The organism is Salisaeta longa DSM 21114, from assembly GCF_000419585.1.
GTDB lineage: Bacteria > Bacteroidota > Rhodothermia > Rhodothermales > Salinibacteraceae > Salisaeta > Salisaeta longa.
In genome coordinates this window covers 2,298,607-2,354,406 of record NZ_ATTH01000001.1, presented here as the reverse complement: position 1 = coordinate 2,354,406, position 55,800 = coordinate 2,298,607, and the positions used below count along the sequence as shown (strand labels likewise).

Below are 55,800 nucleotides of genomic sequence, written 5' to 3'. Positions count from 1 at the left end.
CCTATGAGTGCGTGTGCTTTCATATGACGGACGTTCCATATGGACGGGGCGGAAGTCCCCTACAGAACTTGATTGTCCGTGGGCACCGAGAAACAAAGCTGACTGCCCTGCGCATGGTCCCTAAACTTGATGCTGGTCCCGTTTACCTCAAGCGAGATCTTTCGCTCGAAGGAAGTACAGCGGAAGAAGTGTTCATACGCTCAAGTAAGCTCTCAGCGTCGATGATTCAAACGATCATCGAAAAAGAGATAGAGCCCGATCCGCAGAAAGGGGATCCGGTCGTTTTTCAAAGACGCCGACCTGAGCAGAGCGAAATCAGTGAAGTGAAGTCACTGGAGGCACTTTTTGATTTCATTCGGATGTTGGATGCGGAAGGATATCCTCCTGCCTTCATTGAAGAAGGTGGATTCAGGTTCGAGTTTAGGCGAGCATCTCGATACGATAGGCGCATTGAAGCTACAGTGACTATTTTACCCACGGATCAATAAATAGCAAGCAAGTAGATGTATGGCTACATTAGTAATTGCTGCACACCCGGATGATGAAGTACTCGGATGTGGAGGAACCATTGCGCGCCGAGCTGCAGAGGGAAAAGACGTATATATCGCAATTTTGGGGGAAGGCATTACCTCCCGGCATGATAGCCGAGACGACGCCGAAAAAGAGCAGTTGAAGGCTTTGCAGGCCACGAGCCGAACGGTTGCTGAGATGCTTGGCGCAAAGGATATCTTCACGTATGATCTGCCGGATAACCGGTTTGATACCGTGCCTCTACTTGAGGTGATTAAAATCATTGAGGACTTGATTTCAAAGATCGAGCCTGAAACTGTGTTTACACAGCACGGTGGAGATCTGAATATTGATCATAATGTGGTATATCGAGCCACATTGACAGCAACGCGTCCAATGGCGGATCACCCGGTGGCCACCGTATACTCGTATGAAGTTGCCTCCTCAACCGAGTGGGCTTTTCAGAAATTTGATCCGCCGTTCCACCCAAATACGTTTGTCGATATCAGTGACACATTGGAGACTAAAATACGCTCGATGCAAGCGTACGAAAGCGAGGCCCGTCCCTATCCGCATCCCCGCTCCCCGAAGGCCCTGAGATCAATTGCACAGCATTGGGGACGGACGGTTGGTGTAAATGCCGCTGAGGCCTTTCATCTTGTCCGTTCAATAGAGTAACCTTTATATAACTTGCGTATGATTCCCCTGTCCAATCAACAATCCATGACGATAGGAACTAAAAAGGTAGGCGCTACAGAGCCAACCTATATCATCGCCGAGATGTCAGCCAACCATCATCACGACTTCGACCGTGCGGTGGACATCGTGCAGGCAGCGGCAGAGGCGGGAGCCGATGCGATTAAACTCCAGACCTACACGCCCGATACGATCACGATTGACTGCGATAAGGAGCCCTTTCAGATTGAGGGAACCATCTGGGACGGGCGCACGCTCTACGATCTGTACGAAGAGGCATACACGCCCTGGGAGTGGCACGCGGATCTTCAAGAGGCAGCCTATGACTGCGGGCTGGACTTTTTCTCGACTCCGTTTGACCCGACGGCGGTAGACTTTCTGGAGAAACTGGAGGTGCCAGTCTATAAGCTCGGCTCATTTGAAAATGTTGATCTTCCACTGATTCGAAAGATCGCCGCCACAGGCAAGCCGCTCATCATGTCGACGGGCATGGCCACGCTCGCGGAGATTGACGAGGCCGTTCACGCCTTTCGGACAGCAGGAGGGACCGAACTCGCCCTGCTGGCATGCACCAGTTCGTACCCGGCTTCGCCTGAAGACATGCACCTACGCCGTATTCCGCACCTGTCCGAAACGTTTGACGTCGCCACGGGCCTGTCTGACCACACATTGGGCACAGAGATCCCGGTTGCAGCCGTGGCCTTGGGCGCACGTATCATCGAGAAGCACCTCACCCTTTCGCGAGACGATGAAGGTCCGGATAGCGGGTTCTCGTTGGAGCCCCGCGAGTTCAAAGAGATGGTCCGTGCGGTCCGCAAAACAGAGCAAGCAATAGGTACCGTGCAGTATGGCACCCGAGGCAAAGAAGCCGAAAGCGGGGTGTTCCGTCGTTCGCTGTTCGTAGTCCAAGACGTGAAAGCAGGGCAACCTTTTACCAAAGACAATGTCCGCAGTATTCGTCCGGGCCATGGACTGCATACACGTTACTACGAAGAAGTCCTGGGCAAACGGGCCGCGAAGGATCTTGAGCGGGGAGTGCCGCTTGAATGGACGCACGTGGGATGAGGCTGCGCATCATCATGGAGACCGAACGCATCCCCCGCCGCCAAGACGCCCCGCCGACGTATGCCCTCAACGGAGCGGTGTACGTGGGAGAGACGGAGGCATTGCGAAACGACGGGACCTTTCTTCAACACGAGACAGTGGCGTATCCGATGCCAAAGGAGCGGGCGGTGGATGTGGATGATGAGGTGGATATGCGGGTTGCGGCAGCTGTAATCAAATCCGACGCAAAGCCCTGCAGTAGTTCAAGACCAAGACGCGGAAACGAGTGAGACCTTCTTGAAATCGCCATGCCGATTCCCTGGTATATCCTCCGAGCCAACAAAATCGACCAGACAAAGCGAAACGTCGGAGTGCGAAGCCAAGAACAAGTCCGTCTGCTTCGCACTTTGAACCGTATGAACGGAGGACTGAAAAAGGTACCACTTGTGCCCACCCTCAACAACCGTCTGTTTCGCCGCTTCAACGTCACGCCACAAGCCTTATGCCAGCACCGCCTTACAAACTATGGGAATACCCTATTCACCCTACCGGAAGCGACGGAATCATTTCTCCGCACCGAGTATGCCGATGACTAGGCGTATGTGAATGAGCGAAAAGGCAAGTCATAATTCAGTGCATAGACTTCTAAACATTACCAAAGTGTATCTGAATTTCTGATGGTTTCAGGATTAACAAAAATGGTATACTGGCACTGTAGTTATTAAGGTAAACACAAGTGAAAAATAAACCCACAAGCAAAATTGTTTTCAAGAAAGCCAAGAGTATAGCTAAAAAGCGTGTGTCTGAAAATGAAAAAATGCTATTCGCAATTTTGTTTTCGTCGTTGTACAGTAGACCTCCTTCTTGGCGTGCCTCACTTCGATCGCTGAAAAGAGCCCTTTACCCCAGTCACCAATCATACAGTATTGGGGAAGTCTCTCAAGGACTGCCTTCTGTTCTTGTTGCAAACACAGTTGACGCCCCACACTACCGTCAAATAATAAACTCCATTTCATCTCTATTTGAAAAAAATAATATATCAACCTTAAACCTATGCAAGAAATGGGCACGAACCAGTATTCAAGAGCATATTAGTGTGCTATTAAGTTTTATGACTTTCTTCATTTGGTTTATTGTAAAACTTAATCCCAGTAGTAGACAAAATTGGAGTCACGTGTTGCGTTCGCTACCGAAGATGCTCCACTCCTACAAAGAAGTGAAAATCAATCAAGACAAGATATCCATAGACTTGAGAAAATTACAAGGAGTCGTTGTCATCAATGAAGATTGGCTTCCAACATCATCTCTAATAAAATATGCAGAAGAGAATGACGTAAAAACTATCCACTATCCACACGGAATAATAGGAAAGGTAAATTTACCATTAATATCTGACGTGCAGCTTTTCTGGAATGAGGAGATGAAAAGTTACTTTTGCATCAATGAAAGCTGCTATAGCATCGGGTTTTTAGAAATGTATGGTTTGGTTGCAGAATCAAAAAAACAAATCCCAAAAGACCCTTTCGAATTTGATATTTTGGTGACAAGTCAAATCCATGCATCACATAAAGATGACAGATTTAGCAAAGTGTTTGAATTGATATCTAATTTGGATCAATCAAAAAAAATATGTGTAAAAATGCATCCTTTTGATAGCAAAAAAGACAAATCGACCGTTGAACACATGATGCGAGGCGGAGCATGTGATTATAAAATATATGACGCGGATGAAGCCTCACTACAGAATTTGCTGCGGAGGTCAAAGACTCATGTGACAGTAAGTTCGGGTTCAATCGTTGTTGCAAACAAACTTAGCGTGCCTAATCTGTTATACGGTAAATCTGAACAACTCGAAATTAATGGAGTGAGCAAGGGTGCCGAGTTCTTTGAGAATGTGTCTGAATTAGAAGAGGCAATCAAGAAGACGGTTGACTATGAAAGACCAAAATGGGTAAAAAACAATTACATCAAGCATCAGTTTCAAAAGTTCGTACATGCTGAAATAAAAAATTAGGATCTTTAGAAGCCAAAGCAGTGATAGTCAGGTTATATCTAGAATGAAAAAGCAGCTTACAGACCAATTTTTATTGACTCAAAGGCATAATTTAAACAAGCTGCCTGCAACCTTGGTCGATTGCATTTAACGAACACCGATATGCCCTAACCCACCCTGTAAGACCTCCTCGCTCACCCTTCCGTCAAAACCGGCTGGCCGTGCACGGAGCAGAGCGACCCACTTCCCGAGACACAGCCCGACGGGTCGCCCTGGCCGAAAACCAGTATTGTAACGCCCAGTTATAACCAAAGCGCTATGCGGTAGACTTGGCCTCAAACAAAGTCTTTGCCTTCTGTATCTGATAACATCAATGAATCTCTCAAAGTAACGGTCGTTATGCCCAGTTATAATCAAGGCCGGTTTATCGAAGCCACGATCCGCTTAGTGTTCTTGCTGGAATATCCTAACTTAGAGTGCATCGTCATGGATGGAGGCAGCGAGGATGAGACGGTCGGCATCTTGCAGCGCTACGATGCAGACATTGACTTCTGGCAGAGCGAGTCGGGCCGCGAGCAGATGGGACATCGGTGTCGAGAGGTTGTCGAAGCCAAATATACGTTGGCGGTGCAAGCGCGAGCGTACGAACAGTTGTACCGATCCCTGCTGGCATAAGCGAACCGCTGCTGCAAATCCTCCATCGGCTTCATGACCCTCCACGCTTATCTCGAACCCCCGCGCACGCTCCTGTCCCTCGACCCGCCCCGCACGTTCGATGCATTCACGCTCCTGTACACCAAGATGGACGTCCAGATGCGCAACCGGGTCGCCTTCGTCCTCCGCACCGATCCGCACGCCCTCCACTGGAGCCACGTGAAGCGGTACATCGCATCCCAGGATCGCGACCCCGACCACTGGCGCAGCGACTTCGACCGGTACAGCACCAACGAGACGCCATCGTTCCAGCGTATCATGGGCCGCCACAAACGCCCCGAGGCCGACCCGGCCGCACAGCGCAGCATCGGACGCAACGCACTCGATCAGCTCCGCACCCTTAGGACAGTACGGAACGACGTGATTCACGGCATCGCCGTCTCCGGGGAAACCCACGCCCGGTTCAACACGTCTCCAACGCCCAATGCCCAACTAACCGAGTGGGTCACCACCGTCGCCGCCGCGATGAACAACACGATTGGATACAACGGCATCGCGAACCTGCAGCGCCACGACGCCGTTACGCGCAACGACCGATTTGACACAGACGTGCCTTGTAAGAGGGCAATGCGTATCTAACAAATGCTATGGCCGTAATCGGCTGTTATTATTGCACCCTAGAAGCAAACAATAACAAAAACATGTAGCATATGGTAGTGTTGGAGTTAAGACACGGTCTCGGGAATCAACTTTTCCAGTATGCTTTTGGGTTACGTGTTGCCCAAGAAAGAAAAGAGGAACTAAAAATAGTCACAGATTGGTACGATGGAAACCAACATCCGGAGTACGATGACAGAGATTTTCTTCTTGATAAACTAGGTTTTAATCTAAAATACGCATCTAAAAAAGAAAAAGAGTATTTCAGAATCACAAAGAGAGGTGTAATTCCTAGCGCAAAAAAAATTTATAGAAAAGTGACAAGAGGGCACCCAAGTCCTGGCTTCTTTTATGAGGGAGAAATGAATATGGGAATAAAAGAAAAAATAAAAAGAATAAATCGATTTGATGGTGATGTGTATTTACTTGGCTACTGGCTTGACTATAAATATGTTGAGCCGACGGTGGAAAAGATACAATATACTGTTAATAAAAAAATGAAAGAAAAAATAAAAAACAAAGACATCAATTTCAAAAATGCAATCTCTATACACATAAGGAGAGGAGATAGATTAAAAATTGGAGAGAAAAATAATAAATATGCCACTTTTAGTCCTTACTACAAAAAAGCGTTAAAAAAAGCAAAAAAAATAATAAAAAAACCTGAGGTATTTGTTTTCTCAGACGATATAGAGTGGTGCAAGAGAAACATAGACGAGAGTTACATTGATTATTTCGTGGATGAAAATAAAGAAAGGCCACACGAAGATATGTTGTTGATGTCTAGATTCAGAATAAATATCATACCAGACAGCACTTTCAGTCTTTGGGCACATTGGATAAATCCAAACAAAGAAAAATACCTGTTCGTACCCAGTTCTATGCCCTTAAATCAGTTTATTGGCCGTCATATGGGTTTTGTGAAAGTAATATAAAATAAATAGTAAATACAAGTATGAACGTAATATATTACTGTTCTGGTCTTGGCTACATAAATCGCGGGTTCGAAACTTTCACACGTGAGTTGTACGAGACTGTTAACGAAGTCTCTGAGCTCCGCGTCACGCTCTTTCAAGGCCGCGGTGATGATGTTGTCGAGGGAGGGCAAGTTGTTTGGGCGCCCCGCCGGAATTCTCAATTGTATGACAAATTTCCGTTCAACGTACCGCGTGGACGCCGGTACTTCATGGAGAGCTTGGTCTTTAGCCTACCTATCATCAAGGCCGCGTATCAGCAAGATCAGCCGATCATTCACTTCAGTGAAAGTGTACCAGTCCGCGTCCTCTACAAGCTACGCGAGCGATTGGGCGGAGACTTCACGCTCCTGTTTTCAAATGGCGGACCGATGTCTCCTGAGCACTACATGCGGTTTGACTATGTGCAGGTTTTGACGCCTATGCAGAAGCGACAGGCGCTGGAGGCAGGATTTCCTGAGGATCGTCTGTTTTTGGTACCGTACGGTCTCAACTGCAGCTGCTTTGAGGCCAGCAAGCAATCCGCTAATCTCGACCTGAAGGACCAGTTTGATCTCCCGAAAGACCGCACCATTGTGCTTTCGGTTGGCGCAATCAATACGCATCACAAGCGTATGGACTGGCTGGTTCGGGAAGCGGCCCGGCTTGATCCATCGGAGTACTTCTTCTGGATGGTCGGGCAGAAAGAAGGGAAAGAAACGCGGGACGTAAAGGCACTGGCCAAAGAAAAGCTTTCAGACGCTTCGTATCAATTCGACACCGTCTCATACGACCAGATGCCTGCCGTATATCGAGCGGCTGATCTATTTGCGCTCTGTAGCCTGCACGAGGGGTTCGGGCGCGTGTACATTGAGGCAATGGCGGCGGAGCGCCCCGTGCTTGCGCATCCGACCCCTAACACGGAATGGATTCTTGGGGAGACCAATCCGGGACTTGTTGCGATGGATAAGCCGGGCAGGCTAGCCACCCAAATCGAGCAGATGGCCGATGATGAGGCGCTGCGAGGTGATCTAGGGACATCGAATCAGAGACGCGCGTACGAGATGTTTGATTGGGGACAGTTGAAAGCAGATTACATTGAAATGTACAGAGCAGTTGCAGAACGTGAGCGGTAAAATCAGGCGATATTTTGCCTATCACAACAACTTGCATTCAAACAAGTACTTCATGCAAATGAAAAAGTCGGCACGTACAGCGTAAGTTTTAATGCGCTGCAACGATTCCATTGCATCTGAGCGTATCCTATCAGTTATCAAGCGGTGTATCAGACAATGAGTCTCCTGATGAGCGTTATCATTCCTACCTACCAGCGTCCGGATGATCTGGCCCGTTGCCTGGATCAGCTGGTACCGGGGGCGCAGACGTTGCCGTTTGATCAGTATGAGGTCATTGTGACTGATGATGAGGGCGAAGGAAGTGAAACCGAGCAACTGGTAAAAGAAAACTATGACTGGGCGCGATGGGTGCCAGCCCCGGGACAAGGCCCTGCTGCGAATCGAAATAATGGAGCTCGGTATGCAAAAGGCGAGTGGTTGGTCTTTACGGATGACGACTGTATTCCAGACGCAAAGTGGTTAGCCGCCTTTGCGCACCATATGGAGGCACCTGCCAATACGATTCTTGAAGGTAAAACAATTGCGAATGGCCCTAAACCCGGACCTGGCTGGGAAGCCCCGCTGAACCTGAAGGGCGGAAAGCTTTGGTCCTGTAACTTCGCTATTCCGCGCAAAGCATTTGATAAGGTCGGAGGCTTCGACGAACTGTATCCGTCAGCAGCTGTAGAAGACGTTGACTTTAGAAAGCGCGTGCTCATGAGCGGAGGTGACCTTTGGTTTGTAGAGTCCGCGCTCGTGGTTCACCCGTGGCGACGTATGGGGACACTGCTTAGCCAATTGAAAAAGGTAGTTTCTTGGAGGCGTTATTACGAAAAATACCCCGAAGAGCTGTGTCTCTTCAACCGGAACTACTTCATTGGAGCCGTAAGTGCCCTGCTTAAAGAAGCTGCACGTTTCGTAATCGGTAAGAGCAATAAGAAAGAAGTATTTTCGAAAGCAGCTTCACTTTTCAAGTCTTTTATTATTTTGAAGATAAAATGTAGTAATGTAAGATAGCAAAAACATATTTTGATTCATATTATCAAGTAAAAGGATAATAATAAATTATGCAAAAAGCCCACGAAAAACATGGCCTGGTACGCTCCGATTAACACAGAAGGCGGACGGCTTTGGTCGTGCAATTTTTCTGCTCGATCTGATGTGTTTAGTCAGCTTGATGGATTCGATGAGTCCTATCCGTTTGCGCTCGAAGATATGGACTTTAAAATCCGTGTTTCAAAGGCGGGATTTTCAACTGTGTTTGTAAAAGATGCAGCGGTTGTTCATCCCTGGCGTGTTCAAAGCCCGGAAGCGATATTTAATCGACAGCTTCGTGAGTTCCGGGGCTGGTATCGATTTGCAAAAAAGCATCCTGACAAGATTCAAGAGTTCAGAGTTGGTTATCTTCTGAGTCCTGTTTTCGCTGCCTTCGATGATGTGTATGGCCACTTCTTGACTCATAAAGGTTGCGGGCTGTCTTCTTATATTGCCTTTTTGGTTGGTGGTGTAATAAAAGCAGTTGGAATTGTCGCTCTTAGTATTTCATCTCGTAGCTAAACCAATAAATAAATTAAGATATGCGGTTTGCTTATTATAGTCACCATAAATGTGCTACAGGATGGACCAACTCAATTGTCCGAGAAGTCTGCTTTCACACGGGGTGCAACCACTACACATTTCATGGCGTAGGTAATTACTCCTCATTTCGCGGCCTTGATGCTGTTGTGCGTGAAAAAGATATAGAATTTCTTGCATTTACGAATGCACGAATCAGTGAGGTTAAAAAACTACGACCCCACCGCGGTTTTCACGTAGTTCGCGATCCGCGTGATGTTTTGGTTTCAGCATATTATTCTCATCTTTATACACATGGTACAGATAACTGGCAGGTGTTGAAGTCTCATAGAGAACAACTAGAGTCACTTTCAAAAGAGAACGGGCTATTGAAAGAAATTCAGTTCAGCAAGCAAAATATGATCAATATGTACAAATGGGATTACAATCAAAAACACATACTCGAAATAAAAATGGAAGAGCTTACAGCAAGTCCATCTGAATCATTCCGCCGTATTCTGACCCATCTCGGACTTACCGTCCAGTCGTCTGGCCCAATCCCATGGTTAACGCAGAAAATGAACCGGCTCCTTTACGCGCTAAATCACCGCTTAGGCAACAGTGTGCCGACGCATATCCGGAAAGAAGGTCATGTACACACTAATATTTTCAAAAGTATTATGGCGTATCATGAGTTTAAGAAAGTCAAAAAGCGAGATTTGAAACGCCGAGACGGTAAGAAAAGCCATTATAGAAAAGGAAAATCTGGAGATTGGAGAGACCACTTTACGGACCGCGTTGCAAATGCATTTGACCGAGAGTACCGTGGCATCGTGCGTAAGCTGGGCTACGAGTGAATGTGGAACCGGTATCGAGATGAGCTTCTCACTGTTCTGTATTTCCCAAACAGCAGGTATTACACTCAAAACAGGCAGCTTTCTCTCAATTTATAAATGTATAGGCTTTGTTTGTTAATACTAATACAAATATCAAATAAATAATTTTAATATAATGAATCAAATTTTAAAAATTTTACCAGAAAATATAAAATCCTCTCTTTACCACCGATTTATTTATCCACCAAATGAGCGGTGGCATTTTCTGTATGAGAATGCACCGCTGGAATATGCCCCTGGTATACGTATGCGCCTGGATCCAAAAGATCGGATGCACGGGCAAATTGCTTTCCTTGAGTACTATGAGAAGTTGCTGTCACGTAAAGTGGTTCAGCTCGCAAAGAGCAGAGGGGGGCTTTTCGTGGATGTTGGTGCCAACATTGGTTATTTTTCTCTTCTTTGGGCTGCACAGTCGCCAAGAAACAAGGTTATAGCAATTGAAGCCTCGCCACGTGTGCTTCCTCTCCTTAAGGAAAATGTTCAGCGCAACCAGTTGGGTGAACAGATCTCAATTGTACGAGCAGCCGCGGGCAAGCAGGAAGGTGAAGTTGAATTTGATCTTGGTCCAGAGTCTGAGACGGGTTGGGGAAGAATAGCGAAAAGCCGGACGGAAAAAACGGTCAAAGTTCCGCAGGTTCGCATCGATGATATCGTAGAAGAGCCCATCAACTTGTTGAAGGTTGATGTGGAGGGCGCTGATACTTGGGTCATACAGGGTGCTGAAAAGCTGCTTCGTGCCAAGAAGATTAGGCACATCTGTTTTGAGCACAATGAGCCACGCGCCGCAGAATTAGGAATTGCGAAGGAGGCTCCTCTATCGTACCTTCGTCAACTCAATTATGAGCTTAGTATGCTCGGAAGTGACCACTGGGCGACCCCCGAGAGTAGAAAGTCAGTATGACTCGTCTCATCCACATCACCCCAGAACTCCCCCCGACCGTAGGCGGGATCGCCGACTACACCGCGATCCTGACCCGGCGGCTGGTGGAGGTGTCCGATGGGGCCGTAGAGCCGGTGCTCATCCGGGCTGGGTGGACGCCGGATGCGCCGGCGCCCGAAGCGAACTTCCCGACGGTGGATCTCAGCGGTACGTGTGCGGATGAGGCGTTGGCCGCGGCGCTGCGTGAGGCGGCGCAAGGAAGCGATCGCGTGGCCGTGCTGCTGGAATACTCGGGCTACGGCTACGCGAAGCGCGGCGCCCCGCTGTGGCTACTGCGGGGATTGCAGCAGGCCTGTGGACGCGGTGGGCTGCCGCTGGTTACGATGTTTCATGAGCTGTATGCCAGCGGTCCGCCCTGGACCAGCGCGTTCTGGGTCTCACCGGTGCAACGGTATGTAGCGGCGCAGTTGGCGCAATTGAGTGGCGCCGTCGTTACGAATCGGGTGAAGTCCGCGACCTGGCTGCGTCGTTACGTTTCGGAGGAGGCGTCCGTGCGCGTGCAACCGGTGTTCTCGAATGTGGGAGAGCCCGAGCAGGTGCCCTCTTGGAACGAGCGGGCCGCGTATGCGGTGGTGTTTGGTGGGACAGGCAAGAATGCACTATACAGTCAGTACGGGAAGCACGTAGCTCGAGTGCTTGACATGCTTAAAGTACCCGAATTGGTAGATGTTGGGCCGAAACCTGACGAATCACTGCTTAAATTTATTGGTCACGATCGAGTCACAGTGAAGGGCTTTCTTCCGATTCAGGAAATTCAGAACTATCTGAAGAATGCGAAGGCCGGATTTGTATGCCGTAATCCGGAAGCATTTACGAAGTCAGGAAGCTTGGCTGCCTATGCTGCTTATGGCATACCAACATTCATTGGACTTCGAGATAGTATGAATGCAAGCCAACTTTGGAAAGAGGGTGTTCATTACCACAGAATTAAAACAATAGAAAATAAGGATGACCGAAGCTCTTACCTAAACTTTTCTATGGGTGTTGGGAAAAATGCCTACGAACTGTATAAGGCATCTGCCCATTCCGCAAAAGCGGGAGATGTGTTCTACCAGATAATTGGCGAAGCTTGTGCAAATTAGAAATGCACTCCCCACTTTCCTGATCTGTGGTGCTCAGAAGGCGGGTACGACAGCACTCTATGCCGCTTTGCAGCAGCATCCAGACATATGCATGAGTCGTCCAAAGGAGACTGAATTTTTTAACTGGCGCTTTGACCGAGGATGGAAATGGTTCGAGTCGAACTTTGCTCACCACAACGGCGAATCAGCTGTTGGCGAGGCCTCCACACGGACCATGCCGACGCCTGAGGCGCCCGAACGTATTTGTGAGAGGCTTCCAGATGTTAAGTTAGTCTTCGTGTTGCGTAACCCAGTTGATCGCGCATACTCCGCATTCTGGTTTTACCTCTCAACAGGTATTTTGCCAGCCGGAACAGATTTCGGAACCTTTATACGAAATGAGGGGCATCCGCTTCGTCATGAGATCATCCAGTATGGTGAGTACCATAAACATCTGAAGCGCTTCAAAATGTACTTCGATGAAGATCAACTTCTCATTCTACGATATCGCGACTTGCGTGAAGATGCGCGCATGCTGGTAGAGAGAGTAGATCGGTTTATCGGAGTAGACCCGAATGAACATCCTGAGCTTCCTGTCAAGAGGCAGAATGTTACGCAGCACCCATCGTCCCCTACTGCTTTCTCTTGGGCAAAAGGTGTTTGGAAAGGTGTGGAGCACAGAATAGAGTCAGTAGCTCCTAAAGTTGCATATACACTGCGTAGCAAAGGGAAACAGATTTTCCTCCGTGGAAGCCGCCCAAAGCTTACTAACGCAGATAAGCAGTATCTCCAGAAAATCTACCAGCCAACGATCAGACGCACCGAGTTAGAGGCAGAACTTGACTTTTCCCATTGGAACTGAAGTTGTGCATGAAGACAGTCGTTTATTCGAAGCCGTTTTTCCCGCTGATGGGAGGGCTGGAGCGAAATACCCTCTCGCTCTGTCTTGCGCTTGAAGAACTTGGCCATTCCCCCCATCTCTTCACAGAAACGGCTCAAGCTCAGGAAGACACCTATTCGTTTCCGGTAACGCGCTCTACGTCGGTATTGGAGTTGTACAAACTCCTCGGAGAGGCTGATCTTCTCATTGTGAATGGCAATGTGTCTCTGCGTGCCATTGTGCCTGCAATTATACGGGGCATTCCATACGCAGTCATCTATCATAACTACGAGGGATACGCGCGACGAGGAAGCGGGCCAAGAACGCGTATCGAGAACTGGATCCGAGAGCAAGTTGCACGAAACAGTGCCGCTAACATCTTTACGAGCACGTATGGGAAGCAGCACGCGGATGTCCCTGAAAGTCGATCACATGTTGTGTTCAACCCGGTTGATCGTGAGATGGAACCGCTGTATGAGGACATCCACCAGAGCGAGCGCAATGCAAAGCAACCGCTGTTATTTGCTGGGCGTCTGATAGCCGGGAAAGGAATATTTGTTTTAATGGACGCGATTGAGATGATCCCTCAGGAGCTGCGTCCTCCCATAATGTTTGCTGGTGAGGGGGAGGATCAGGGCACATTAGAGAAGCGAGCCCGTGAGATAGATGGTGACATCGAGTTGGCTGGACGGCTGAATAGTGAGCAACTAGTTGAAGCCTACCATCAAGCGCGAGCGTTGGTTGTGCCTTCCACAACACACAAAGAGGGTAATCCGCTCGTAATTGCGGAGTCGATCTATGCTGGGACGCCGGTTATCGCCTCCGATCAGCCGCCAATGATTGAGTCTGTGGGCAAAGCAGGTCAAATTGTCGAGCAAGGAGATGCGAAGGCACTTGTGTCAGCAATCCGGTCCTTGTACGAAAATGAATCTATATATCGAGAAACGCTCCAGCATACGGAAGAACGAAGGGCTAAGTTCAGCTTTGCTCATTACAAGCAGAGAATCAGAGCTATTATCTCTACTTTAGATTAAATAACAAAATAAATATGAAGGTTTTTGGAGTAGGTCTTAACAAAACAGGTACAACTACACTTGCTTACTGTATGAAAAAGCTTGGTTTTAAGCATACAAGTTGCAATTTGGAGCTTATGCGATGTGTGAAAAAGAACAAGTTAGGGCCAGTTTTTAACCATGCTGATAAGTATGAAAGCTTTGAAGATTGGCCTTGGCCTTTAATATACAAAGAAATAGATGAAAGATATAAAAACGCAAAGTTTATTATCACGCGACGAAAGAATCCCGAGAAATGGTTCGACAGCTTATACCGTCATGCTCTCCGAACGGGACCCACTGAATATCGCCAAATTGCATATGGACATACCATGCCAGTTGGATATAAACGTAGCCATATAGAGCAATACTTGAAGCACAACCAGGCAGTTCGGGATCACTTCAAGAATCGCCCGAACAAATTGGTTGAGATATGTTGGGAAGAAGGGGATGGGTGGAAGAAGCTGTGCAGTTTCTTGAATAGAGATGCGCCTGACGAGAAACTACCTCACAGGAACAAAGGCCGCTCAAAACTCTGGTCTTCACTAAGTTATCTCAAAGGGTTCGTGGAGCACAGGCTAATGAAGCGAGATCTGTGGAAACCGTAGCCTGCCAAGACAAATTGTTTGATATGATTGCGTTGGAGGCAATTGCCTGTGGGAGTCCAGTAGTGGCCTCAGCTGTTGATGGTCTTCCGGAATCGGTTGGAAACTGCGGAGTTTTAGTCGAGCCAGAGAATCCAGAAGCGCTGGCCGATGGCATCGAACAGGCCCTGGCGCCTGCTGTGCGAAACGAGTTGCGAGAAGCCATGCCTGCCCACATTGCCCGTCACCGCATCGACCGTGTGGCAGATGAATATCTGGAGGTGATTGAGCAGTATATGGAAGAGGGCGCGTAAGCCGGAGGTCTTTCAGTTTCCATAACTAGCTTGCTCGGTTGTTCAAAACATCGCTGTGAGTTGTGTGGTGGCCAACGATCTGCCGTCGCAACATAAGATAGTCACCCATAACCCGTTCGTGCCTACCTTTCGTCCGCCCTCCACCGCGCCGGCAGACACGAATCTGTTGTTTGTCGGACGGCTGGTGTTAGTGAAAGGCGTGGATGTCGCGTTGCAAGCGTTGGCGCAGTTACCACCCGCCTACACGCTGACCATCTGCGGCGATGGTGACGAGCGGGCCGCGCTTGAGACGCTCACAGCACAGCTAGGACTCGGCGACCGGGCTGGGTGGATCATGACGAACTGTCCACGGTTGCACAGCGCGCATCCATCCAGCTCGTGCCCTCGCGCTACGAACCGTTTGGTATCGTAGCGTTGGAAGGCATTGCAGCCGGGTGCGTAATCGTTGCGTCGCGCACCGGCGGGCTGCCGGAGGCCGTGGGGCCGTGTGGCGTGCTCGTGCCCCCAAACGACCCTGAGGCACTAGCGCAGGGTATTCGCGACGCCACGGCCCAGCGCGCGGATCTGCAGGCCCACCGGGACGCCCACCTGGAGCAGTTTACCATTGACACGATCGCTGAACAGTACCTTGCCGTCCTTCGCCGCGTCACATCCCGGTAGCCCCCTGCAGGCGCGTGCCCCGTCCGGCACGGTGTCGCGTCCGGCCTGGTTGTGGATGCTGGCCGCATTCGCGTTGCTCATCGTGGTGCAGGGCGCCTTGCGCAAGTGGGTCTTTCCGGGCCTCGCGACGCCGCTGTACGTGGCCAAGGACGTCGCGTTGATTGGTGCTGCGGTGCTCTTTGGACAGCGTCACGGCTTTCATCTGGCGCGCCCCTTGCGCCGTACGTTCCTGCCGGTGCTGTGGGGCGCATTTGTGTTTGTGGTGGTGCTGCAGGCGTTTAACTTCAACACACCGTCGCTGGCTGTGGGGGTGTTGGGGGTCCGCAGTTATTTGCTCTACAGCGTGCTGCTTATTCTCTTGCCCGTAGCACTGGAGCGCGTCCGGCGCCCCGAGCACGTCATTACGGCGATTGTGCTTGTGGGCGTCGTGCCGGTGCTGCTACTGGGCTGGTATCAGTTCTACCAGCCGGTTGGTAGCTGGATTAACCAGTACGTGGCCGAAGATATGGCTGAGGTGGGCGTATTGAGTAACCCGCGTATCACAGGCACGTTTAGCTATATTGGCGGCATGGGGGCATTTTTGTCGTTTGCCCTGTTTCTTGGCATGGGCATTCTGCTGGCGGGATTGAAGCACAAACACCGATGGTACCAATGGCTGGGCGGAGGATTGCTCTTATTGGCCCTCATCGTGGCGCCCATGAATGGCTCACGGAGCGTCGTGTATGGCGTGTTTGTCCCACTTCCTTTCATTTTGTATGCGAGTTTGCGTCGGCAAAAGAAGGGCGGCGTTCTGGCCGGAATCATCGTGCTGTTAGCACTTGGCGGCGTCGTGGCCTCGGAAAGTGAGTGGGCGGCCCAGGGGTGGGAGACCATCGAGTACCGAATCGAAAATGCTTCAGATCAGGATACACGCATCCAGACCATGCTGCTTGATCCGTTCTACAAGCTATCGGTAGGGGGACTCACCGGGTATGGCACGGGCGCAACGCACCAGGCGGCCGGCGCGTTGTCGGCCAGCGGAAGGGTTAGCATACCGGGCGTCTATTACGAAGGCGAGTTGGGGCGTGTCATTATCGAGCTCGGCATTGTTGGCGGCGCACTCTTTGTCTTGCTCAAGCTTTTTCTTGCGTGGGTGGCGTGGCAAGCGATGGTGCGGGCCCGAACGGCGTGGCGTAGCCTATTGTCGATCGTGGCTTTTGGGAAGCTATTTCTTTCTGCCGGGGCTGGTATGATTGTCTTCAACCATATTGCTGGAGCACTTTACTGGATCTGTGCCGGGTGTGCGGTGTGGGTGTGGAGCCGGCAAGAGATTGAGCGCAATGCCTATCGCGCCGCATAGTCAGTCGTTCTCTGTTCAACGGTTTCCCCACCATGCAATTACTGGTTGCCCATTCCGGACGTCAACACGCGCACCAACTGGCCCAAGCGCTTCACGAACATCGGATGCTGGCGCGGTACTGGACGGGCGTTCCCACGGCGGATCCTGTAACCAAAGGGGCAATGTACAAGCGCATCGCGCAGGGGAGCCCGCAGCCTACCACCGCACTCCCCGATGGAAGCGTGCGGCACTGCTACATCGCGCCGATGGTGCGCCGCATAGCCAAGGCCGTGTGCACCGATCCGGGCGTGATGGTCGATTGGGGACACCGTGCCGATGGGTGGTTCGATGCGTGGGTGGCCCGCCGGGTCGACTGGTCGCGTGTCGACGGCGTGATCGGATATGAGAATTCGGCGCTACACACCTTCAAGGCCGCACGCCGCCGGGGGCTTCCCACAATTCTGGATGCCGCGAGCTTTCATCATGCCTGGCAGGACCAGCATTACACGTACGTAGAGTCTGATGCCGTTCATGCACGCATCAACCGCCGAAAAGACGAGGAGATTGCGCAGGCCGACCATATTTTGACGGTTTCGGAGCTGGCGCGGCAGAGTTATCTGGCCGCAGGAGTGCCCGCGGACCGGGTCACCTCGGTCCCGATGGGGGCCACGTTAAAGGACTTTGCGCCGTCCCCTAAGCCTGTGCAAGAAGATGTATTCACCTTCTTGTTTGTGGGGCAAGCAGGACCACGCAAGGGCATGGACCTGTTGCTTCAGGCCGCTCGGCAGCTATCGGACAACGGCTTAGACTTTAACGTTCAGGTGGCGGGTGGCATTGATGCATCGATGCAAGATGCCATCAATGAGGCATCGGCCGTTCAAGCACTGGGATATTTAGGCCGCCCGGCGCTGGTAGAGGCGTTGCAAGCAGCCGACTGCCTGGTGCTGCCGTCGCGTCATGATTCCTTCGGACGCGTGGTGGTGGAGGCGCTGGCCACCGGCACGCCGGTGCTGGTAAGCGAGCACGTGGGGGCCAAGGAGGTGATCACGGAGGATGTAACCGGCTGGACGGTGCCCGCGGAGGATGCGGGCGCGCTGGCGGATCGGATGCGTTGGTGCATCACGCACCGCGGAGAGGTGCGCGCCATGCGCGACGATGCGGTCCAAACCGCTCAACAGTATTCGTGGGCGGCGTACCGGAAGCGGGTGGTGGACGTCATACGAAATATTTTGGATTAGAGGCCCGGTCGAATGCACATTCTCCACGTCATGCCGAACGTCTCGCGGGCTTTTGGTGGCCCCACCGAGTCGTTGATTGGCTATGCCCAGGCTGCGCATCATGCCGGCATTGCCGTAGACGTGGCCGCGCCTGCGCCGCCGGATGATCTTGCGTGGTTGCAGGCACAGGTGCCGTTTGCCTCCTTCCACTTCTTTCGGGGATGGGGCCGGCACGCATATGCCATTGCGCCAGGGCTGTGGTCGTTTGTATGGGAGCGCGGTGCAGCCTACGACGTGGTGCACACCCATGGGCTTTTCAACCCGGTGAGCAGCCTGGCCGCGCGCGTGTCCACAGCGCGCGGCTACCCCACGGTGATGCGTCCGTTTGGCACCTTGTCGCGCTACACCTTCTCGCGGCGCGCGCTGCTCAAGCGGCTGTATTTTTACACCGTCGACCGTCCGGCCCTGCAGGCTGCGGCGGCGTTGCACTTCACCACCGCGGCGGAGAAAGACGAGGCGGCCCGGCTGCCGCTGGACACGGTGTCCTCACGCGGTCATGTGGTGCCTCCGCCCTGGCGGGGCACGCGCGCATCCGAACCCTCCACAGCAAAAGCCTCGCGGCCCACGGTACTGTTTCTGTCCCGTTTGCATCCCAAAAAGAACATAGAGGGCTTGCTGGAGGCCTGGCGGCAGGTAGTGCAGGCGTGTCCAACGGCCCATCTGCAAATTGCCGGAACCGGTGCCGAGCCGTACGTGGCCGCCCGCAAGAAGCAGGCACGCACGTTAGGCATTGACGCCTCGGTCACGTTCTGCGGGTTCCTCACCGGCGCAGACAAGGCAGCAGCCCTGGCGCGGGCCTGGGTGTTTGTCTTGCCCTCGCACCAGGAAAACTTTGGCATCGCCGTGTTGGAGGCTGTAGCCGCAGGCCTTCCGGTCGTTATTTCGCCCGAGGTGCAGCTCGCGTCGTTTGTTCAGCAGCACGACCTGGGGCGCGTCACCGATCGGTCCCCCGATGCGATTGCGGCAGCGCTCACCACGTTGCTCCAAGACCGCGAGCGCCGCGCGTCCATTGCAGCACGCACCTCCGATGCCGTTGCAGCGACCTTCGGACGGTCAGTAGTTGGGCAGCAGCTGCGTCAGATGTACGAATCGACCGCCCAGCAGGTATGACGCAGGAAAATCGCCAATCCATCACCGCACGTGTACGGGCGATGCCTTGGCTGCTTGGGCTGGAGCTTCGCCGCCGCCTCGCCTGGCCGGCATGCCGGATGCAATTTGCGTGGCACGGGATTTCGTGGGGGCGTCGGTGGCGCCTCTTTGGCCGGCCGATCATTCAAAAGCACCGGGGCAGCACCATCAAGGCAGGAGACGGGCTCGTGCTCCGTTCGTGGCCGCGGGCGAATCCGCTAGCGCCGCGGCAGCCGGTGGTGTGGGCCACGCGCACCCCCGAGGCCCACATTGTCATCGGTGCAGACTGCGGGTTTACGGGCACTGTGCTCGTCGCGGCCACGGGCATCACCATCGGCGACCGCGTGCAGGTGGGCGGCAACGTTTCGATTGTGGACACCGACTTTCACCCGCTCACGCCGGACGCACGAGCGGCCAATTTTAATGCCGGAGCGACGCGCCCGATCACCATTGCGGATGATGTATTCATCGGGATGGATAGTCTGCTCTTGAAGGGGGTGACGGTGGGCGCGGGCAGCGTGGTGGGGGCCGGGAGCGTGGTCACCCGTGATGTGCCGCCAGGCACCGTGGTTGCAGGCAACCCGGCGCAGGTGGTGCGCACACTGGAGCCGTAGGTGGGCGCCGCCCCGCGGGGACGACCCATCAGTGGAGATTGCACTTCCAGCATGACCTAAAGGCCCCCACGCTCACTGCGTTCGCTCGCAATGACATTGAGGATGGAATGCGAGAACGGTACGTTGATGGTTCAAGTGGTATATCAGGACTGATTGTGCAACGGCACGGGCAACGCACGGAAATGCAAAAATCTATGTGTCATCGCGAGGACTGAACGGAGTGAAGGACGTGGCGATCTCCATGTACGGAGAATGTCGCTCCATTGCGGAGATTGCGCCTCCGGACGGCTCACCCCTATGCACTGTACGATGGGTTCCTGCTCTACTGTGGAGATTGCCACGTACCACAGGCATGACCTACGGCCTCCCCTCCGGACGGTTGACCTTTCTGCATTGTACGGTACGTTCCTGCCCCACTGCGGAGATTGCGCTTCCAGCATGACCTAAAGGCCCCCACGTCGCCTTCGGCTCCTCGCAATGACAACAGTGGTGGGAGAAAAAACGATACGTTGATGGTTCAAGTGTTATATCAGGACTGATTGTGCAACGGCACGGGCAATGCACGGAAATGCAAAAATCTATGTGTCATCGCGAGGACTGAACAGAGTGAAGGATGTGGCGATCTCCATGTATGGAGGATAGCGCTTCACTGCGGAGATTGCCACGTCGCCTTCGGCTCCTCGCAATGACAAGAAGGGTGAAAGGCAGAAACGATACGTTATTGGTTCAGATGGCTGCTCGGACCGAAGTGCGCAACTGTACGCGCAACGCACGGAAATGCAAAAACCAGTGTGTCATCGCGAGGACTGAGCGGAGTGAAGGACGCGGGGGCCGGAGGTCATATCTACGATGGAGCCGGAGGTCATGCCACTGGTGCGATCTCCATGTACGGAGAATGTCGCTCCACTGCGGAGATTGCGCTTTCAGCATGACCTAACGGCCCCCACGTCGCCTTCGGCTCCTCGCAATGACATTGAGGATGGAATGCGAGAACGATACGTTGATGGTTCAAGTGGTATATCAGGACTGATTGCGCAACGGCACGCGCAACACAGAAAAAGCAGGCTCCCGTCCCGTCACCGTGAGGCGGTGGGGACCACGGCATCAAGCAGGGCCGCGACGTGCTGCCGGTAGGCCGCCGGACCGAATGTGTCCACCACCGCCGCTCGATCGGGCGCGGGCGGCGGGTGGCGCAAGGCCGCGCAGAGGGCGGCGTCGTCGCGCGGGTCAATCAGGCGGCCGAAGCGCCCCTGTGCCAGCGCCTCCTGACTCCCGTCGCGGGTGCTCGCAATGACGGGTGCGCCGCAGGCCATCGCCTCGAGCAAGACGAGGCCGAACCCTTCGCCCTCGCTGGGCATGGCGTACACGTCGGCCAGACGAAAGTGCGCCGCCTTCTCCTCTTCGGGCACGAAGCCCGCGAACACCACCCGGTCGCGCACGCCTAGCCGCTCGGCTTTTGCCGCCAGGCGGGGCTGGTCGGGGCCTTTGCCCACGATCAGGTAGGCCACCGCGGGGCGGGTTTCGGCCACGCGCGGGAGCACCTCCAGCATCCGGTCGAATCCCTTCTTGCGCTCGGGGCCCACCAGGCGGCCCATCGTCATGCAGACAAAGCGACCGGTAAGGCCGTAGCGATCCACGAGAGCTGCGTCACGTGGGCCCGGGGTGAGCGCCTCGAAGCCGATGGTGTTGGGCACCACAAAGCCGCGGGCGGACGGCACGCCGCTCCACGCCGTGAAGCGGCGGTTGGTGACGGCACTCACCCCTACAAACGCATCCACAAACGGCACGAGGCGGTTGACGAGCCCCCGGTCGGTTGGGGTCCAGGCGTCGATGCCGTGAATGTGCAGGAGCACCGGCGCGCCGGTGAGCGCGCGGGCGGCGAGGGCGAGCGGCACCAGGTGGATGTGGCCGCACCAGATGAGATCGAACGAGCGGTCGCGCAGCAGCAACCGAGCGAGGGCCGCGCCGTACGAGCCGAGGCCGCCGAGGCCGTCGCGACGGTACGAGAGGGCGTCGGGCCACGGGCCGGGCGGTTCCGGCATGAGGCGCGGCAGGGCCACCACCTCGTCGACGGCATCCGCCGCACACAGCGCGCGCAAAAACTGACGGTTGGCCGCCGCGATGCCGCCGTAGCCGCCAAACGCGTCGGTTAAGAGGCCCAAGATGCGCATGAAGCGTTTGAAAGGCGTTGGAGAGAAGGGCTAATCGGTGCGGATCATCTCGACGTGGGGGATGCCCACCTCCGTGAAGCGGCGGCCCGTCGGGCGAAACCCGAACGACGCGTAGAACGCCTCCAGGTGGGCCTGCGCGTGCAGCAGAAACGTCCCAAACCCGGCCGCCCGCGCATCATCGAGCGTGGCCTGCACCAGCGCGCGGCCGTAGCCGTGGCCGCGGTGGGCCGGCAGCACCGCAAAGCGCTCCAGCTTGGCCACAATCTGTTCGTGGTGCGGCACGCTGCGCCAGCGCGCCGTGGCGATGACGGCGCCGTCCTGCACGCCCACCAGGTGGCGGCTCGCCGCGTCGTGGCCGTCCCACTCCTCCGCCGGCGGGCAGTCTTGCGCCTCAATAAAGACGCGCCGCCGCACGGCGCGCGCGCCCTCCCAGTCGTCGTCGGTGCGTACCGGACGAATCGTCATGCTACGCGGCCTCCTCCACCGGCAGCTCCTCGCTCTCGCCCTCGGGCGGAATCACGCGGCCCTCGCCGCCCAGCGCCATCTTGCCGTCGCGGTACACGTACACCTTCACCTTGATGTGCTTGCGGGCCTCCAGCTTCTCGGCCACCTTAATCTCGACCGTCACCTCCGCGCCCACCGGCACCGGACGCAAAAACCGGCACGAGATGCCCACCGCGATGCTGCCGTGGCCCGGAAAGTCGCGCCCCAGCACCTTCGAGATGAGGCCCAAGAGCAGCACGCCGTGCACCACCGGGCGACCAAACCGCGAGTGCTCTGCTGCGTACGCCTCGTCGACATGAATGGGATTGTCGTCGCCGGTGACCTCGGCAAACATCTTTACGTCCTCGGCGGTGATCACGCGGTCCCACGTGAACGAGTCGCCAACTTGAATCGTGTCGTATGTGTTGGGCATAAGTAGCAAAAGACTGACAGAGCGTAGCAGACCAGGATGCGCCGCAGCGGCACGCATGAAGGTAGCAAAGAACAGCGGAAAAGTTCTACCACCGCGGCCTGCGGGCGTTGCATGCGGCCGGTGCGTTACTTTTAGATCAATGAAAAGCTGTTGAATGAACACTGTTAACTATTGGATCGCATGCGTGCTCTGTGGCGTGCTGTGGGGCGTGGGCCCGGGCGCGGCCCCCGTACAGGCGCAGCGCATACAGGCACAGGCCGGGCTCACAGCCATTGGGGGGACGGATGACCTCGGGCCGTTCTGGATCGTCTCGAACCGCTACGGGCGCTTCGGGCGGGCCGGGCAGGGCGTGGTGGGCGATGCCGCCGTGTGGGTGCAGCCGCGGGCCGGGCGGAGGTGGGACGTGTCGGGCGGGCTGCATGTGGTGGGGCGCGGAAGCGAGCAGTCGGCGCTCTACGCGCAGGCATGGTACCTCACCGGCCATGCCGGGCCGTTTGCGCTGACGGCCGGTCAGCAGGCCACCGTGCAGGGCCACATCGACACCACCCTCTCGCTGGGCGGCACCACGTGGAGCAAGAACGCGCTTCCGGTGCCGCGCATCGCGCTGTACACCCCCGATTACGTCTCGGTGCCCTTCACCAACGACTACGTAGCCGTCCGCGGTCTGCTGTCGCACGGCTGGATGCCCGCGGACCGCTTCGTCTCGAACGCGTATTTGCACCAGAAGCAAGCCTACCTGCGCCTGTTGCCTCCGCGGGGGCCGGTGCAGCTGCATCTGGGCGTGATCCAGAATGTGATGTGGGCCGGTACGCACCCGCAGGCGGGCGAGCTGGCCGATGGGTGGGATGCGTTCTGGAAGGTGCTCATCACCGAGGAGCTGGAAGGCAACGAGAACGTGGGCCCCGAGGGGACCGACAGCGGCGTGGGCAACACGGTGGCCGCGTACGACGTGGCGGTGACGGCGCAGGGGGCCGGCTGGCGCGCTAAAGGATACCGGCAGTTCTACATCGACACCGCGGCGGGCCGGCGCTTCCGCAATTTTTGGGATGGGCTGTGGGGGCTGAGCCTGCGCCGCGCCACCACGGGCCATTGGCTGGATGCGGTGCTCTACGAGCATGTGCGTTTTGTGCGGCAGAACGCGGTGTGGGGTGCGTCCGGGAAGAAGGGCCAACGCGGCCGCGAAATCTACTACAACAACTACCTCTACCGGGAGGGGTGGACCCGCGCGGGCCGCGTGATTGGCCTGCCGCTTGCCCTCACCGATGCCTATGCGCCCCGGCTGGCCAATGCGTCCGATGGCTTTCCGGTGACCAACAACATCATCGTGGCGCACCACCTGGGCGTGGCCGGGCATGTGGCGCCGCGGTGGACGTACCGCGCGTTTCTGACGTACAGCCGCAACCACGGGATGCTGTTCAACCCGCAGCCGCGCCGCGATCAGGTGAGCGGGTGGCTGTCGGTGCGCGGCCCGCTCGCTCCGCGCTACGGCCTGGCGCTCACCGCCGGGCTGGCCGTGGATGCCGGCGCGGTGTTTGCCGACCGTGCCGGGCTGCTGCTCGGCCTGCGGTGGAACGGCGCTTGGCCCGGACCATGAGGGGCGCATGGATCTATTCACTGTCTGTAGCATCCGATACGCAGACGTTCTGCTCCCATCGATTCCCGTGACGCGTTCATGATGCCTCCCGACGGACAAACGCAGGTGGTGCTGCTCTTGGGCCACCCGGTGCGGCACTCCCAGTCGCCGCGCATTCACAACGCGGCCTTCGTGGCCCAGGGCATCAACGCGGTGTACGTGGCGTGCGAAGTAGACGAGGGGAGCTTGGCCGATGCCGTGCGGGGGATGCGCGCGCTGCGGTGTTGGGGCGCCAACGTGACGATTCCGCACAAGCAGGCGGTGGTGCCGCTGATGGACGAGGTGTCGGTGGAGGCCGAGGCCGTGGGGGCTGTGAATACGATTGTGCGTCTGCCGGACGGGCAGCTGCGGGGCGACAACACCGATGCGGCAGGCTTTCTGGATCCGCTGGAGCGCCGCTATGGCGATGCGCTGGAGGGGGCGTCGGCGCTGGTGCTGGGCGCGGGCGGCGCGGCGCGGGCGGTGGTGTACGCCCTCCTCACGCGGTATGCGGTGCGCCGCTGTACGATTGCTGCGCGCCGGGCAGCGCAGGCGGAGGCCCTGCGTGAGGCCATGACGCTCTACGACAGCAGCGGCGGCCTCCGCACGACGACGTTTGCCGACGCCGCCGATGCGATGCCGCAGCATCGCCTGATCGTAAATGCGACGCCCGTGGGCATGACACCGGATACCGAGGCGCGTCCGGTACCGGCCGCGGGGTGGGCGTCGGGGCACATCGCGTACGACCTGGTCTACACGCCGCGCACCACGCGCTTTTTGCGGGATGCCGACGCGGCGGGGGCCGACACGGTGGGGGGCATCGAGATGCTCATCGGGCAGGCCGCGGCGGCGTACCATCAGTGGACGGATCGCACGATGCCGCTTGATGTTGTGCGGGCGGCGCTCAACGCGAGCCGGTCGTAGCGGCTGCGTCGACGGCGGACGCCCTCCGGGGCCCGCTCCAATCACCATGCGTGTGCCGTTTTACGGGTGGGTCAGGTCTCGGGGCAATGAATGACTTATCACTGCAGGGACGACCGGCCGGTCGTCCCTGCCACATCAGCGTGGGGGCCGAAGGTCATGCCACTGGTGGGGCCGAAGGTACGATCTCCATGTACGGAGCATGTCGCTTCATTGCGGAGATTACCCCTACGGACGGCTCCCCCCTATGCACTGTACAATGCGTTCCTGCTCTTTTGCGGAGATTGCCACGTCGCTTCGCTCCTCGCAATGACAAGAAGGGTGAAATGCAGAAACGATACGTTAATGGTTCAGATGGCTGCTCGGACCGAAGTGCGCACCTGCACGCGCAACGTACGGAAATGCAAAAACCAGTGTGTCATCGCGAAGACTGAACGGAGTGAAGGACGTGGCGATCTCCATGTATGGAGGATAGCGCTCCATTGCGGAGATTGTACTTTCAGTATGACCTAACGGCCTCACCTACGGCATGACCTAAAGGCCTCGCTTCCAGCATGACCTCCGGGGCCCGCTCCAATCACCATACGCGTGCCGTTCTACGGAGATCCTAGGATATAGCCGGAGCAACGGCACGCCAATCACCATACGCGTGCCGTTCTACGGGTGGGGCAGGTTGCGGGGCAATAACATGCAAGGCCACCGTGGGGACGACCGGCCGGTCGTCCCCACTACAGTAGCGTGGGTGCCGATTGGGGGCACGGCTCAGTCAGACGCGCGCACAGAATGTGGGATGGCCGTCGGCACGACGGGTCGTTGGCTGCGCGTGCGCTCCACGTTGTGCCTTCCCCACGCGGGCGCACCTTTGCGTTGCATCGGATGCTCAACCAGCGATGATTGTGGCCGCAGGCCCCTTCGGTGCGTCAGAGACGTCGTTTGCTTCATCATTGTAGCGGCAATGGTTTTCCGAGTCAGCCAGTGTCCTGGCAGAGCGCGTATGGGGACCTTCGGCAGCGATGCTACGGGGTAACCGGTGTGTAACAAAAAACGCCCCGTGCGCGTCTATCCCCACCCGTCGCCCGCGGCATGCGCGCAGCGCGCCGACGGCCCGTACGCACTGCGCTGTATCCTCCTTCCGTCCGGCACCACCGAGCAGCTGTCCACCTATGGGTTCCCTGTTTTCGGCGCACACCACACCCGCGGGCCGCGATCCCCGCGACATGATTACGCCGTATGCCTTCGGCGTCGATCCCGAGCTGCTGGGCACGCCGCTGGCCACGCCCTGGAAGCGCTTGGTGGCGCTGGGGATCGATTTTGCGCTGGCGGGGCTGGTGGCGCACCTGGGCGGTGTGCTGGTGGGCCTGGCCGTCGCGTTTGTCTTTTTCCGCATCGCCACGCGCCGCCGCGTCGATCATCCCGTGAAGCGCTGGGCGCGCGGCGCCGCCGCCACCGTGGGCGCGCTGGTGCTGTTTGGCACGGCGCTCGCGCTGGTGGGGCCCGATACGTCCGATGACCCGCCGCCGGCCGCGGTGGAAGCCACCCAACAGCCGGTCGAAGACGAGGTGGCACAGGTCCAACACGAAACAGCCAACGCGCAGCGGATCGAAGGCGTGGTGGATAGTTTGGAGCAGGCCGCAAAAGACGGTCACTTGTCGACGCTTGAGATGCTCGCCGTGCTGCCGGCTGCTCTGGCGGCTGCGGACCAGCCGGCGGCCGCCGATACCCTCGCGGCCCGCGATTCGGCCCAGGTGGCGGCTCTCCTGCAACGCTACGCCCGCGCCTACGCCGCCGGTGATAGCGCGGTCGTCGCGCGCTTGCGTCCGCAGGTGGCCCGCATCGCCGCGGGCGAGCAACTGGCCGCCCTGCAGAGCGACCTGGCGGCATCTGAAGCGCGCACCAAGCGGGTCCGCAACGAGCGCGACCGCCTCCGTGAGGAGCTCAACACCGTGGGCTTGTGGGCCACGCTCAAGGCGACGGCCGACGATTTTGGCATCACGTTTGGATGGATCGGCCTCTACTTCACCCTTTTTCTGGCATGGTGGGGCGGGCGCACGCCTGGCAAGCGGCTGATGGGCCTGCAGGTGGTGCGCCTCAGCGGGCAGCCCCTTACGCTGTGGCACGCGCTGGAGCGCTTTGGAGGCTACGCGGCGGGCGTGGCCACCGGGCTGATTGGCTTTGCGCAGGTCTTTTGGGATCCGAACCGGCAGGCCATCCACGACCGGGTGGCGGGCACCGTGGTGATCGATACCGCCCGGCCGATGATGGCGTACGACCCCGACGATTTTCGTCACGGCAATGTTGAAGCCTCCAAGGAACGGCCCACCCTCGGGTAACGTGGTTACCATGCACCATTCTTTTCTGACCATCAACCGAGGCTTGGTATATGCCAACACGCACAGCAGAAGCGACCTGGAACGGCGATCTGAAATCCGGTACGGGCCACATGACGTCGCAGAGCGGCGCGGTAGACGATGCGTTTTCGTTTGTTACGCGCTTCGGCGATAAGGACGGCACCAACCCCGAGGAATTGATTGGAGCGGCGCACGCGGGCTGCTTCTCGATGGCCTTCTCCAACATGCTTGCGGAAGCCGGCTACACGCCCACGTCGGTGCATACCACCGCGCACGTTCATCTCGACGATGAGTCGCTTAGCATCGACCACATCAAGCTGGTGACGGAGGCCGAGGTGCCGGGCCTTGATGAGGAGACGTTTCAGGAGCACGCCCAGCAAGCCAAGGCCGGCTGCCCCGTCTCGAAGCTCTACCAGGGCGCCGAGATTACGCTGGAAGCGACCCTGAAGGGATAACCGACGCACGCGCATCCATCCATTCAAGGGCCCTGCGGCGTTGTGCTGGAGGGCCTTCCGTTCATCCCAATCCCCTATTCTTATGGCTGATCACCCCGAGCGCACCATCCACGGCGTCACCGTGGCCATCGACCGTTCGCTCTGCATTGGATCGGGCAATTGCGTAAACCTTGCGCCCGACGTCTTCGAGATTGCCGACGACAACATTGTCGCGTTCACCGACGGCGCCGAAGCGGCGTCTACAAGCGCTAGCCAACTGGTGGAAGCCTGCGCGGTGTGTCCGGTCGACGCCCTCATTGCCACAGATGACGAAGGCGAGCAGATCGTCCCGTAAGCGCGCGTCATCCGCTGCGTCGCTTGCGCAGCCACGCCACGACGGCGCCCGTGGCCAATCCGAGCGTCAAGACGGCCAGGTACCACAAGGGAGAACCAACGGTCATGGGGACCTCTTGTCGTTTGATGGGTTGCGTGCTGGTGTGCGTACCCGCGCGGCCCGCGCCTGTGCCGCCGCCCCCATTCCACAAGCCCTCCGCTGCTTATGAGCCGTGCCGAGTCTACCCCCGTCGATCCGTCGTACGACCTGATCGCATCGCGCCGCCAGCCGCTCGATGCCATCTTCTCGCCCAAGAACGTCGCCGTCATTGGCGCCAGCGAAACGCCCGGCAGCGTGGGGCGCACCCTGCTCTGGAACCTGATCAGCAACCCGTTTGGCGGCACGGTGGTGCCGGTCAACCCGAAGCGCGACAGCGTGCTGGGCGTGCAGGCGGCCGATCGGATCGGTGACGTGTCGGTGCCGGTGGACCTGGCCGTCATTGCCACGCCGGCGCCTACCGTGCCGGGCATCGTGGAGGAGTGCGCCGCGGCGGGCGTGGGCGGCATCGTCATCATCTCCGCCGGATTCCGCGAGGTGAGCGAGGCGGGCGCTGCGCTGGAGCAAGAGATTCTGGAGCATGCGCGCGCGGCGGGCATCCGCGTGGTGGGGCCCAACTGCCTGGGGGTGATGCGGCCGCCGAACGGGCTCAACGCCACCTTTGCCGGCGGCATGGCCCAGCCCGGCAACGTGGCATTCATCAGCCAGAGCGGCGCGCTGCTCACGTCCATTTTGGACTGGAGCCAGCGCGAGAACGTGGGCTTTAGCGCGTTTGTGTCGATCGGCTCGATGCTGGATGTGGATTGGGGCGACCTGATTTACTACCTGGGCGACGATCCGCAGACCGAAGCCATCGTGCTGTACATGGAGTCGATTGGCAACGCGCGGTCGTTTTTATCCGCGGCCCGCGACGTGGCGCAGTCGAAGCCTATCATCGTGATCAAGGCCGGCCGCACCGAGGCCGCGGCCGAGGCTGCGGCTTCGCATACCGGCACGCTGGCCGGCTCCGATGCGGTGCTCGACGCGGCCTTCCGACGCACGGGCGTGCTGCGCGTGGACCGCATCAACGACCTCTTTTACATGGCCGAGGTGCTTGGCAAGCAGCCGCGCCCCGAGGGGCCCAACCTCACCATTCTCACCAACGCCGGCGGGCCGGGCGTGCTGGCCACCGATGCCCTCATTGGGGGCGGCGGGGCGCTCACGCCGCTTTCCGACGATGTCATTGCACGGTTCGACGAGGTGCTGCCGCCCGCGTGGAGCCACAGCAACCCCGTAGACATCCTGGGCGATGCCGACCCGGAGCGCTACGGGCAGGCGCTGGAGATTGCCGCAAATGACGATGCGAGCGACGGTCTGCTCGTGGTGCTTACGCCACAGGCCATGACCGAGCCCACCAAGACGGCCGAGCACCTGCGGCCATACGCGCGCGGCCGAAATAAGCCGATCCTGGCCAGCTGGATGGGCGGCACCGCGGTAGCCTCGGGCGAAAACATCCTCAACGATGCCGGATTGCCGACGTTTGCGTATCCGGATACCGCCGCGCGGGTCTTCAACAACATGTGGCGCTACAGCTACAACCTGCGCGCCCTGTACGAAACGCCGAGCCTGCCGGAGGATGCTGAAGGATTGCCCGACCGTGCGGCCGCAACAGCGCTGCTTGACACGGCGCGCGACGCGGGGCGCACGCTGCTCACCGAGCACGAGTCGAAGCAGCTGCTGCGCGCCTACGGCCTGCCCGCCACCGACTCGCGGGTTGCCACCACCGCCGCCGACGCCGTGGACGCCGCCGAGTCCATCGGCTACCCGGTGGTCGTGAAGCTGCACTCCACCTCCATCACGCACAAGACCGATGTGGGCGGCGTGAAGCTCAACCTGGGCACGCCCGAGGCGGTGCGAAGCGCCTTTGCAGCCATTGAAGAGGCCGTGCCGGCCGACGGCTTCGACGGCGTTTCGGTGCAGCCGATGGTGGACACCGACGGCTACGAGCTGATTGTGGGCAGCAGCCTCGACCGGCAGTTTGGTCCGGTCTTGCTGTTTGGCACCGGCGGATCGCTCGTGGAGGTCTTCAAGGATCGCGCGCTGGGCCTGCCGCCGCTCAACACCACGCTGGCCCGCCGCATGATGGAGCAGACGGACATCTACGAGGCGCTGCAGGGCGTGCGCGGGCGCGCCGCGGTCGATCTGGATGCCCTGGAGAAGCTGATGGTGCGCTTCAGTCAGCTGGTGGTGGAGCAGCCCCGCATCAAGGAGCTCGACATCAACCCGTTGCTCGCGGCCCCCGGGGGCGACCTGGTCGCGCTCGATGCCCGCGTGGTGCTCCACGACCCGGAGACGCCGGCCGACGATCTGCCCACGCCCGCCATCCGCCCCTACCCGCGGCAGTACGTGGGCACGCACACCATCCGCAACGGCGAAGACGTCACCATTCGGCCCATTCGTCCGGAAGACGAGCCGAAGCTGGTGGCCTTCCATGAGAAGCTGTCGGAGCGCAGCGTGTACCTGCGCTACGCGAGCCTGATGAAGATTGAGCAGCGCGTGGCCCACGAGCGGCTCTCGCGCATCTGCTTCATCGACTACGACCGCGAGATGGCGCTCGTCGCCGAGCGGCACAACCCGGAGACCGATACCGACGAAATCATTGGCGTGGGCCGCCTCACGCAGCAGCCGGGCCGCAACGAGGCCGAGTTTGCCATGCTGGTCATCGACGATTACCAGCGCGAGGGCATTGGCACCGAGCTGCTGCGCCGCCTGGTGGAGGTGGGCCGCAACGAAGGGCTCGACCGCATCACCGCCGACATCCTGCGGCAAAACCGCGCCATGCAGCACGTGTGCGAGAAGCTCGACTTCCGCATCCTGCACAGCAGCGACCCTGCCGACGATATGGTGAAGGCCGTGCGGACGCTCTAGCGCGCTGCGGGGCCTCACAGACACTTCAAGCAAAAGCGCGCGCCGGGGCGAAACCGAGGCGTACCGCGTGCATTCTGTTGTATGCTTTGCTGCTCAGCGCCGACCCCGTAGCTCAGTTGGTAGAGCAACGGACTTTTAATCCGTGGGCCGTAGGTTCGATCCCTACCGGGGTCACACATACTGGAACAGGTGCCTGCCCGAGTGGCGGAATTGGCAGACGCGCATGGTTGAGGGCCATGTGGCCGCTTTAGGCCGTGGAGGTTCGAGTCCTCTCTCGGGCACCAATAAGCGCCCCGTAGACGCTGGAAACAGCGATCGGCGGGGCGTTTGCTGTTGGGGGCAGCGGCGCGGTGGCCCACCGAACGACGCCCGGACGAACGGCGGCGTGAACACCGTTTGGGGCGCTGCGTATTTTGTCTAAACGCCATGTTCACGCGGGGAGCCGCTGCACCATGCCCATCGACACGCTCAAGGCCGCCAAGCGCCTCCAGGAAGGCGGTACGTTTTCGCCCGACCAGGCCGAGCGTATTGCGGAAATCCTCTCGTACACCGACGGCGCGTCCGCGACGGTCGAGGATCTGCACGCGACGGAAGAGCGCCTTCGGGACAACATTGAGGAGACCGAGGCCCGTCTTAACGCCAAAATGGAAGGCATTGAGACGCAGTTGAGTGCTCAGATAGATGCCCCCGATGCCAAGGTTGACGGCGTAGGAACCCGCCTCGAAGCCAAGATGAGCCGGGTAGCAGCTCGCCTCGAAGGCAAGATTGACCGGGTAGCAGCTCGTCTCATGCAGCGCATCGAGCTTTCGGAGGAACGAATCGCCAGAGACATCTCCAACCTCCGCAAAGACATTCGTTGCTGGATGCTAGCGGGCGTCAGCGCGCTGGCCGCGTTTATGACGATCGTCAACTATCTGATGGCGTAGCCGGCGGGGCGTGCCGCAGCGCGCGCCGCACGTGCCGCTGAAAGCCCGCATACGTGGCCCGCTCTACCGGACTGTGGGCAAAGCGCTCGCGGAATTCGTCCAGCGTAACCTCTGTCCATTCCCGCAGCGACGTGTTGCGCACCCCCGCACGGGGCGCATAGCGCGGCTCTTGCGTGGGTTGCTTAAACTTGTTCCACGGACACACGTCCTGGCACACGTCGCAGCCAAAAATCCAGTTGTGCATGTCGGCTGCAATGTCCTCGGGGATGTGCCCGGGGCCGTGCTCGATGGTGAGGTACGAGATGCACCGCGTGGCGTCGACGGCATACGGCTCGTAGATGGCATCCGTGGGGCAGGCATCGATGCAGCGCGTGCAGCTGCCGCAGAAGTCGGGGACGCGGTCGTCGGCCACAAGGGGCACATCGACGATGAGCTCGCCCAGGAAGAAGAACGACCCGAGCTTGCGGTTGAGGATGTTGGCGTGCTTGCCCTGCCAGCCCAGGCCGCTGCGGCGCGCCCAGGCCTTGTCCATCACGGGCGCCGAGTCGACAAACACGCGCCCGCCGGCGCCGCCCACTTCTTGGTCGAGCCACTGGTACAGGCGATACAGCTTCTCCTTCATGACCGTGTGGTAGTCGTCGCCCCAGGCGTACCGGCTGATCTTGCCGACGTCCGGGTCCGGCGACGGGTCGACCGGCTGGTAGTAGTTGTGCAGCACGCACACCACCGACTGCGCGCCGGGCACGAGCTGCGTGGGGTCGGTGCGCTTGTCGAAGTAGCGGCTCATCCAGTGCATGGTGCCCTGACGGCCCTCCAGGAGCCACTCCTCCAGCCGAAACGCCTCGGGGTCCAAAAACTCGGCTTCGGCCACGCCGCAGGCATCAAACCCGAGGCGGCGGGCCTCAGCTTTCAACGCTTGGGTCAGGCGGGTCTTGGCGTTGCGGTCGTATCCGGGCATGGCAACAAAACGGCAAGGAGAAGGCGGGCCACAAAAGGGGAGAAGCAAAACGCACGAGTAGCGGCCGTCGGTCCATCGTTTCAGGAAGCGACGGGCGCAAACACGCGGCGGCGCACATAGGGCACGGCCAGCGTCCCGGCGCGCACAAGCATCAGCGCGGTTAGCCCCCACCACACGCCCGCGAGGCCCCAGCCCAGGGGGCGCGTGAGCAGGAGCACGGCCGCCGCCACCGCCGTCGATGCCAGCATGGCCTTGGCCAGGTAGCCAAAGCGCTCGGCGCCCATGTAGAGTCCATCGGCCACGAACACGAGGCCGTTGAGCGGTTGCAGCGCGGCCACAAAGGGGAAGACGGTGAGCACCAGCGCGATCGTCGCAGGGTCTTCCGTAAAGAACGCCGGCAAGACGGGCTGAAGCAGCGCGAAGCCCACGCCCAGTCCGCAGCCCACCACCAGCCCCCACACCAGCAGGCGATTGCCCACCGACCGCGCGGCCGCCACGTCGCCGCGGCCCACGTGCTTTGAGACGAGCGCCTGCCCGGCCACCGCGAGGGCATCCACCACGAGCGCCAGGAACAGCCACAGCTGCGCCGCCACCTGATGCGCCGCCACGGCCGTAACGCCAATGCGCGCCGCCACGGCGGTGGCCAGCGTCATGGTACCAATGAGCGCGGCGGTGCGCAGAAACAGGTCGCGCCCAATCTTGAGGAACGGCCACAGGCTGCGCAGCGACGGCCACGTATGCGGGATGCCGAGCGCCTCGCGGCGCGTGTTGAGCAAGAGCCACCAGAAGATGAGGGCGCCGGTCCACTGCGCCCCGGCGGTGGCGAGGGCCGCGCCCGCCAGGCCCCAACCCAGGCCGAAGATCAGCAGGGGGTCGAGCACCAGGTTGATCAGGTTGAAGCCCACGGTGATGGCCATGGGCGTGCGGGTGTCTTGGTAGCCCCGAAAGGCCCCGTTGCCGGCCGTGATGAGGAGCACGGCGGGGCCCGCGCAGGCCCGGATGCGCAGGTAGGTGAGGGCCGGTTCCATGAGCCGCTCGCCGGCGCCCATCAGGGCGAGCAGCGGACGCGCCAGCAGCTGCAGTGCGGCAAGCGCGACGGCCCCGGCGCCCAGCGCCAGCACGAGGGCGCGGAGCACCACCCGGCCGGCTTCTGCGCGGTCGCCCTCTCCCAGCGCGCGGCCCACGCGGGGTGTGGTGCCGTACGCCAGAAAGTTGAAGATGACGAACGTCATCGAAAAGAGCGACGCGTTGATGCCCAGCGCGCCCAGGGCCACCGGTCCGAGCTGCCCCACGAAGGCCGTGTCAACGAGCGTAACCAGCGGCCCCGCGGCGAGGCCCGCGAGCGCCGGTACGGCCAGATCAAAGATGGCGCGGTCGTGCGAATGGCGAAGCGAAAGCGCGTGCATGCCACAGGGGCTCAGCGAGACAGAACAGGACGGCCGCCCTACGCGGCAAAATCTTCTTGCAAGAACGGGTTGTGGGCCCGCTCGTGGCCCACGGTGGTCGAGGGGCCGTGGCCCGGGTGGATCGTCATCGCGTCGCCGAGCGGCAGCACCTTGGTGCGAATGGATTGCATGAGCTGCGGCAGCGAGGTTTGGGGCAGGCCCTCCGTGCGCCCGATAGAGCCCTGAAAGAGGACATCGCCGGTGAAGGCCTCCTGGGCGTCGCGCGCCACAAAGCAGATCGAGTCGGGCGAGTGGCCGGGCGTATGCAGCACGTCAAACGTGAGCGCGCCCACCGCTACCTGATCGCCCTCCGACAGGAACGTCTCGGGCACGGCCGGCGGCGTGATGTTCACCCCAAACGCCTGGGCTTGCTCCGTGGCCCGCGCAATAAACGGGCGGGCGGCGGCGTGCATCTGAAAGCGCTGCCCGAAGCGCTCCTCAAAGAAGTGGCAGCCAAAGATGTGGTCGATGTGGGCATGCGTCAGCAGCAGCGCCTCCATCGACAGGTCGTTGTCGTGGAAGTATTGCAGCACCGTCTCGCATTCCGCGGGCGTCGCGCAGCTCGGATCGATGAGCGCAGCGCGGCCGTCGGCATCGTGGCACACGTAGCAGTTGGTAGCAAACGGATTAAAGGTGAACGAGCGGATCGTCATGGGCACAAAAAGTAAGCTGAGCGGGCAAGGCGCAGGGGAGCTACGCATGAACAACGCAACACCGCAAGCGTTTATCCGCCGCTTTTGTTGCGCGCTGTCTGTCTCGTATGTTGCTGCGTCGTCTTCACGGAATTGTTCTGCGGAAGCTGCCGGGTCCATTCTTCGGATGGCTGAGCACGCTCATGTTTTTGCTGCTCATGCAGTTTCTCATCCGGTGGCTGCCCGAGCTTGCCGGCAAGGGGCTGCCCACGCGCGTCATCGTAGAGCTGGTGGTGTACAACCTGGCGTACATGCTGGTGCTGGCCGTGCCCATGTCGGCCCTGCTGGCGGCGCTCATGGCGTTTGGCAGTCTCGCGGAATCGCAGACGTACGCCGTTGTTAAGAGCGCGGGCATCTCGTTCGGACAACTGGTGTGGCCGGCCCTGGTGGTGGGCATGCTGCTGGCGGGCGGCATGATGTACTTCAACAATGTGCTGCTTCCGGAAGCGAACCATCAGGCGTACATGCTGTGGCGCGACATTCGCACCAAGCGTCCGGGGTTTGAGCTGCGTCCGGGTGCCTTCTACAGCGGCATCGACGACTACACGATGCTGGTGCGCGAGCGGCCCGAGGGCACCAACCGGTTGCGGGGCGTGACGATCTACGATTATACCGAGGGGCGGCGCAACCAGGTGGTCATCAAGGCGGCGCGCGGCACCATGAACATCACCGATGGCGGAGCGCGCCTCACCATCCGGTTGTATGACGGACAGGTGCACCGGAAGCAGTCGGAGGTGGGCAGCGACGATCGCTACGAGCGGCTTACGTTTCAGCAGCACGTGCTGCACCTCGACCTCTCCGAGCTGATGTTTACGCGCGAGGACGACGACGTAAACCGCACCGACCGCACCATGCCCACGCCCATGATGCTGCACACCATCGACTCGCTGGGCACGCGGATGCAGCGGCGCATCGATGCGTTGAGGACGACGTTGCAGCACGCCGTCCGGCCCGATACGGGGCAGACCGACACGCTCGATGTGCGCGGCGTGCGGGTCGATACGTCGCTTGTTACCGGCTGGCCGGTGCTCAACGGGCATCCCCTTGCCGCGCAGCGCACCATCGTATCGAAGGCCACGCGGGCGGCGCGGCAGGTGCAAGAGGCTGTACAGCGCCGCAACCGGCGGCTCTCGTGGACGCGCGATCGCATCAAGCGGTACTGGGTGGAGGTCTACAAAAAGTTCTCGATTGCGCTGGCGTGCCTCGTGTTTATCTTCATTGGTGCCCCCCTGGGGCTCGCGCTCGGCCGCAGCGGGCTGGGGGTGATTGGCGGCGTGGCGCTGGGCATCTTCATGTTTTACTGGGTGACGCTGGTGCAGGGCGAAAAGCTCGCCGACCGTGGCATCTTGCCGCCCTGGCTGGGCATGTGGATTGCCAACACGCTGGCCATCATCGCAGGTGCGTGGCTTACGGTGTACACGGTAAAGGACTTGGGGGCAACGCCGCCGCTGCGCACCCGGCTGTGGAAGGCGCTAAAGAAATGCTTCTCGTAGGGCTCTGCCCGAGGGGCCAGCGGCCGAACGAACGCGCGCCCCAAGGCGCCGCTGGTTGAGCGCCTCGTGCCGCTGAAAGAAGTCAAGCGCGCTTGCAAGGCTCTTGCCCATCGGCTTGTCAAGCGGAGAAAAAAGATGGGGATCATCGACGCCACAATGCGGAGACGCTCCATATTTGCTACGTCGCATTGAAGTATCAGCCCCCGTCCGATCGGTCATTCCTCGCGATGACACATTGATTTTTGCTTTTTTGTGCGTCGCGCGTGCAGGTGGGCGAATCAAGCCGATCGACCATTTGAACCATCAACGCCTTGTTTTTGACATCAACCACTGTTGTCATTGCGAGCGAACGCAGTGAGCGTGGGGGCCGTTAGGTCATCCCTGGGGGGCAATCTCCGCAGTCGGGCAATCTCCGCAATAGACCGTTGGTCTCCGTACATGGAGATCGCACCAGTGGCATGACCTTCGGCCCCATCGTAGGTATGACCTCTGGCCCCACCAGGGGCATGACCTCCGGCCCCATCATAGATATGATCTTCGGCCCCCACGGTGGTCTTGCAGGTTATTGCCCCGCGACCTGATCCACCCGTAGAACGGCACGCGTATGGTGATTGGAGCGGGCCCTGGAGGTCATCCTGGAGGGGCAATCTCCACAGTGAAGCGTTATACTCCATACATGGAGATCGCCACGTCATTCCCTTCGGTCAGTCCTCGCGATGACACACTGATTTTTGCTTTTTTGTGCGTTGCGCGTGCAGTTGAGCCAACCGGCCCGAATGGCCATTTGAACCATTAACGTATCGTTTTTTCTCCGACCACTGTTGTCATTGCGAGGAGCCGAAGGCGACGCGGGGGCCGTTAGGTCATGCTGAAAGCGCAATCTCCGCAATGGGGCGCTCCTGCCCGTACATGGAGATCGCATCGTAGATATGACCTCCGGCCCCCGCGTCATTCCCTTCGGTCATTCCTCGCGATGACAAGTGAGGTTTATATTTTTCGGAATGTTGGGCGTGCCGTTGCGCAATTCGGTCCGAGCAGCCATCAGAACCATCAACGTACCGTTCTCGCATTCCACCCTCAATGTGATTGCGAGGAGCGAAGGGCGAGAGCCGTAGGTCATGCCTGTGGTACGCGGCAATTTCCACAAACGAGCAAAAACCTGCGGCACAGCATCTTTTTGGTTCATTGCGAGACCTAGCCAAAAATGAACACCCATCGGCGCGTCGATCGTTGGTCTTTGACGCAGCCATCCGTTGCAGCTCAGCCGACGTCTAGGGGTCTCCCCTTACAGGCCCGCTCGCATGCGGCCGCGTCAAGCCGCTACCGGTGCGCACGTTGTGTTCGCGGCCCTGCAGCCACCAGAGCTGTGGGAGGCCGGGCCACGTCGGCGTGCGGATTTCCCCCACAGGCATCTCCGCACATTCCTCTGTGCAGCGGGGCCGCCCCGTTGCCTTCTTGCCCTTGACGTTTTGCTAGCGTTTTATGAGATAGTAAACGCGTACTCATTCCCATAACTTCTGCGCTCAAATGACTGATACAACCGTTACGGAGGGGGGCGCCGATGTGCCGCCAGAGCAGGCGGTGCATGATCCAGAAATTAAGCAGCAGGTGCCGCTGGACGAGTTCACGCCGTACGGTACGGCCGCTGTAACCGGGGGCTACTTCCTGTTGCTGCTGGTCATGTACGCCCTCATGTACTTCGTCGAATTTGCCGGCCACGGCCCGTCAATCATCGATTAGCCCCTTGCTGTTATGCACATACATAAGTTTGAAAAGATATGGATCGGGGCTTCGCTTGGCCTCATTGCGGCCTTTATTGGCATCGTGCTGTTTGGCTTTACGGTGCTGGAGATGAAGGTGCCGGGGCTGGAGAATGAGAAGACCATCGACCCGACCAACCTGGCGGCCACGCCCTTTGCCGATCCGGGCATTCGCAAGGTTGGGCCCAACCACTACGAGGTGTACATGGTGGCTCGGCAGTTTCTCTTTATGCCGGGCACCGGCATTCCCCTCACGTTGCCCGCCGATACACGCATCACCTTCCGGGTGACGAGCCCCGATGTGCTGCATGGGCTGGAGGTGGTAGGCACCAACCTCAACGCAACGGTGATCCCGGGACAGATCACCACCTTTACGACGATCTTTCCTGAGCCCAAAAGCTATGGCCTCATCTGCCACGAGTATTGCGGCCCGGCGCATCATACAATGGCCGGAATGATCAACATTGTCCCCAAGTCGGAATTTGACGAAAGCACCCTGGTGAGCCCATGACGTTTGTAGATCGCTATCCTAAATCGACGCGCATTATCAAAGCAGCGTTCGCGGTGGCCTTTGGCGCGTTAGCCATTGGCGGCTTCTTTGGCCTCATTCAGGCGCTGCATCGTACCGATGTCTTCCGCGGATTCATCTCGTCGGTGCAGTACTACGATGTGCTCACGGGCCACGGCGTCCTGCTGGCGCTCGTGTTCACAACGTTCTTTATCCTTGGGCTCTTTCAGTGGGGCGTCTCGCGCAGCTTCGACCGGGAGCCCGAAAACATGACGTTTACGTGGTTTTGGTATGGGATGACCCTCGTGGGCACGCTCATGACCACGGTCGCCATTTTGGGCGGGCTCATCCCCAACAGTAGCATCAGCGCTGCGGTGCTGTACACGTTTTACCCGCCGCTGCAGGCGCACCCGCTCTTTTACATTGGCGCGGCGCTGCTCGTGGTGGGCTCGTGGCTGGCCGGGGCCGACTGGTTCTGGTCGTACCGCAAGTGGCGCGCCGAGCATCCCGAGGCCCGCATCCCGCTGCAGGCCTACATGACGATCTTCACGATGCTCATGTGGTACATCTGCTCGTTGGGCGTTGCGCTAGAGGTGGTCGTGCTGCTCATTCCCTGGTCGATGGGCTGGGTGACGAAGATTGATCCGCTCTTGCCGCGCACCCTCTTCTGGTACTTTGGCCACGCGGTGGTCTACTTCTGGCTGCTGCCGGCGTACTTCGTGTGGTACACCATCTTGCCGAAGCTCTCGGGCGGGCGGCTCTTTAGCGATCCGCTGGCGCGGATTGTGTTCATCTTCTTCCTCCTGCTCTCCACGCCCATCGGCTACCACCACCAGTACGCCGACCCGGGCATCTCCATTGGATACAAGATGTGGGCGCTCATCGCCACGCTCGTCATTTTACTGCCCAGCCTGATGACGGCGTTTACGGTGATCTCGTCGATGGAGCACGGCGCCCGCCAACGCGGCGGCTCGGGCTACTTTGCGTGGATGGGCGCCTTGCCGTGGGATCGTCCGGCGTTTGCAGGGTGTGCCCTCGCGGGCATCATGTTTGCCGCCGGGGGCTTTAGCGGCATGATCAACGCGTCGCTGAACATCGACATGCTCATTCACAACACGGCGTGGATTCCGGGCCACTTCCACCTCACGGTGGGCACGGCCTCGGCGCTTACGTTCATGGCCATCACGTACTGGCTCTTGCCACAGCTCACGGGGCGCGCGCTCAAGTTCAAAAAGTTAGCCTTGGCGCAGCCGTACCTGTGGTTCATTGGCATGACGCTCATGTCCAACGCACTGCACCGGCAGGGCCTGGCCGGCGTACCGCGCCGCACCGCCGAACCGCAATACAGCGGCTTCTCGTACGATCCGCCGTTTGGCACCATGGCCGAGATGGACTGGCAGGTGGCCATTGGCGGCACCATCCTGTTCATCGCCCTGCTGGCGTTCCTGGCCGTCATTGGCGCGAGCTGGTCGAAGAGCGAAACGACGGAGGCCGCCATCGACGACACGATTCCGCCGCCGCTGTCGGGGCCGGAGCACTCGCCGAAGATCCTCGACAACATCGGGTTGTGGACGGCCGTCGCGGTGGTGCTGGTCATCATCGCTTACACGGTGCCCCTCTACGAGATGGTGGCTGATGGGCTGTTCAGTCCGGGGGCTTTCCCCTCGCCCATGTAGGCGCCAACGGTTGTCTACGGCTGCTTACTGCACGCTCGGGGCCGCGCGCTCCGGGCGTGTGGTGTATTGTTGACTGATTTTGCTTGCTTCATGCCTTCTTCTCCCGACGATGCCGCCAACGAATCGAGCACGTCCAGCCAATGGATTGTGCGCCTCATGCTGCTGCTGGCGTTTGGGCTGGCCTTTGCCATTGAGGGGCGCACGCTGTTCTTGACGATCAAAAACGAGCTGTTTGGCGACGGCCCGCCGCCTGCCGATACGACGGCCGCGGCGACGGTGCCCACCGTGGCGCCGGGCGATGAGCTGCTGCCCGCGTCGCCCGCGCAAGAGGTCGTGCGGCTGCAGGCTGTAAACGCGCGCTCTGATGGGCCGTGGACGTTCCGGTTTGTGGTGGCGGTGCGCAACGACTCGCTTGCCGGCTACGCGCTCACGCTGGGCCCGGTGGTGACAACAGAGGGCGACACGCTGCGGCAAACGGTGCGCCGCGCGGTAGCGGCTGGCGATACGGCGCGGGTGCGGGGGCGGTGGACGCTCGTCACCGGCGACCGCCCGCAAGCGCTGACGGCCACCGTGCAGTTTCGGCGCGACGGCACCCTGCAAACAGTAACGCGCCGCGTGGTGTTGGGCCGCGTGCCGGTGCGCATGACGCAGCGTTGGCGTCGCCTGGCGCCGCCCGAGCGGCGCATGTAGGGCGCGGTGCTTATGCCGCGTTTCCGGTGCGGGCCAGCAGGTAGTCCGTCAACTTGTCGAAGGCCACTTCTACCTGTTCGCCGCTGGCCATCTCCTTCACCTGCGCGGCCTCGTCGGCGAGCTCGTTGCCGCCAATGATGAGCGTGTACGGGGCGTTCTGGCGGTTCGCCTCCTTCATCTGGGCCTTGAGCGAGCGCCCCTTCAGGTCGAGGGCCACATGCAACCCGGCGGCGCGGAGGTCTTGCACGGTGGAAAAGACCCATCGCTCGGCCGCATCCCCGAGGGCCGCGATAAACACATCCGGCGCCGCGGCCCCCGGCAGGTCGATGCCCGCCGCGTCGAGCGCAAGAAAGAGCCGCTCCATTCCCGCAGCAAAGCCGATGGCCGGCACCGGACGGGGGCTGCCCACCTCCTCAGCAAGCAGATCGTAGCGTCCGCCGCCGGCGAGGGCGCTCTGGGCGCCAAGGGCGTCGCTGGTGAGCTCGAACGTGGTGTGCGTGTAGTAGTCGAGGCCGCGCACAAGGAACGGATCTTCGGTGTACGACACGTCAAGGTCGTCCAGGTACGTCTTCACGGTGGCGTAGTGCGCGCGGGCGTCGTCGCTCACAAAGTCGAGGATGCGGGGCGCCTCCTGCAAGATCTTCTGTTCGTGGGCGCGCTTCGTGTCGAGGATGCGCAGCGGATTGCGCTCCAGGCGGCGCCGGCTCGTATCCGAAAGCTCGTCGGCGTACGGGGCCAGGTAGTCGCGAAGCGCCGTGCGGTAGCTGTCGCGCGTGCCTGCGCTGCCCAGCGTGTTCAGGCGGAGCTCCATGTTCTGGATGCCCAGTGCGCGGTACACGGCCATCATCAGCGCGATGGTTTCGGCGTCGGCCCGCGGGTCATCGGTGCCCAGGAGCTCACTTCCAAACTGATGAAACTGCCGGTAGCGGCCCTTTTGTGGCTGCTCCGCCCGGAAGCACGGACCGATGTAAAACAGCTTCTGCACGCCGCCGCGCTGCTCCAGGTGGTGCTGCAGGTACGCGCGCATCACGGGGGCCGTCACCTCGGGGCGCAGCACGTACTGCGTATCGCCGCGCTCAAAGGCAAACATCTCCTTCGACACGATGTCGGTAAGCTGCCCCACGCCGCGCGCGATAAGAGCCGTAGGTTCAAAAATAGGCGTGCGGATCTCCTCCAGGTTGAAGCGCGCCATCACGTCACGAATCACCGACTCCACATGGTGCCATTCGGCGCTGCTGGCAATGCGCGTGCCCCCGTCGTCGGTGTAGGCGTCGGGGAGGATGTCGAAGGTGCCTTTGATGTTCTGGAAGGTGCTCACGAGCACGCGACTGCTTTGGAAGAAGACCCGGGACGAAGACGGCACGCGGGGCGCCGATGCAGCCAAAACGAGGCGGCCCTTCGCGTGATTCCCCTCCGTCGTTATTTTGCACCCGGGGCGGCCGGGCCCAACAAGCGGCTCGCATGCCGGACGGAATTGTAACGAACGTGTATGTGAACACCGATCGGACAAAAGATGAACAGGAAATGGCCTGGACACCGCCTGTGCGCGCTGCTACTATGCCCATCGTCGAGGCGCGACAGTGCGCGTCGGCGGTTCACACCTTCCAGACAACCGACAGATGGTTATGGCCAACCAACAACGTCCCGATGCGTCGCGGCGCCGCTTTTTGAAGCATGCAGGAGCAGGGATGGGGGTGGCCGCGCTCCAGATTCATTCGGTAGAGGCACGTCATGCCGCTGAAGTGCGCCGCTTGCGGGCCGAACGCGGCGCGTCGCTTCAGCCCTGGATCACGGGGGACAACGCGGGCGCCGCGTCGGCCGCTGTGTACGCCGGCGAAGGCAACCTCACGCAGGCCGGCATCGAGCAAACGTCGCTCGGGAATTACTCCGCGGAAGCGCCCAGCGAAGCCTACGACGAACCACTGACGATGGAGGCTGTGGCCGGGCCCAACGGCATCGCGACGCCGTTCTTTGCCTCCTCGTCCTGATCTACGGAGCCGGCCGGCGACAGCCGTACGGGTTGACGGGTCCGTACAGCGTATGCACGCTGCTGTCGCTTGCCGCTCCGTTGTGTTGCCGTAGTCAAACAGCCAAGGTGCCGCCGGGGCCCTTGGCTGTTTGGCATTTAGGTGTTCGGCCAACGGCTCGTGTGGAGTGCCATGCGACGGTTGTGGATTGCCAGCGGATTATTGAAACGCCTCGTCGACGGTCGTCTGGGCGGTTTGATTTACAAAATTGGAGAGTGTTTTGATGCCGATGAGCGCCGTAATTTCGTAGAGGTCGCTGGCCGAGATGCCGCGGCTGCGGAGGTCGTCCTTTTCGTCATCCGAGAGCGCGCCGTGCTTGTCCATAATAAGCCGGGTCGCGCGCACCAAATCACGCAGGCGCTCGTCATCGGGGAGCTGCCCGGTACGGACGGCCTCAATATCGGCTTCGGGTACGCCCACCATGGCGCACGACTTGCCGTGGGCGGCGCTGCAGTAGTGGCAGTCGTTATACCGTGAAATGGTTAGGACGACAGTTTCGCGCTCTGCGGGATGCATGGTGCCCTGTTCCATGGCTTTCATGGTGGTAAGGTACGTGCGCGCCACCGCAGGATTGTGCTCCATCATCTCTTGCAACAGATTCGGCAGGAACCCGAACGCCTCTTGGGCCGAGCGAATGATGAAGTTGTCGAGGTCGTTTTGTTGGGCTGCAGAAGCTTCCATAATACGGAGATAGAGAATACAGGAGGACCAGGGGGGACGGTACAAGCGCTAGGCCCCTTCGTAGAGGCGCTGGCGAGCAGCCGTCTGGACGGGGAGCGGCGGAAGGGCGTCGTCGGTGGGCTGGAGGGCCGCGTCAATCGTGGGCGCGATGAGGTTGTTGGCAAAGCAGCTGAACGCTTTCATGCCAATGAGGGCGTACATTTCGTAAAGCGCGCCGCGCCCGAACCCCTCGTCTGCAAGCGATGCAAGCACGTCCTCATCAAACACGCCGCGCTGCGCAATGGCGTGCCGGGTGGTTTCGGCGAGGCGGTTGAGGCGCGGATCGGGCAGCGGGTCGTTCTGGAGCAGCGCGTTCACCACGTCGGGCGGCAGGCCTGCATCAAGCGCGGCCCGCGCGTGCACCACCGCGTCGTAGCGGCTCCGGTACGTAGCAACGGCCGCAAGGAGCACGACTTGGCGCTCGCGCGGTGTCAGCTGGCCGTCGCGCAAAAATACGTTGGCCGACAGGTAGGCCACCATGGGCGCTTCGGTGTGCGCGGCAATATCCGACAGGAAGTTAGGCACCACGCCAAAGGTTTGCTTGGCGATGCCACGGGGGTCGTTGGCAATGGCGGCTTGAAGGGCATCGGGGGACGCCGAGGACGAAGGGCGCGACATGGCACATCGGGGCTGTTAATTTAAGCGAATCAGCGTCCCGTCGTATTAGGGCGCCCCACGCGTGTTTTCAAATTATTATGTCACTTCGGGATATTTATGCAACGGCTCGCCCGGCGGGCATGCGTTGTCCGGTAAAACGCGGCGGCTGCGCTTTTACCTAGTGAGGCCGTATTTCATTCAGCGAAGACCCAAAGCCATGATGTTTCGCGTATCCGCAGTACTGATGTGCCTCCTGATTGGGGGGTGGAGCCTACGCACGGCACAGGCCCAAACGATCAAAAAACGCATCGCCGTGCTGTCGTTCGAAGACAAAACGGACCAAAACTACCGCTGGGGCAGCAAGAGCGCCGGCGAAGGGATGGCCGACATGCTGATTACTGAGCTGGTGCAGTCGGATCGCTACACGGTGCTCGAGCGCACGCAGATCAACAAGGTGCTGCAAGAGCAAGACCTCGGCGCGCGCGGCATCGTAACGGCACAGTCGGCTGCCGAGGTTGGAAAGATGCTGGGCGCCGAGTTGGTTATTTTTGGCGCGATCACCGAGTTTGGCTACAAGCAGCGCTCAACGGGCGGCGCCACGCGGCGCTTTGGCATCGGCATTAAGAGCACGACGGCTGTGGTGGCCACCGACGTGCGCATGGTGAACGCGACGACGGGCGAGATTGTCGCGGCCGAGAATGTGCGCAAGGAGGAGAGCAAGCGCGGCCTCAGCGTAGACACCGACAAGTTGGACTTTGGCTCGCAGAGTGCGTTCGACGAGTCGCTGGTGGGCGAGGCCACGCGCGAGGCCATCGACCGCATCGTAGCGCTGATTGACAACGGGGCGCAGAACGTGCAATGGAGCGCCAGCGTGATTACGGTGCAAAACGGCAACGTATTCATCAACGCCGGGGCCAATAGCGGGCTGGAGAACGGGCAGACGCTGGTGGTGAAGAAGCCCGGGCAGAGCCTCGTGGACCCCGAGACGGGGCTCAAGCTGGGATCGGTAGAAAAAACCATCGGCACCATCCGGGTCACCGACAACACGATGGGCAGCGGCCGGGCCGCGAAGTGTACCATCGTGTCGGGCAGCGGCTTTGCACGCGGCGACATTGTGCGCCTGCAAGCGGAGTAGCACGCACGGGCACGCCGGGGTTACGCGTCCTCGATGTCCTTGAGCTTGCGATACAGCGTGCGCTCGCTGATGTCCAGCGCTTCGGCGGTTTTGCGCCGGTTGCCGTCGAAGCGCTCCAGGGCCTGCCGGATCAAGTCGAGCTCCGCTTCAGCCAGCGTCGGAAGCTCGTCGTCTTCATCTGCCGCGTCGGCGCCTGTATCGCTCGGGGCCGCGGGGGCGGAGGGCTCGTCCTGCTCCACCTCATACACCACGTCGCGCACAAGCGCATCATAATCGGCCGACGCATCGGAGCGGCGCCCGCTGGTTCCGGAGCCGCTGCTGGGGGCATTTTGCGCGTCGGGCACGATGACGAAGTCGTCGTAGCGGGCGGGGAAGTCGCTCTTTTCGGCCACGCTGCGGGGCACCATTACGCCGATGTTTGAGCTGAGCTGGCCCATCTGATCCTTCAGGTCGCGCAGGTCCATGCGCATCTCCAGGATGGCGCGGTAGAGCAGCTCGCGCTCACGAAAGTCGTGGGCTTCGTTGTTTTGGCGGCGCTGGTTGTCGTCGTCCATGCGCACCAGACCCCGCGAGGACGCCCCGGCGCCCACATCGCGCAGGAGCGGGCGGAGGTCGTCGGCGGAGACGGTGTCGCCGCGCAGCAGCACCACGCACTGCTCGGCCACGTTGCGCAGCTCGCGCACGTTGCCGGGCCAATGATAGCCTTCGAGCAGCTCGCGGGCCGCGTCGGTGAGCTGCTTCATCGGCGAGTTGTACTCGTTGGCGAAGCGGTGCACGAACGTCTCAAAGATCGGCTCGATGTCTTCTCGGCGCTCGCGGAGGGGCGGAATGTCAATCAGCACAGTGCTGAGGCGATAGTACAGGTCTTTTCGGAAATTGCCGCGGCGCACTTCCTCCCCCAAGTCTTTGTTGGTGGCGGCCACGATGCGCACGTCGGTTGTGATTTGCTGCGACGCGCCTACCCGGCTAAACGTGCCCGACTCCAGCACGCGCAGCAAACGCACCTGCGCCGCCATGGGCATCTCGCCAATTTCGTCCAGAAAGATGGTGCCGCCGTCCGCTTCTTCGAAGTAGCCCTCGCGTTTTTGGACGGCCCCGGTGTAGGCGCCCTTCTCGGCACCAAAAAGTTCGCTCTCAATCAGGCCTTCCGGAATGGCCCCGCAGTTCACGATCACCATCGGCTCGTGGCGGCGCGTTGAGAGCTGGTGCACCACCTCGGCGATGAGCTCTTTGCCCACCCCGCTTTCCCCCTGCAGGAGCACGGTGATATCGGTTTGGGCAACCTGGCGGGCGCGGTCGATGACGTTTTTGATGGCATCCGAAGAGCCAACGATGCCGAAGCGTTCTTGAATAGAGGCGCGATCCATACGCAGCGCGATTGGTAGACACAAGCAAAGCAAACAACTGTCATCTTGACAGCATGGTATCACACCCCTTGCGTAGGGGCATGATCCCGTGTTGTTTAACGATGGTGTGAGCGCGTGGGCTGTGACTTCTGAACGGGGAATCGGACGCACGCGGCCCGCGTACAGGCCCTCCGTTTTCTGTTTATCGCGCCCTTTTCGCCATGGCCGAGACCGCACAACGCATAAAGGCTCACATCACCGGACGCGTGCAAGGCGTCGGGTTTCGCCACTTTACGACCACCACCGCGCGCCGCCTGGGCGTAACCGGGTGGGTGCGTAACGAACCCGACGGCTCGGTGCGCCTCGTGGCCGAGGGGCCGGCGGACGACCTGCAGGCGCTTGTGGAGGCGGTGCACGAGGGCCCGCCCGCGGCCCGCGTCGATGACGTGACGTCGTCGCGCGGGGCGGCCGAAGATGCCTTCTCCCAATTCGAGGTGCGCCACCACTGATGCCTACGCGCCGCGCTCTGCTCAACGAAGCGACGCAGCACCTGACGGCGGCGGCGTGCGAACAGCCGCGCCGCACCGCCGTGTGGCTGCTTGCCGACCTGCTGTCGCTTGCTACGGCCCGCCTGCTGGCGTTCGACGACGCGACGGTGCCGCCCGAACAGGCGGCGCGCTATCGCACGTGGGTGCGCCGCCGCGCGGCCGGCGAGCCGCTGCAGCACATTGTGGGCCACGTGTCGTTTTGCGGACTCCGCATCGCGGTGTCGCCTGCGGTGCTCATCCCGCGGCCCGAGACCGAAGAGGTGGTGCAGGCCGCGCTTGCGCGAATAGACGATCGCGCCGCGCCCCGCATCTTGGATGTGGGCACCGGAAGCGGCTGCATCGCGCTGGCGTGCAAGCACAAGCGGCCCGATGCACAGGTGACGGGCGTAGACGTGAGCGCGTCGGCGCTGGCTGTGGCGCGCCGCAACGCCGCGCGGCTGGATCTATCGGTTGCGCTGGTGGAAGCCGACGCGCGGGCCGCTTCCTTTCCGAACGTGGTGCCGGGCGGGTGTGACCTGCTCGTCTCCAACCCGCCGTACATCCCGGATGCCGAGGCCCACACGCTCGATGCCGTGGTGCGCGATTACGACCCCGCCCTCGCCCTCTTTGCGGGCGACGACCCGCTGACGTTCTATCGTTGCATCGCGCAGCACGCGGCTACGGTCCTTGCGTCGGGTGGCTGGTGCGTGTTCGAAACCCATGCCGACTTCGCAACAGGCGTGGCGGATGTGCTGCGGGCGCACGGCTTCACCGGCGTCGCGGTGCAGCACGACCTGGGCGGGCGGCCGCGTGTTGCGGCGGGACAACGTCCGCAGGCGCCCAAGCGCGGGTGAGCAGCGCCGGTGCAAGCAGCAACGGCATCGGTGTGCCCCCATACCACGCGGGCCCCGAGCTATGGCATGCCCGTGGCCCGCAGACGCGACGCTCAATGATGGAGGTCAGCTGTTTTGGCTAAGCGTTTCGGCCGTAATCATGCGGTCCTCGAAAAACGTGACCTTGCCGGTGTACACGTCGTGCATCGCGCCGATCACGATGAGCTTCCCGTCGCGCACCAATCCGCGAATGACCGGGCTGCGGTCGACGATGTTCTGCACGGTGATGTTCACATTTTCGTGGGCCACAGCCCGCACAAAGTCCTTGTTCTTCGATGTGCGCGGCCCGTCAACATCCTCTACCGAGTAGATGGCCGGTGCGAGGTTGGCCAGGGTGGCCGTTAGGTTGCCCATCTCCACTTGGTCGCACGCGCCCTTTACGGCGCCGCACTCGGTGTGGCCTAGCACCACAATCACCTTTGAACCCGCAATGGCGGTGGCAAACTCCAGGCTGCCCAAGATGTCGGTATTGATGAAGTTACCCGCCACGCGGGCCGAAAACACGTCGCCCACGCCCTTATCGAACACAATCTCGTGGGGCACGCGGCTGTCAATACATCCCAAGATGGCGGCCATGGGGTACTGCCCCTCCGCCGTTTGGCGGACCTGCGCCATGAAGTCGCGCTCAAGGGCCTCGCCGTTGATAAACCGCTGGTTGCCGTCTTTAAGCAGCTGGATCACTTCGGTTGGGGAAAGCGCGGCCTGCGTTTCGGCCGTAAGCGGTGCCGCGAGGTCGCGCGCGGTGGCGGGGTCTTGCGCAGCCGCAACCGGTACATACAGGGTGAAAAGGAAAGCGAACAGAAGGTAGCGCAGCGTAGACAGTTGCATACCAAAGGGGTGGTTGGTCGTAAAGGTTCTATCCCCGCGCGAGCATGCGTGCACGAGCTTTTGAGAGGTGACCACAACTTATTTCCTTCCTCGTTCCCGTTTAATGTAACGGAAATGGTTGGTCTGTACGCGTTTCCCGTCGAGTGGGGCGCTTTAAGCATCGGTCGGGGAGGCGATGAGCGCCTGTTTGGCGCTGCGCTGCAGTTGTTTGATGGCGTATTCGCGCTGCATGGCCTCCGACTGCGTCGCGTGGGCTTCGCTGTACACGAGCGTAACCGGCGTACGGCCGCGGGTGTAGCGGGCGCCGGTGCCGGCGTTGTGCTCGGCCACGCGGCGCGCTACATCCGTGGTGTATCCCGTGTACAGGGTGCCGTCGGCGCAGCGCACCATGTATACAAAGTGTGTAGGCTCCTCCGGCATTGGGGCATTACTTCGATTCCTGCATCGCGCGCTTAACGGCTTTGCGCAGCCGCGGCTGGTGCAAGTGCACCGGAGCTTCTTTCTTGTCTTTGCGAGCGCGCCCCACACGTAGGTTCAGCATCTCAACCAGCAGCGAGAAGCCCATCGCCGAATAGATGTACCCTTTGGCGACATGCGTGCCAAAGCCCTCCGCCATGAGCGTGACGCCAATGAGAAGCAAAAAGCTAAGGGCCAGCATCTTCACCGTGGGGTGCTTATCGATAAATGAAGAGATGCGTGCCGCGGAGAGCATCATGATGCCAATGGCAATGGTGACCGCGATAATCATGACCGCAATGTCCTTGGCCATGCCCACAGCGGTAATGACTGAGTCGAGCGAAAACACAACATCGAGGACAAAGATCTGTGCCACCACGCTGGCAAACGTTGCCTGCGCAGAGGCTGTGTCGTGCTCGTCATCGCCCTCCAGCTTGCCGTGAATCTCGTGCGTGCTTTTGCCAATCAGGAACAGGCCGCCAGTGACCAGGATGAGGTCGCGGCCCGAAAAGGCATGCTCAAACAACGCAAACAGCGGCTTGGTAAGGCCCATGATCCACCCAACGGCAAGGAGGAGCGCCACGCGGCCCACGAGCGCCGCGATGAGTCCCACGCGCCGGGCCAGGGCTTGCTGATCTTCCGGCAGCTTGTTCGAGAGAATAGAGATGAAGACGATATTGTCGATGCCCAGCACGATTTCCAAAATCGTGAGCGTGCCCAGGGCAATCCAGGCTTCCGGGCTGGCAATCCACTCCATGAGCGGTTGATGGCTGATGAGAAAAGATGCGATCAAGCACCTGTAGCATCCCCATCAGCGACCGACAATGCGTGCTTATTTTTGTGTAGAATTTGTTAAGATATGACGCTTGGGCAGATGGTCATGATGCGGTAACGGCACGCCCGGCGCCCGCGTCATTCAAACGGCTCAGATAGAAAGCGGGACAGCGTGTCGACCCGTTCGCGCTCAAGAAGCGGCTCAAGCGCCTGAATGATGAGGCTCACGCACGTTGCGCGGTACATCAGGCTCTCGTCGGCCCGACCGTTATCGAACGTTTGCTGCTGAATCTGCGTGTTCAGCATCATCCAGTGGCACTTCATCTCCATGTACTGAAGCGCCAGCCCGCGCATCAGCTCATCGGGCGTTTCGATATTTAGCAATCCCTTGCAGATGCGATTTCGCAGCCCCGAGACATACATGTGCACCGCCCGCCGTTGCGCGCTTGTGCTGCCCTCCCAGTTGCCTAGCACTTCGGTCCATTGGTCGTCGAGATCTTCGCGCAGGGCAGCTTCAATGGTGCGGTGGGCGTCCGGAACAGAGTCGATGGCAGTCACAAGGCAAGAGCGTAAGTACGAAATGGTAAAACGAACACCTTAAGAATAGCCGGCGGTCGGCGCAAGGATTCCGCAGATACCGACATGGTTACAGGAATCCGGTGCTCCAAAAAGATCGTCATGTTTGGCTTCAGGCCAGGGCAATCGCATGAGTAACCGTGCAAACAACACGTGCGCTTCAAAGATGGCTCGTGCTTCCGGGGCATGCCGTCGTCTTTTTGCATACCATCCCTGAACGGCGTCAGGACGAACCTTAAATTGATGCGATTGCCTGGGTTTTAGGCAGCGGGCTTGAGTAACAGTATGCGTTTTGGTATTATGATATGTTCGTGCTGCTATATCGAAGCAGCACCTTACAGCCTCTTATGCCTATGGCTACTTCAACGTCTTCACCGCCGGCCGAATGGTACGAAGCGCAGTGGACGGCGCTGTGCAATGTGCTGGGAACGGACGACCCGTCGGAAGTGGTGCCGCGTGTGCGCACGCTGCATGAGCAAATGCAACGGCTCGACGAGCAAAACAGCCGGGGCGAAGGGCTCGTGACGGTGAGCGAGGTCGAGGATGTGTTTCAGCAGATGAACCAGCGGCTGGAGCGCCTGCGCGACCGCAACCGTACGTTGGTCGAGCAGCTGGAACACGGCGGGGGCGCCGATCGCAAGGAGGCGGTCTTCCGGGCCCTGCACGACGAAACCGAGGCCCTGCTGGATGCCCTGGGCGTAGCGTCGATTGACGAGGCCCGCAACCGCGTGCAGTCGCTGACCAACCACCTGGAGCGGCTGTACCGCGAGAAAGAGAAGCTGGTGAACGCCGGCTACGAATCGGTAGACGCGCTGCTCGACGACCTGCACAAGGCCGAGGTACGCGCAGAGAAATACAAAAAGCTGAAGCGCGAGAAGCAAAAGCTGAAGCAGACCAAGCGCACGGCCACAGGCAGCATTCGACCCGATACCGCCGTGCTGCAGGCGGCTACGGCGCTGCGCCGGGTGCTGGGCATCGACACGGTGGGCGAGGCGCAGGCCGTGGTGCACACCCTGGAATCCATCGAGCAACAGCTGCGCAAGCTGCTGCCGGCCGATGCGGCCCCTGAGGATATGCCTTCTGATGCCGGCGAAGCCGAGAATGCGCGGAAGGCGCCCGACCTCATCACGCGCATCGAGGCGTACGCCACCGCCCTGCACGAGTCCGACCCGGTGCGCGTGTTGCCCAAGAAGCTGCGGAATTTATTGGGCATCGAGTCGGTGCCCGACGCGCAACAACTGGCCGATATGATTCGGGGCATGGCCGAAGAAATCGACACGCTCAAAGAGCAACACGCTGCTCTCGACGCCACCGGCTTTGAGGTGCCGGAGATTATCGATCACCTGCAGGCCCTCCGCGGCGCGCGCTCGCCGGCCGACCGGCACCTGCCCGCCACCGAAGCCGCGAGCATGCGGCTGCTCATCAACACGCTGGAGACGCAGCTCGATGCGCTTCAAGACCAGCAGCGCATCCTGATTGAGCACGGCTTGCAGAACGCCGAGACGGCCGTGCAGCGCGTCGAACAGCTGGAGCACGACCGCAAGCAGCTGGCCGAGCATCTCGCGCAGGTGATGGAGACCTTGCAAGCCCCGCCCCCGCCGCCGACTGACCCCGCGCCCCCGGCCGATCCGGCCCCTACGCCGCACCGCACGCCGCCGGTGGTCCCGTCGGATGTTCTCGCGCGCCTCGACGCGGACGGCTGCGACGTGGTGAACGATTTGACGGTGGGCGCCTTCTGCCTCGACGATGCCGGCGTTGTGCAATGCGCCAACGCCATGGCCCTCGAGGTGCCGGGCATTACAGCGAGCGATCCGGCCTCCGTTGTAGGAAAGCCGTTCTTCGATGCCCTCGCACCGGCTGCGCGCACGCCGCTGTTCTACGGGCGCTTCGCAACCGGCGTAGCCCAAGAAGCCCTCGACACCGCGTTTCTTTACACGTTTACAGCCGCCGGATACACGCCGCGGGCGTTCGCCGTTCATATGTATCGCGCATCTACCGGAACGTGGCTACTCCTGCGTCCCCTCACCGCCCCGTAAACCGAACCGTGGGAACGCACACGCCACGCAGTGTTTTGACGTTGGCCGGTTCATCTTACCTTTGCTTACGGACGTAATGGCCTGCCATGAGCGATTCGGCCCACCCATCACTTCCTGAATCGGAGCGCCCTTCATTTACGCCCGCCGAGGATGCGGCGGCCCGCGCCGCGACCACGCACACGCTGGAGCACCTGCCGCAGGTGTTGCAGGAGGCCTTGTCGGGCATGCAGCAAGAGACCGAGCGGGCCGCAGGGGCGCTGCACGCCGCCCGCGCAACCATCGACGGATTGCAGGAGGCCCTGGCTGCCAAAGAGCGCCGCATCGAGGCCTTAACCTCCGAGTGCAATCGGCTGGAAGCCGCCAACAAGCGCCTGATGGAAGAGGCCGATGCGCTGGAGGGGACGAACGAGGACCTCAACATGATCATTGAAAACCTGGAGGAGCAGCTGGCGCAGTACCCCGAGGTGGCCGACGACGAAACGCTGCTGCACCTGCAGGCGCCCCCGCACGAGGTGCGTCGTCAGCTGAACGCCTTCATCGAGGCCATCGATCGGTACCTGGAGGCGCCAGTGCCCGAAACCTTGCAAGCCGCGCTATCGGCGGTGAAAGATCGTGCCCCCCAATCGTCCTAAGCATATCTTATGAGTGAAGACGCTGCGTCGAAGTCCGTTCGGGTTCAAATTTTGGGGCGAGAATACGCACTCCGTGTCTCGGCCGAAGATGAGGAGCACACCCACCGCGTGGCGCGCGTGGTGCACGAGCGCATGAAAGCCTTTCGCGCGGCGCATCCCGAGCAGGACGAGCTCACCACCGCCGTCATTACAGCCCTCGGACTGGCCGATGAGCTCCACACGGTCAACGAACAGCGCGATCAGGAAGCGGAGCAAGCGGCCGCCGCGTTGCACAAGCTGACGGAGCAACTCGCGGAAGCCGTTGCCGATGCAGCGCTTCCGGAACCAGAAGAGGCCGTCCCATCGTCCACTGCGGATGCATAGATTGCCCGCCGGTATCCGCGGTCCTCGCTTGCTTCGTCTTATCCGTTGGCTATGATTCTTTCATTTCTGGTTGCGTCGTCTACCGTCGTATTCACCATGGATATGCTGGTGGTTTTCGGCATCATCGGGTGCGCGCTTCTCTTGTTTATCACCGAAGTGTTGCCGCTCGACGTGTCGGCCATTGCCGTGATGGTGTTGGTGATGGTGCTGGAGCCGTGGACGGGCGTGTCGCCGAGCGACGCGGTATCGGGCTTTTCGAGCGCGGCCACGCTCACGGTGCTCGCCATGTTCATCATAAGCGAGGGCGTGCGGCGTACCGGACTGCTGCAATCCATTGGCAACCGGATCGTGGCGTGGGCCGGCGGCCGATCCTTTCGGGCCTACGGGGCCTTGGTGGGCGTTTCGGGCACCACCGCCGGATTCATTAACAACACGCCCGTGGTGGCCATGATGATACCCATGGTGATGAGCATCGCGCGGCGCACCAACACGTCGCCCTCGAAGTTGCTCATGCCTGTGTCCTTTGCGGCCATGATGGGCGGCATGCTCACGCTCATCGGCACGTCAACAAACATTTTGGCGAGCGACGTGAGCGCCCGGCTGTTGGGCCACCCTTTTTCCATGTTTGAGTTCACAAGTCTGGGGGCCCTCGTACTTGTGGCGGGCACCATTTACTTGCTCACCCTGGGGCGCGCGCTGCTTCCGGTGCGCGTGAAGCCGCAGGACGACCTGACGGAGGAGTTTGCCCTGAGCAACTACCTCGCCGAGGTGACGGTGCACGCCGATTCGCCGCTCATTGGAAAGGTGGTCGAGACCACGATGGCTGCCCTCCACGTTGATGTTGACGTGGTGCATCTGGTGCGCGACGGGAACGTCTTTCCGGCGCCCATTGGCAACAAGCAGTTTCGGGCGGGCGACACGCTGCTGCTGCGCACCGGCCGCGAAGAGCTGCTTCAGCTCATGAGCACCCAGGGATTGGAGCCGGCCGGGTCGAGCACCATCACCGAAGAAGACTTTGACGTACCGGGCGAGTCGCTAGTCGAGGTGGTGCTGCTTTCGGAAAATCCGTTGGTTGGCGAGACGCTTCGCTCCATCCGCTTTGCGCAGCGCTACGATGCGCTCGTGCTGGCAATTCGCCGGCG

The 55,800-nt window shown here is 59.9% G+C and carries 58 protein-coding genes, 2 tRNA genes and 1 pseudogene (2 of these 61 cut by a window edge); 46 read left to right on the top strand and 15 right to left on the bottom strand.

Annotation, left to right across the window (positions count from 1 at the left end):
• The 24 genes and pseudogenes from SALLO_RS0109800 to SALLO_RS16470 form a co-directional block, all read left to right on the top strand.
• Positions 1-488 carry the 3' portion of a methionyl-tRNA formyltransferase gene (locus SALLO_RS0109800; RefSeq protein ID WP_022836132.1) on the top strand. The gene continues 208 nt to the left of window position 1, outside the view, so only the last 488 of its 696 coding nucleotides appear in the window; its start codon lies off the left edge, out of view; it ends in the stop codon at positions 486-488.
• A 19-nt stretch (positions 489-507) separates the two neighbouring features.
• Positions 508-1,188: a PIG-L deacetylase family protein gene (locus SALLO_RS0109795; RefSeq protein WP_022836131.1), complete on the top strand. Its 681-nt coding sequence runs from the start codon at positions 508-510 to the stop codon at positions 1,186-1,188.
• Between the two features lie 18 nt (positions 1,189-1,206).
• Positions 1,207-2,271, top strand: coding sequence for a pseudaminic acid synthase (pseI, locus tag SALLO_RS0109790; protein ID WP_040605755.1), 1,065 nt, complete (start codon positions 1,207-1,209; stop codon positions 2,269-2,271).
• Positions 2,272-2,285: 14 nt separating this feature from the next.
• Complete coding sequence (locus SALLO_RS18635; RefSeq protein WP_169577919.1) at positions 2,286-2,540, top strand: glycosyltransferase family protein; 255 nt, start codon at positions 2,286-2,288, stop codon at positions 2,538-2,540.
• A gap of 126 nt (positions 2,541-2,666) precedes the next feature.
• A complete protein-coding gene (locus tag SALLO_RS18460) occupies positions 2,667-2,846 on the top strand; it encodes a hypothetical protein (RefSeq protein ID WP_157621390.1) in 180 nt (59 codons plus the stop codon).
• Between the two features lie 140 nt (positions 2,847-2,986).
• Positions 2,987-4,264, top strand: a complete 1,278-nt coding sequence (locus tag SALLO_RS18455; RefSeq protein ID WP_157621388.1) for a hypothetical protein — start codon at positions 2,987-2,989, stop codon at positions 4,262-4,264.
• A 327-nt stretch (positions 4,265-4,591) separates the two neighbouring features.
• The gene (locus SALLO_RS0109780; RefSeq protein ID WP_211214087.1) at positions 4,592-4,918 is read left to right on the top strand and encodes a glycosyltransferase; all 327 of its coding nucleotides are present in this window, start codon (positions 4,592-4,594) and stop codon (positions 4,916-4,918) included.
• A 33-nt stretch (positions 4,919-4,951) separates the two neighbouring features.
• Positions 4,952-5,536: a hypothetical protein gene (locus SALLO_RS0109775; protein WP_022836127.1), complete on the top strand. Its 585-nt coding sequence runs from the start codon at positions 4,952-4,954 to the stop codon at positions 5,534-5,536.
• Between the two features lie 71 nt (positions 5,537-5,607).
• Complete coding sequence (locus SALLO_RS18225) at positions 5,608-6,489, top strand: alpha-1,2-fucosyltransferase (RefSeq protein ID WP_084696245.1); 882 nt, start codon at positions 5,608-5,610, stop codon at positions 6,487-6,489.
• Positions 6,490-6,740: 251 nt separating this feature from the next.
• Positions 6,741-7,643 carry a glycosyltransferase family 4 protein gene (locus tag SALLO_RS16490; protein ID WP_040605753.1) on the top strand — a complete coding sequence of 301 codons (903 nt, stop codon included), beginning with the start codon at positions 6,741-6,743 and terminating at the stop codon, positions 7,641-7,643.
• Positions 7,644-7,811: 168 nt separating this feature from the next.
• Positions 7,812-8,639 carry a glycosyltransferase family 2 protein gene (locus tag SALLO_RS18220; protein WP_169577918.1) on the top strand — a complete coding sequence of 276 codons (828 nt, stop codon included), beginning with the start codon at positions 7,812-7,814 and terminating at the stop codon, positions 8,637-8,639.
• A gap of 72 nt (positions 8,640-8,711) precedes the next feature.
• Positions 8,712-9,179, top strand: a complete 468-nt coding sequence (locus SALLO_RS18450) for a glycosyltransferase family 2 protein (RefSeq protein WP_157621386.1) — start codon at positions 8,712-8,714, stop codon at positions 9,177-9,179.
• A 20-nt stretch (positions 9,180-9,199) separates the two neighbouring features.
• Positions 9,200-10,033 (top strand): sulfotransferase domain-containing protein, encoded by an 834-nt coding sequence (locus tag SALLO_RS18215; protein ID WP_084696243.1) that lies wholly within the window; start codon positions 9,200-9,202, stop codon positions 10,031-10,033.
• Between the two features lie 154 nt (positions 10,034-10,187).
• The gene (locus SALLO_RS0109755; protein ID WP_084696242.1) at positions 10,188-10,973 is read left to right on the top strand and encodes an FkbM family methyltransferase; all 786 of its coding nucleotides are present in this window, start codon (positions 10,188-10,190) and stop codon (positions 10,971-10,973) included.
• Positions 10,970-12,094 carry a glycosyltransferase family protein gene (locus SALLO_RS17835; RefSeq protein ID WP_022836122.1) on the top strand — a complete coding sequence of 375 codons (1,125 nt, stop codon included), beginning with the start codon at positions 10,970-10,972 and terminating at the stop codon, positions 12,092-12,094. Before SALLO_RS0109755 ends, SALLO_RS17835 begins: the two co-directional genes overlap by 4 nt.
• Positions 12,084-12,935: a sulfotransferase domain-containing protein gene (locus SALLO_RS18210; protein ID WP_169577917.1), complete on the top strand. Its 852-nt coding sequence runs from the start codon at positions 12,084-12,086 to the stop codon at positions 12,933-12,935. Before SALLO_RS17835 ends, SALLO_RS18210 begins: the two co-directional genes overlap by 11 nt.
• Before the next feature lie 8 nt (positions 12,936-12,943).
• The gene (locus SALLO_RS0109745; RefSeq protein ID WP_028567115.1) at positions 12,944-13,987 is read left to right on the top strand and encodes a glycosyltransferase family 4 protein; all 1,044 of its coding nucleotides are present in this window, start codon (positions 12,944-12,946) and stop codon (positions 13,985-13,987) included.
• Between the two features lie 14 nt (positions 13,988-14,001).
• On the top strand, positions 14,002-14,613 hold the full coding sequence (locus SALLO_RS18940) for a sulfotransferase (protein WP_169577916.1): 612 nt from the start codon (positions 14,002-14,004) through the stop codon (positions 14,611-14,613).
• Positions 14,601-14,903 carry a glycosyltransferase gene (locus tag SALLO_RS0109740; protein WP_157621384.1) on the top strand — a complete coding sequence of 101 codons (303 nt, stop codon included), beginning with the start codon at positions 14,601-14,603 and terminating at the stop codon, positions 14,901-14,903. Before SALLO_RS18940 ends, SALLO_RS0109740 begins: the two co-directional genes overlap by 13 nt.
• A gap of 55 nt (positions 14,904-14,958) precedes the next feature.
• Positions 14,959-15,563, top strand: a pseudogene (locus SALLO_RS18935) (glycosyltransferase).
• Positions 15,564-15,702: 139 nt separating this feature from the next.
• Complete coding sequence (locus SALLO_RS0109730; RefSeq protein ID WP_157621382.1) at positions 15,703-16,902, top strand: O-antigen ligase family protein; 1,200 nt, start codon at positions 15,703-15,705, stop codon at positions 16,900-16,902.
• A gap of 32 nt (positions 16,903-16,934) precedes the next feature.
• Complete coding sequence (locus tag SALLO_RS16475; RefSeq protein WP_084696239.1) at positions 16,935-18,119, top strand: glycosyltransferase family 4 protein; 1,185 nt, start codon at positions 16,935-16,937, stop codon at positions 18,117-18,119.
• Positions 18,120-18,149: 30 nt separating this feature from the next.
• Positions 18,150-19,268: a glycosyltransferase gene (locus SALLO_RS0109720; protein ID WP_040605752.1), complete on the top strand. Its 1,119-nt coding sequence runs from the start codon at positions 18,150-18,152 to the stop codon at positions 19,266-19,268.
• On the top strand, positions 19,265-19,900 hold the full coding sequence (locus SALLO_RS16470; RefSeq protein ID WP_051141355.1) for an acyltransferase: 636 nt from the start codon (positions 19,265-19,267) through the stop codon (positions 19,898-19,900). Before SALLO_RS0109720 ends, SALLO_RS16470 begins: the two co-directional genes overlap by 4 nt.
• 1,076 nt (positions 19,901-20,976) lie before the next feature.
• Here SALLO_RS16470 and SALLO_RS16465 read toward each other — a convergent pair.
• From SALLO_RS16465 to SALLO_RS0109700, 3 genes are read right to left on the bottom strand one after another with little or no spacing between them, the layout of a single operon-like run.
• Positions 20,977-22,071, bottom strand: a complete 1,095-nt coding sequence (locus SALLO_RS16465) for a glycosyltransferase family 4 protein (protein ID WP_022836114.1) — start codon at positions 22,069-22,071, stop codon at positions 20,977-20,979.
• Between the two features lie 30 nt (positions 22,072-22,101).
• Entirely contained in the window at positions 22,102-22,536 is a 435-nt protein-coding gene (locus tag SALLO_RS0109705; protein WP_022836113.1) for a GNAT family N-acetyltransferase, read from the bottom strand.
• Position 22,537: 1 nt separating this feature from the next.
• Entirely contained in the window at positions 22,538-22,987 is a 450-nt protein-coding gene (locus SALLO_RS0109700; RefSeq protein WP_022836112.1) for a MaoC family dehydratase, read from the bottom strand.
• 154 nt (positions 22,988-23,141) lie between these two features.
• Here SALLO_RS0109700 and SALLO_RS16460 point away from each other — a divergent pair, with 154 nt between their 5' ends.
• The 9 genes from SALLO_RS16460 to SALLO_RS0109655 all read left to right on the top strand — a co-directional run bounded on the left by SALLO_RS16460 (position 23,142) and on the right by SALLO_RS0109655 (position 32,526).
• Positions 23,142-24,581, top strand: coding sequence for a capsule assembly Wzi family protein (locus tag SALLO_RS16460; RefSeq protein ID WP_022836111.1), 1,440 nt, complete (start codon positions 23,142-23,144; stop codon positions 24,579-24,581).
• Positions 24,582-24,662: 81 nt separating this feature from the next.
• Positions 24,663-25,523 carry a shikimate dehydrogenase gene (locus SALLO_RS0109690; protein ID WP_028567113.1) on the top strand — a complete coding sequence of 287 codons (861 nt, stop codon included), beginning with the start codon at positions 24,663-24,665 and terminating at the stop codon, positions 25,521-25,523.
• Positions 25,524-26,683: 1,160 nt separating this feature from the next.
• On the top strand, positions 26,684-27,850 hold the full coding sequence (locus tag SALLO_RS0109685) for an RDD family protein (protein ID WP_022836109.1): 1,167 nt from the start codon (positions 26,684-26,686) through the stop codon (positions 27,848-27,850).
• Positions 27,851-27,900: 50 nt separating this feature from the next.
• A complete protein-coding gene (locus tag SALLO_RS0109680; RefSeq protein WP_022836108.1) occupies positions 27,901-28,323 on the top strand; it encodes an OsmC family protein in 423 nt (140 codons plus the stop codon).
• An 82-nt stretch (positions 28,324-28,405) separates the two neighbouring features.
• Complete coding sequence (locus tag SALLO_RS0109675) at positions 28,406-28,657, top strand: ferredoxin (protein WP_022836107.1); 252 nt, start codon at positions 28,406-28,408, stop codon at positions 28,655-28,657.
• A gap of 204 nt (positions 28,658-28,861) precedes the next feature.
• The gene (locus tag SALLO_RS0109670) at positions 28,862-31,600 is read left to right on the top strand and encodes a bifunctional acetate--CoA ligase family protein/GNAT family N-acetyltransferase (RefSeq protein ID WP_022836105.1); all 2,739 of its coding nucleotides are present in this window, start codon (positions 28,862-28,864) and stop codon (positions 31,598-31,600) included.
• A gap of 101 nt (positions 31,601-31,701) precedes the next feature.
• Positions 31,702-31,774: transfer RNA gene (locus SALLO_RS0109665), tRNA-Lys, on the top strand.
• 21 nt (positions 31,775-31,795) lie between these two features.
• Positions 31,796-31,884: transfer RNA gene (locus tag SALLO_RS0109660), tRNA-Leu, on the top strand.
• 168 nt (positions 31,885-32,052) lie between these two features.
• Positions 32,053-32,526 (top strand): hypothetical protein, encoded by a 474-nt coding sequence (locus SALLO_RS0109655; RefSeq protein WP_022836104.1) that lies wholly within the window; start codon positions 32,053-32,055, stop codon positions 32,524-32,526.
• Here the strand turns inward: SALLO_RS0109655 and queG are convergent.
• From queG to SALLO_RS0109640, 3 genes are all read right to left on the bottom strand, one after another.
• Positions 32,507-33,484: a tRNA epoxyqueuosine(34) reductase QueG gene (queG, locus tag SALLO_RS16455; protein ID WP_022836103.1), complete on the bottom strand. Its 978-nt coding sequence runs from the start codon at positions 33,482-33,484 to the stop codon at positions 32,507-32,509. The genes SALLO_RS0109655 and queG overlap by 20 nt on opposite strands.
• Positions 33,485-33,564: 80 nt before the next feature.
• Positions 33,565-34,890 carry an MATE family efflux transporter gene (locus tag SALLO_RS0109645; protein WP_022836102.1) on the bottom strand — a complete coding sequence of 442 codons (1,326 nt, stop codon included), beginning with the start codon at positions 34,888-34,890 and terminating at the stop codon, positions 33,565-33,567.
• Positions 34,891-34,928: 38 nt separating this feature from the next.
• Complete coding sequence (locus SALLO_RS0109640; protein ID WP_022836101.1) at positions 34,929-35,582, bottom strand: MBL fold metallo-hydrolase; 654 nt, start codon at positions 35,580-35,582, stop codon at positions 34,929-34,931.
• A 107-nt stretch (positions 35,583-35,689) separates the two neighbouring features.
• Here SALLO_RS0109640 and SALLO_RS0109635 point away from each other — a divergent pair, with 107 nt between their 5' ends.
• Positions 35,690-37,114 carry an LptF/LptG family permease gene (locus tag SALLO_RS0109635; RefSeq protein ID WP_022836100.1) on the top strand — a complete coding sequence of 475 codons (1,425 nt, stop codon included), beginning with the start codon at positions 35,690-35,692 and terminating at the stop codon, positions 37,112-37,114.
• A gap of 961 nt (positions 37,115-38,075) precedes the next feature.
• On the opposite strand, the gene SALLO_RS18445 is transcribed toward SALLO_RS0109635, so the two are convergent.
• A complete protein-coding gene (locus SALLO_RS18445; protein ID WP_157621380.1) occupies positions 38,076-38,330 on the bottom strand; it encodes a hypothetical protein in 255 nt (84 codons plus the stop codon).
• Between the two features lie 311 nt (positions 38,331-38,641).
• Between SALLO_RS18445 and SALLO_RS16450 the strand changes: the two genes are divergently transcribed.
• The 4 genes from SALLO_RS16450 to SALLO_RS0109610 all read left to right on the top strand — a co-directional run bounded on the left by SALLO_RS16450 (position 38,642) and on the right by SALLO_RS0109610 (position 41,748).
• Positions 38,642-38,854, top strand: a complete 213-nt coding sequence (locus SALLO_RS16450; RefSeq protein ID WP_040605751.1) for a hypothetical protein — start codon at positions 38,642-38,644, stop codon at positions 38,852-38,854.
• A 12-nt stretch (positions 38,855-38,866) separates the two neighbouring features.
• Positions 38,867-39,385, top strand: a complete 519-nt coding sequence (locus SALLO_RS0109620; RefSeq protein ID WP_028567110.1) for a cytochrome c oxidase subunit II — start codon at positions 38,867-38,869, stop codon at positions 39,383-39,385.
• Complete coding sequence (locus SALLO_RS0109615) at positions 39,382-41,058, top strand: b(o/a)3-type cytochrome-c oxidase subunit 1 (RefSeq protein ID WP_022836098.1); 1,677 nt, start codon at positions 39,382-39,384, stop codon at positions 41,056-41,058. Before SALLO_RS0109620 ends, SALLO_RS0109615 begins: the two co-directional genes overlap by 4 nt.
• Before the next feature lie 90 nt (positions 41,059-41,148).
• Complete coding sequence (locus SALLO_RS0109610) at positions 41,149-41,748, top strand: hypothetical protein (RefSeq protein WP_028567109.1); 600 nt, start codon at positions 41,149-41,151, stop codon at positions 41,746-41,748.
• A gap of 10 nt (positions 41,749-41,758) precedes the next feature.
• On the opposite strand, the gene hisS is transcribed toward SALLO_RS0109610, so the two are convergent.
• The gene (hisS, locus tag SALLO_RS0109605; RefSeq protein WP_228702801.1) at positions 41,759-43,111 is read right to left on the bottom strand and encodes a histidine--tRNA ligase; all 1,353 of its coding nucleotides are present in this window, start codon (positions 43,109-43,111) and stop codon (positions 41,759-41,761) included.
• 262 nt (positions 43,112-43,373) lie between these two features.
• Here hisS and SALLO_RS16445 point away from each other — a divergent pair, with 262 nt between their 5' ends.
• A complete protein-coding gene (locus tag SALLO_RS16445; protein ID WP_022836095.1) occupies positions 43,374-43,736 on the top strand; it encodes a twin-arginine translocation signal domain-containing protein in 363 nt (120 codons plus the stop codon).
• Positions 43,737-43,934: 198 nt separating this feature from the next.
• Here SALLO_RS16445 and SALLO_RS0109595 read toward each other — a convergent pair whose 3' ends face one another.
• Together SALLO_RS0109595 and SALLO_RS16440 are read right to left on the bottom strand one after the other, a co-directional pair.
• Positions 43,935-44,456: a carboxymuconolactone decarboxylase family protein gene (locus SALLO_RS0109595; RefSeq protein ID WP_022836094.1), complete on the bottom strand. Its 522-nt coding sequence runs from the start codon at positions 44,454-44,456 to the stop codon at positions 43,935-43,937.
• A 48-nt stretch (positions 44,457-44,504) separates the two neighbouring features.
• Complete coding sequence (locus SALLO_RS16440) at positions 44,505-45,113, bottom strand: carboxymuconolactone decarboxylase family protein (RefSeq protein WP_022836093.1); 609 nt, start codon at positions 45,111-45,113, stop codon at positions 44,505-44,507.
• Between the two features lie 196 nt (positions 45,114-45,309).
• Here SALLO_RS16440 and SALLO_RS0109585 point away from each other — a divergent pair, with 196 nt between their 5' ends.
• A complete protein-coding gene (locus tag SALLO_RS0109585; RefSeq protein ID WP_084696237.1) occupies positions 45,310-46,227 on the top strand; it encodes a CsgG/HfaB family protein in 918 nt (305 codons plus the stop codon).
• 20 nt (positions 46,228-46,247) lie between these two features.
• Here the strand turns inward: SALLO_RS0109585 and SALLO_RS0109580 are convergent, their stop codons facing one another.
• Positions 46,248-47,594 carry a sigma-54 interaction domain-containing protein gene (locus SALLO_RS0109580; protein WP_022836091.1) on the bottom strand — a complete coding sequence of 449 codons (1,347 nt, stop codon included), beginning with the start codon at positions 47,592-47,594 and terminating at the stop codon, positions 46,248-46,250.
• Between the two features lie 200 nt (positions 47,595-47,794).
• Here SALLO_RS0109580 and SALLO_RS0109575 point away from each other — a divergent pair, with 200 nt between their 5' ends.
• Positions 47,795-48,082 (top strand): acylphosphatase, encoded by a 288-nt coding sequence (locus SALLO_RS0109575; RefSeq protein ID WP_022836090.1) that lies wholly within the window; start codon positions 47,795-47,797, stop codon positions 48,080-48,082.
• Positions 48,082-48,954 carry a peptide chain release factor N(5)-glutamine methyltransferase gene (gene prmC / locus SALLO_RS0109570; RefSeq protein ID WP_022836089.1) on the top strand — a complete coding sequence of 291 codons (873 nt, stop codon included), beginning with the start codon at positions 48,082-48,084 and terminating at the stop codon, positions 48,952-48,954. Before SALLO_RS0109575 ends, prmC begins: the two co-directional genes overlap by 1 nt.
• A 105-nt stretch (positions 48,955-49,059) precedes the next feature.
• On the opposite strand, the gene SALLO_RS16435 is transcribed toward prmC, so the two are convergent.
• From SALLO_RS16435 to SALLO_RS16430, 4 genes are all read right to left on the bottom strand, one after another.
• Entirely contained in the window at positions 49,060-49,821 is a 762-nt protein-coding gene (locus tag SALLO_RS16435) for a carbonic anhydrase family protein (RefSeq protein ID WP_022836088.1), read from the bottom strand.
• Between the two features lie 153 nt (positions 49,822-49,974).
• Entirely contained in the window at positions 49,975-50,241 is a 267-nt protein-coding gene (locus tag SALLO_RS0109560; RefSeq protein WP_022836087.1) for a GIY-YIG nuclease family protein, read from the bottom strand.
• Between the two features lie 7 nt (positions 50,242-50,248).
• The gene (locus SALLO_RS0109555) at positions 50,249-51,034 is read right to left on the bottom strand and encodes a TerC family protein (RefSeq protein WP_022836086.1); all 786 of its coding nucleotides are present in this window, start codon (positions 51,032-51,034) and stop codon (positions 50,249-50,251) included.
• 155 nt (positions 51,035-51,189) lie between these two features.
• Positions 51,190-51,609 (bottom strand): hypothetical protein, encoded by a 420-nt coding sequence (locus SALLO_RS16430; RefSeq protein WP_022836085.1) that lies wholly within the window; start codon positions 51,607-51,609, stop codon positions 51,190-51,192.
• Between the two features lie 371 nt (positions 51,610-51,980).
• Between SALLO_RS16430 and SALLO_RS17825 the strand changes: the two genes are divergently transcribed.
• From SALLO_RS17825 to SALLO_RS0109530, 4 genes are all read left to right on the top strand, one after another.
• The gene (locus SALLO_RS17825) at positions 51,981-53,663 is read left to right on the top strand and encodes an AAA family ATPase (protein WP_022836084.1); all 1,683 of its coding nucleotides are present in this window, start codon (positions 51,981-51,983) and stop codon (positions 53,661-53,663) included.
• 86 nt (positions 53,664-53,749) lie between these two features.
• Positions 53,750-54,295 carry a hypothetical protein gene (locus SALLO_RS0109540; RefSeq protein ID WP_022836083.1) on the top strand — a complete coding sequence of 182 codons (546 nt, stop codon included), beginning with the start codon at positions 53,750-53,752 and terminating at the stop codon, positions 54,293-54,295.
• A 9-nt stretch (positions 54,296-54,304) separates the two neighbouring features.
• On the top strand, positions 54,305-54,658 hold the full coding sequence (locus SALLO_RS0109535) for a cell division protein ZapA (protein ID WP_022836082.1): 354 nt from the start codon (positions 54,305-54,307) through the stop codon (positions 54,656-54,658).
• A gap of 51 nt (positions 54,659-54,709) precedes the next feature.
• Positions 54,710-55,800: the 5' portion of an SLC13 family permease gene (locus SALLO_RS0109530; RefSeq protein WP_022836081.1), read on the top strand. The gene runs 739 nt beyond the window's last position; only the first 1,091 of its 1,830 coding nucleotides appear in the window; its start codon is at positions 54,710-54,712; the stop codon falls past the right edge of the window.

Excerpts from the sequence above, each read along its gene's own strand:
- SALLO_RS18445 (WP_157621380.1), bottom strand. The coding sequence starts at position 38,330 with ATGGGTGTTCATTTTTGGCTAGGTCTCGCAATGAACCAAAAAGATGCT.
- SALLO_RS16475 (WP_084696239.1), top strand. The coding sequence starts at position 16,935 with ATGCAATTACTGGTTGCCCATTCCGGACGTCAACACGCGCACCAACTG.
- SALLO_RS0109560 (WP_022836087.1), bottom strand. The coding sequence starts at position 50,241 with ATGCCGGAGGAGCCTACACACTTTGTATACATGGTGCGCTGCGCCGAC.
- SALLO_RS18635 (WP_169577919.1), top strand. The coding sequence starts at position 2,286 with ATGGAGACCGAACGCATCCCCCGCCGCCAAGACGCCCCGCCGACGTAT.
- SALLO_RS16440 (WP_022836093.1), bottom strand. The coding sequence starts at position 45,113 with ATGTCGCGCCCTTCGTCCTCGGCGTCCCCCGATGCCCTTCAAGCCGCC.
- SALLO_RS0109720 (WP_040605752.1), top strand. The coding sequence starts at position 18,150 with ATGCCGAACGTCTCGCGGGCTTTTGGTGGCCCCACCGAGTCGTTGATT.
- SALLO_RS0109795 (WP_022836131.1), top strand. The coding sequence starts at position 508 with ATGGCTACATTAGTAATTGCTGCACACCCGGATGATGAAGTACTCGGA.
- SALLO_RS0109685 (WP_022836109.1), top strand. The coding sequence starts at position 26,684 with ATGGGTTCCCTGTTTTCGGCGCACACCACACCCGCGGGCCGCGATCCC.
- SALLO_RS0109645 (WP_022836102.1), bottom strand. The coding sequence starts at position 34,890 with ATGCACGCGCTTTCGCTTCGCCATTCGCACGACCGCGCCATCTTTGAT.
- SALLO_RS0109535 (WP_022836082.1), top strand. The coding sequence starts at position 54,305 with ATGAGTGAAGACGCTGCGTCGAAGTCCGTTCGGGTTCAAATTTTGGGG.
- SALLO_RS0109640 (WP_022836101.1), bottom strand. The coding sequence starts at position 35,582 with ATGACGATCCGCTCGTTCACCTTTAATCCGTTTGCTACCAACTGCTAC.
- SALLO_RS0109755 (WP_084696242.1), top strand. The coding sequence starts at position 10,188 with ATGAATCAAATTTTAAAAATTTTACCAGAAAATATAAAATCCTCTCTT.
- SALLO_RS0109670 (WP_022836105.1), top strand. The coding sequence starts at position 28,862 with ATGAGCCGTGCCGAGTCTACCCCCGTCGATCCGTCGTACGACCTGATC.
- SALLO_RS0109635 (WP_022836100.1), top strand. The coding sequence starts at position 35,690 with ATGTTGCTGCGTCGTCTTCACGGAATTGTTCTGCGGAAGCTGCCGGGT.
- SALLO_RS0109575 (WP_022836090.1), top strand. The coding sequence starts at position 47,795 with ATGGCCGAGACCGCACAACGCATAAAGGCTCACATCACCGGACGCGTG.
- SALLO_RS18940 (WP_169577916.1), top strand. The coding sequence starts at position 14,002 with ATGAAGGTTTTTGGAGTAGGTCTTAACAAAACAGGTACAACTACACTT.
- queG (WP_022836103.1), bottom strand. The coding sequence starts at position 33,484 with ATGCCCGGATACGACCGCAACGCCAAGACCCGCCTGACCCAAGCGTTG.
- SALLO_RS17825 (WP_022836084.1), top strand. The coding sequence starts at position 51,981 with ATGGCTACTTCAACGTCTTCACCGCCGGCCGAATGGTACGAAGCGCAG.
- SALLO_RS18220 (WP_169577918.1), top strand. The coding sequence starts at position 7,812 with ATGAGCGTTATCATTCCTACCTACCAGCGTCCGGATGATCTGGCCCGT.
- SALLO_RS17835 (WP_022836122.1), top strand. The coding sequence starts at position 10,970 with ATGACTCGTCTCATCCACATCACCCCAGAACTCCCCCCGACCGTAGGC.
- SALLO_RS0109580 (WP_022836091.1), bottom strand. The coding sequence starts at position 47,594 with ATGGATCGCGCCTCTATTCAAGAACGCTTCGGCATCGTTGGCTCTTCG.
- SALLO_RS0109585 (WP_084696237.1), top strand. The coding sequence starts at position 45,310 with ATGATGTTTCGCGTATCCGCAGTACTGATGTGCCTCCTGATTGGGGGG.
- SALLO_RS18225 (WP_084696245.1), top strand. The coding sequence starts at position 5,608 with ATGGTAGTGTTGGAGTTAAGACACGGTCTCGGGAATCAACTTTTCCAG.
- SALLO_RS0109700 (WP_022836112.1), bottom strand. The coding sequence starts at position 22,987 with ATGCCCAACACATACGACACGATTCAAGTTGGCGACTCGTTCACGTGG.
- SALLO_RS0109595 (WP_022836094.1), bottom strand. The coding sequence starts at position 44,456 with ATGGAAGCTTCTGCAGCCCAACAAAACGACCTCGACAACTTCATCATT.
- SALLO_RS16435 (WP_022836088.1), bottom strand. The coding sequence starts at position 49,821 with ATGCAACTGTCTACGCTGCGCTACCTTCTGTTCGCTTTCCTTTTCACC.
- SALLO_RS0109675 (WP_022836107.1), top strand. The coding sequence starts at position 28,406 with ATGGCTGATCACCCCGAGCGCACCATCCACGGCGTCACCGTGGCCATC.
- SALLO_RS18450 (WP_157621386.1), top strand. The coding sequence starts at position 8,712 with ATGGCCTGGTACGCTCCGATTAACACAGAAGGCGGACGGCTTTGGTCG.
- SALLO_RS0109655 (WP_022836104.1), top strand. The coding sequence starts at position 32,053 with ATGCCCATCGACACGCTCAAGGCCGCCAAGCGCCTCCAGGAAGGCGGT.
- SALLO_RS0109540 (WP_022836083.1), top strand. The coding sequence starts at position 53,750 with ATGAGCGATTCGGCCCACCCATCACTTCCTGAATCGGAGCGCCCTTCA.
- SALLO_RS0109690 (WP_028567113.1), top strand. The coding sequence starts at position 24,663 with ATGCCTCCCGACGGACAAACGCAGGTGGTGCTGCTCTTGGGCCACCCG.
- prmC (WP_022836089.1), top strand. The coding sequence starts at position 48,082 with ATGCCTACGCGCCGCGCTCTGCTCAACGAAGCGACGCAGCACCTGACG.
- SALLO_RS0109775 (WP_022836127.1), top strand. The coding sequence starts at position 4,952 with ATGACCCTCCACGCTTATCTCGAACCCCCGCGCACGCTCCTGTCCCTC.
- SALLO_RS0109745 (WP_028567115.1), top strand. The coding sequence starts at position 12,944 with ATGAAGACAGTCGTTTATTCGAAGCCGTTTTTCCCGCTGATGGGAGGG.
- SALLO_RS0109615 (WP_022836098.1), top strand. The coding sequence starts at position 39,382 with ATGACGTTTGTAGATCGCTATCCTAAATCGACGCGCATTATCAAAGCA.
- SALLO_RS0109680 (WP_022836108.1), top strand. The coding sequence starts at position 27,901 with ATGCCAACACGCACAGCAGAAGCGACCTGGAACGGCGATCTGAAATCC.
- SALLO_RS18460 (WP_157621390.1), top strand. The coding sequence starts at position 2,667 with ATGAACGGAGGACTGAAAAAGGTACCACTTGTGCCCACCCTCAACAAC.
- pseI (WP_040605755.1), top strand. The coding sequence starts at position 1,207 with ATGATTCCCCTGTCCAATCAACAATCCATGACGATAGGAACTAAAAAG.
- SALLO_RS16490 (WP_040605753.1), top strand. The coding sequence starts at position 6,741 with ATGGAGAGCTTGGTCTTTAGCCTACCTATCATCAAGGCCGCGTATCAG.
- SALLO_RS16465 (WP_022836114.1), bottom strand. The coding sequence starts at position 22,071 with ATGCGCATCTTGGGCCTCTTAACCGACGCGTTTGGCGGCTACGGCGGC.
- SALLO_RS16450 (WP_040605751.1), top strand. The coding sequence starts at position 38,642 with ATGACTGATACAACCGTTACGGAGGGGGGCGCCGATGTGCCGCCAGAG.
- SALLO_RS0109620 (WP_028567110.1), top strand. The coding sequence starts at position 38,867 with ATGCACATACATAAGTTTGAAAAGATATGGATCGGGGCTTCGCTTGGC.
- SALLO_RS0109705 (WP_022836113.1), bottom strand. The coding sequence starts at position 22,536 with ATGACGATTCGTCCGGTACGCACCGACGACGACTGGGAGGGCGCGCGC.
- SALLO_RS0109610 (WP_028567109.1), top strand. The coding sequence starts at position 41,149 with ATGCCTTCTTCTCCCGACGATGCCGCCAACGAATCGAGCACGTCCAGC.
- SALLO_RS16445 (WP_022836095.1), top strand. The coding sequence starts at position 43,374 with ATGGCCAACCAACAACGTCCCGATGCGTCGCGGCGCCGCTTTTTGAAG.
- SALLO_RS0109555 (WP_022836086.1), bottom strand. The coding sequence starts at position 51,034 with ATGGAGTGGATTGCCAGCCCGGAAGCCTGGATTGCCCTGGGCACGCTC.
- SALLO_RS16470 (WP_051141355.1), top strand. The coding sequence starts at position 19,265 with ATGACGCAGGAAAATCGCCAATCCATCACCGCACGTGTACGGGCGATG.
- SALLO_RS18215 (WP_084696243.1), top strand. The coding sequence starts at position 9,200 with ATGCGGTTTGCTTATTATAGTCACCATAAATGTGCTACAGGATGGACC.
- SALLO_RS16460 (WP_022836111.1), top strand. The coding sequence starts at position 23,142 with ATGAACACTGTTAACTATTGGATCGCATGCGTGCTCTGTGGCGTGCTG.